51 protein-coding genes, 1 tRNA gene and 2 pseudogenes (2 of these 54 only partly in view) are annotated in these 57,113 nt (G+C 67.4%); 22 read left to right on the top strand and 32 right to left on the bottom strand.

The features are described from left to right. From QK287_RS00810 to QK287_RS00830, 5 genes are all read right to left on the bottom strand, one after another. On the bottom strand, positions 1-634 hold the 5' portion of the coding sequence (locus QK287_RS00810) for a Ppx/GppA family phosphatase (RefSeq protein WP_226775486.1). Its footprint begins 410 nt before the window's first position; 634 of the gene's 1,044 nt are visible here — the first part of the coding sequence; its start codon is at positions 632-634; its stop codon lies off the left edge, out of view. 61 nt (positions 635-695) lie between these two features. Then, positions 696-1,145, bottom strand: coding sequence for an SseB family protein (locus tag QK287_RS00815; RefSeq protein WP_282358657.1), 450 nt, complete (start codon positions 1,143-1,145; stop codon positions 696-698). 111 nt (positions 1,146-1,256) lie between these two features. After that, positions 1,257-2,297, bottom strand: coding sequence for a type IV toxin-antitoxin system AbiEi family antitoxin domain-containing protein (locus tag QK287_RS00820; RefSeq protein ID WP_282358659.1), 1,041 nt, complete (start codon positions 2,295-2,297; stop codon positions 1,257-1,259). A 129-nt stretch (positions 2,298-2,426) separates the two neighbouring features. Continuing rightward, positions 2,427-5,165: a type I DNA topoisomerase gene (gene topA / locus QK287_RS00825; protein ID WP_282358661.1), complete on the bottom strand. Its 2,739-nt coding sequence runs from the start codon at positions 5,163-5,165 to the stop codon at positions 2,427-2,429. Between the two features lie 216 nt (positions 5,166-5,381). Then, complete coding sequence (locus QK287_RS00830; RefSeq protein ID WP_226775482.1) at positions 5,382-6,050, bottom strand: winged helix-turn-helix domain-containing protein; 669 nt, start codon at positions 6,048-6,050, stop codon at positions 5,382-5,384. A gap of 78 nt (positions 6,051-6,128) precedes the next feature. On the opposite strand from QK287_RS00830, the pseudogene QK287_RS00835 reads away from it, so the two are divergent. After that, positions 6,129-7,385, top strand: a pseudogene (locus QK287_RS00835) (MFS transporter); the annotation flags it as partial. Between the two features lie 27 nt (positions 7,386-7,412). Here the strand turns inward: QK287_RS00835 and QK287_RS00840 are convergent. Continuing rightward, on the bottom strand, positions 7,413-9,047 hold the full coding sequence (locus QK287_RS00840; RefSeq protein WP_226775481.1) for a methyltransferase: 1,635 nt from the start codon (positions 9,045-9,047) through the stop codon (positions 7,413-7,415). A 35-nt stretch (positions 9,048-9,082) separates the two neighbouring features. Beyond that, positions 9,083-9,867 (bottom strand): annotated as a pseudogene (locus QK287_RS00845) (TipAS antibiotic-recognition domain-containing protein). A gap of 81 nt (positions 9,868-9,948) precedes the next feature. Between QK287_RS00845 and QK287_RS00850 the strand changes: the two are divergent. Continuing rightward, a complete protein-coding gene (locus QK287_RS00850) occupies positions 9,949-10,431 on the top strand; it encodes a hypothetical protein (RefSeq protein WP_282358667.1) in 483 nt (160 codons plus the stop codon). A gap of 39 nt (positions 10,432-10,470) precedes the next feature. On the opposite strand, the gene QK287_RS00855 is transcribed toward QK287_RS00850, so the two are convergent. Then, a complete protein-coding gene (locus tag QK287_RS00855) occupies positions 10,471-11,364 on the bottom strand; it encodes a rhodanese-related sulfurtransferase (RefSeq protein ID WP_282358669.1) in 894 nt (297 codons plus the stop codon). A 214-nt stretch (positions 11,365-11,578) separates the two neighbouring features. On the opposite strand from QK287_RS00855, the gene QK287_RS00860 reads away from it, so the two are divergent. Both QK287_RS00860 and QK287_RS00865 read left to right on the top strand, forming a co-directional pair. Next, the gene (locus tag QK287_RS00860; protein WP_282358671.1) at positions 11,579-12,271 is read left to right on the top strand and encodes a GNAT family N-acetyltransferase; all 693 of its coding nucleotides are present in this window, start codon (positions 11,579-11,581) and stop codon (positions 12,269-12,271) included. Between the two features lie 57 nt (positions 12,272-12,328). After that, positions 12,329-14,716 (top strand): DEAD/DEAH box helicase, encoded by a 2,388-nt coding sequence (locus tag QK287_RS00865; protein ID WP_226775476.1) that lies wholly within the window; start codon positions 12,329-12,331, stop codon positions 14,714-14,716. A 58-nt stretch (positions 14,717-14,774) separates the two neighbouring features. Here QK287_RS00865 and QK287_RS00870 read toward each other — a convergent pair whose 3' ends face one another. The 7 genes from QK287_RS00870 to ssd form a co-directional block, all read right to left on the bottom strand. Further along, a complete protein-coding gene (locus tag QK287_RS00870; protein ID WP_348774683.1) occupies positions 14,775-15,188 on the bottom strand; it encodes an Rv3654c family TadE-like protein in 414 nt (137 codons plus the stop codon). Beyond that, positions 15,185-15,634 (bottom strand): TadE family type IV pilus minor pilin, encoded by a 450-nt coding sequence (locus tag QK287_RS00875; protein ID WP_282359030.1) that lies wholly within the window; start codon positions 15,632-15,634, stop codon positions 15,185-15,187. Before QK287_RS00875 ends, QK287_RS00870 begins: the two co-directional genes overlap by 4 nt. A gap of 38 nt (positions 15,635-15,672) precedes the next feature. Then, positions 15,673-15,966 (bottom strand): DUF4244 domain-containing protein, encoded by a 294-nt coding sequence (locus tag QK287_RS00880; RefSeq protein ID WP_226775475.1) that lies wholly within the window; start codon positions 15,964-15,966, stop codon positions 15,673-15,675. Between the two features lie 160 nt (positions 15,967-16,126). After that, positions 16,127-16,681, bottom strand: coding sequence for a type II secretion system F family protein (locus QK287_RS00885; protein WP_226775512.1), 555 nt, complete (start codon positions 16,679-16,681; stop codon positions 16,127-16,129). Positions 16,682-16,734: 53 nt separating this feature from the next. Further along, positions 16,735-17,382, bottom strand: coding sequence for a hypothetical protein (locus QK287_RS00890; protein WP_226775474.1), 648 nt, complete (start codon positions 17,380-17,382; stop codon positions 16,735-16,737). Between the two features lie 176 nt (positions 17,383-17,558). Continuing rightward, a complete protein-coding gene (locus tag QK287_RS00895) occupies positions 17,559-18,803 on the bottom strand; it encodes a TadA family conjugal transfer-associated ATPase (RefSeq protein WP_282359033.1) in 1,245 nt (414 codons plus the stop codon). 92 nt (positions 18,804-18,895) lie between these two features. Next, complete coding sequence (gene ssd / locus QK287_RS00900; protein ID WP_282358675.1) at positions 18,896-20,014, bottom strand: septum site-determining protein Ssd; 1,119 nt, start codon at positions 20,012-20,014, stop codon at positions 18,896-18,898. A 117-nt stretch (positions 20,015-20,131) separates the two neighbouring features. On the opposite strand from ssd, the gene QK287_RS00905 reads away from it, so the two are divergent. Both QK287_RS00905 and QK287_RS00910 read left to right on the top strand, forming a co-directional pair. After that, entirely contained in the window at positions 20,132-21,853 is a 1,722-nt protein-coding gene (locus tag QK287_RS00905) for a bifunctional 3'-5' exonuclease/DNA polymerase (RefSeq protein WP_282359035.1), read from the top strand. Positions 21,854-21,995: 142 nt separating this feature from the next. After that, positions 21,996-22,226, top strand: coding sequence for a YegP family protein (locus tag QK287_RS00910; RefSeq protein ID WP_253032009.1), 231 nt, complete (start codon positions 21,996-21,998; stop codon positions 22,224-22,226). Here the strand turns inward: QK287_RS00910 and QK287_RS00915 are convergent. The 3 genes from QK287_RS00915 to QK287_RS00925 all read right to left on the bottom strand — a co-directional run bounded on the left by QK287_RS00915 (position 22,217) and on the right by QK287_RS00925 (position 25,139). Beyond that, complete coding sequence (locus QK287_RS00915; RefSeq protein WP_282358680.1) at positions 22,217-22,915, bottom strand: CoA pyrophosphatase; 699 nt, start codon at positions 22,913-22,915, stop codon at positions 22,217-22,219. The genes QK287_RS00910 and QK287_RS00915 overlap by 10 nt on opposite strands. Then, on the bottom strand, positions 22,912-23,721 hold the full coding sequence (gene nth, locus QK287_RS00920) for an endonuclease III (RefSeq protein ID WP_282359036.1): 810 nt from the start codon (positions 23,719-23,721) through the stop codon (positions 22,912-22,914). The genes QK287_RS00915 and nth overlap by 4 nt, the downstream gene beginning before the upstream one ends. Positions 23,722-23,795: 74 nt before the next feature. After that, positions 23,796-25,139 (bottom strand): hypothetical protein, encoded by a 1,344-nt coding sequence (locus QK287_RS00925; RefSeq protein WP_282358681.1) that lies wholly within the window; start codon positions 25,137-25,139, stop codon positions 23,796-23,798. 410 nt (positions 25,140-25,549) lie between these two features. Here QK287_RS00925 and acs point away from each other — a divergent pair, with 410 nt between their 5' ends. The 5 genes from acs (at position 25,550) to QK287_RS00950 (ending at position 30,900) form a co-directional block, all read left to right on the top strand. Further along, entirely contained in the window at positions 25,550-27,580 is a 2,031-nt protein-coding gene (gene acs / locus QK287_RS00930) for an acetate--CoA ligase (RefSeq protein WP_226775508.1), read from the top strand. A gap of 43 nt (positions 27,581-27,623) precedes the next feature. Then, positions 27,624-28,862, top strand: a complete 1,239-nt coding sequence (locus tag QK287_RS00935; protein ID WP_282358683.1) for an NAD(P)/FAD-dependent oxidoreductase — start codon at positions 27,624-27,626, stop codon at positions 28,860-28,862. Next, positions 28,859-29,281 (top strand): SRPBCC family protein, encoded by a 423-nt coding sequence (locus QK287_RS00940; protein ID WP_226775468.1) that lies wholly within the window; start codon positions 28,859-28,861, stop codon positions 29,279-29,281. The genes QK287_RS00935 and QK287_RS00940 overlap by 4 nt, the downstream gene beginning before the upstream one ends. Positions 29,282-29,368: 87 nt before the next feature. Next, entirely contained in the window at positions 29,369-29,842 is a 474-nt protein-coding gene (gene aroQ, locus QK287_RS00945; protein ID WP_282358685.1) for a type II 3-dehydroquinate dehydratase, read from the top strand. A gap of 2 nt (positions 29,843-29,844) precedes the next feature. Next, entirely contained in the window at positions 29,845-30,900 is a 1,056-nt protein-coding gene (locus QK287_RS00950) for a DUF2332 domain-containing protein (protein ID WP_282358686.1), read from the top strand. Between the two features lie 4 nt (positions 30,901-30,904). Here the strand turns inward: QK287_RS00950 and QK287_RS00955 are convergent, their stop codons facing one another. Then, entirely contained in the window at positions 30,905-32,089 is a 1,185-nt protein-coding gene (locus QK287_RS00955; RefSeq protein WP_282358687.1) for a MarP family serine protease, read from the bottom strand. A 203-nt stretch (positions 32,090-32,292) separates the two neighbouring features. Here QK287_RS00955 and QK287_RS00960 point away from each other — a divergent pair, with 203 nt between their 5' ends. Beyond that, positions 32,293-32,970 (top strand): Crp/Fnr family transcriptional regulator, encoded by a 678-nt coding sequence (locus tag QK287_RS00960; RefSeq protein ID WP_011693220.1) that lies wholly within the window; start codon positions 32,293-32,295, stop codon positions 32,968-32,970. A 259-nt stretch (positions 32,971-33,229) separates the two neighbouring features. On the opposite strand, the gene QK287_RS00965 is transcribed toward QK287_RS00960, so the two are convergent. The 3 genes from QK287_RS00965 to QK287_RS00975 are packed head-to-tail and all read right to left on the bottom strand — an operon-like array spanning position 33,230 to position 34,881. After that, complete coding sequence (locus QK287_RS00965) at positions 33,230-34,141, bottom strand: NUDIX hydrolase (protein WP_282358705.1); 912 nt, start codon at positions 34,139-34,141, stop codon at positions 33,230-33,232. A 12-nt stretch (positions 34,142-34,153) separates the two neighbouring features. After that, complete coding sequence (locus QK287_RS00970) at positions 34,154-34,723, bottom strand: RidA family protein (RefSeq protein WP_282358706.1); 570 nt, start codon at positions 34,721-34,723, stop codon at positions 34,154-34,156. A gap of 2 nt (positions 34,724-34,725) precedes the next feature. Then, positions 34,726-34,881 (bottom strand): DUF4177 domain-containing protein, encoded by a 156-nt coding sequence (locus QK287_RS00975; protein ID WP_144671455.1) that lies wholly within the window; start codon positions 34,879-34,881, stop codon positions 34,726-34,728. A gap of 37 nt (positions 34,882-34,918) precedes the next feature. Here QK287_RS00975 and QK287_RS00980 point away from each other — a divergent pair, with 37 nt between their 5' ends. From QK287_RS00980 to QK287_RS01000, 5 genes are all read left to right on the top strand, one after another. After that, positions 34,919-37,219, top strand: coding sequence for a transglycosylase domain-containing protein (locus tag QK287_RS00980; protein WP_282358709.1), 2,301 nt, complete (start codon positions 34,919-34,921; stop codon positions 37,217-37,219). Continuing rightward, positions 37,216-38,163: a metallophosphoesterase gene (locus QK287_RS00985; protein ID WP_226775461.1), complete on the top strand. Its 948-nt coding sequence runs from the start codon at positions 37,216-37,218 to the stop codon at positions 38,161-38,163. The genes QK287_RS00980 and QK287_RS00985 overlap by 4 nt, the downstream gene beginning before the upstream one ends. A gap of 375 nt (positions 38,164-38,538) precedes the next feature. Further along, on the top strand, positions 38,539-40,371 hold the full coding sequence (locus tag QK287_RS00990) for an ABC transporter ATP-binding protein (protein WP_282358710.1): 1,833 nt from the start codon (positions 38,539-38,541) through the stop codon (positions 40,369-40,371). Then, entirely contained in the window at positions 40,368-42,197 is a 1,830-nt protein-coding gene (locus QK287_RS00995) for an ABC transporter ATP-binding protein (protein WP_282358712.1), read from the top strand. Before QK287_RS00990 ends, QK287_RS00995 begins: the two co-directional genes overlap by 4 nt. An 88-nt stretch (positions 42,198-42,285) precedes the next feature. After that, positions 42,286-42,362, top strand: a tRNA-Pro gene (locus QK287_RS01000). Positions 42,363-42,507: 145 nt separating this feature from the next. Here QK287_RS01000 and QK287_RS01005 read toward each other — a convergent pair. Next, positions 42,508-42,723 carry a hypothetical protein gene (locus QK287_RS01005; RefSeq protein WP_226775458.1) on the bottom strand — a complete coding sequence of 72 codons (216 nt, stop codon included), beginning with the start codon at positions 42,721-42,723 and terminating at the stop codon, positions 42,508-42,510. Between the two features lie 129 nt (positions 42,724-42,852). Here QK287_RS01005 and QK287_RS01010 point away from each other — a divergent pair, with 129 nt between their 5' ends. Beyond that, positions 42,853-44,145, top strand: a complete 1,293-nt coding sequence (locus QK287_RS01010; protein ID WP_226775457.1) for a helix-turn-helix transcriptional regulator — start codon at positions 42,853-42,855, stop codon at positions 44,143-44,145. Here QK287_RS01010 and QK287_RS01015 read toward each other — a convergent pair. After that, positions 44,142-45,119, bottom strand: coding sequence for a phosphoribosylaminoimidazolesuccinocarboxamide synthase (locus tag QK287_RS01015; RefSeq protein WP_226775456.1), 978 nt, complete (start codon positions 45,117-45,119; stop codon positions 44,142-44,144). The genes QK287_RS01010 and QK287_RS01015 overlap by 4 nt on opposite strands. A gap of 2 nt (positions 45,120-45,121) precedes the next feature. Continuing rightward, positions 45,122-46,432 carry a phosphoribosylamine--glycine ligase gene (gene purD / locus QK287_RS01020; RefSeq protein WP_226775507.1) on the bottom strand — a complete coding sequence of 437 codons (1,311 nt, stop codon included), beginning with the start codon at positions 46,430-46,432 and terminating at the stop codon, positions 45,122-45,124. 183 nt (positions 46,433-46,615) lie between these two features. Between purD and QK287_RS01025 the strand changes: the two genes are divergently transcribed. Genes QK287_RS01025 through QK287_RS01035 form a run of 3 tightly spaced genes read left to right on the top strand, consistent with a single transcriptional unit; the run spans position 46,616 to position 49,731 of the window. Continuing rightward, positions 46,616-48,268 carry a molybdopterin-dependent oxidoreductase gene (locus tag QK287_RS01025; RefSeq protein WP_282358718.1) on the top strand — a complete coding sequence of 551 codons (1,653 nt, stop codon included), beginning with the start codon at positions 46,616-46,618 and terminating at the stop codon, positions 48,266-48,268. Between the two features lie 36 nt (positions 48,269-48,304). Next, positions 48,305-49,321 carry an asparaginase gene (locus QK287_RS01030; protein ID WP_226775454.1) on the top strand — a complete coding sequence of 339 codons (1,017 nt, stop codon included), beginning with the start codon at positions 48,305-48,307 and terminating at the stop codon, positions 49,319-49,321. 2 nt (positions 49,322-49,323) lie between these two features. Next, positions 49,324-49,731 (top strand): sterol carrier family protein, encoded by a 408-nt coding sequence (locus QK287_RS01035; RefSeq protein WP_226775453.1) that lies wholly within the window; start codon positions 49,324-49,326, stop codon positions 49,729-49,731. 20 nt (positions 49,732-49,751) lie between these two features. Here QK287_RS01035 and QK287_RS01040 read toward each other — a convergent pair whose 3' ends face one another. The 5 genes from QK287_RS01040 to QK287_RS01060 form a co-directional block, all read right to left on the bottom strand. After that, entirely contained in the window at positions 49,752-50,513 is a 762-nt protein-coding gene (locus tag QK287_RS01040; RefSeq protein WP_253031990.1) for an SDR family oxidoreductase, read from the bottom strand. 64 nt (positions 50,514-50,577) lie between these two features. Then, entirely contained in the window at positions 50,578-50,904 is a 327-nt protein-coding gene (locus tag QK287_RS01045) for a hypothetical protein (protein ID WP_282358719.1), read from the bottom strand. Positions 50,905-50,940: 36 nt separating this feature from the next. After that, a complete protein-coding gene (locus QK287_RS01050) occupies positions 50,941-51,609 on the bottom strand; it encodes an HAD family hydrolase (protein WP_282359038.1) in 669 nt (222 codons plus the stop codon). 85 nt (positions 51,610-51,694) lie between these two features. Continuing rightward, on the bottom strand, positions 51,695-52,003 hold the full coding sequence (locus QK287_RS01055) for a hypothetical protein (RefSeq protein WP_226775450.1): 309 nt from the start codon (positions 52,001-52,003) through the stop codon (positions 51,695-51,697). A 112-nt stretch (positions 52,004-52,115) separates the two neighbouring features. Continuing rightward, on the bottom strand, positions 52,116-53,921 hold the full coding sequence (locus tag QK287_RS01060; RefSeq protein WP_282358720.1) for a glycoside hydrolase family 15 protein: 1,806 nt from the start codon (positions 53,919-53,921) through the stop codon (positions 52,116-52,118). A 262-nt stretch (positions 53,922-54,183) separates the two neighbouring features. Between QK287_RS01060 and QK287_RS01065 the strand changes: the two genes are divergently transcribed. Then, a complete protein-coding gene (locus QK287_RS01065; RefSeq protein WP_282358722.1) occupies positions 54,184-55,152 on the top strand; it encodes a phosphatase domain-containing protein in 969 nt (322 codons plus the stop codon). Here the strand turns inward: QK287_RS01065 and QK287_RS01070 are convergent. After that, positions 55,149-56,633: a family 1 glycosylhydrolase gene (locus QK287_RS01070; protein ID WP_282358724.1), complete on the bottom strand. Its 1,485-nt coding sequence runs from the start codon at positions 56,631-56,633 to the stop codon at positions 55,149-55,151. The two genes, QK287_RS01065 and QK287_RS01070, sit on opposite strands and share 4 nt — an antisense overlap. Before the next feature lie 111 nt (positions 56,634-56,744). Then, positions 56,745-57,113, bottom strand: partial view of a phosphatase PAP2 family protein gene (locus tag QK287_RS01075; protein WP_282358726.1) — the end only. It continues 414 nt past the right edge of the window; only the last 369 of its 783 coding nucleotides appear in the window; its start codon lies beyond the right edge, outside the window; it ends in the stop codon at positions 56,745-56,747.

Consider the following 57,113-nt stretch of genomic DNA (forward strand, 5'->3'; position numbering starts at 1 on the left):
TCTTGGAGGTGCCAGCGACATGGTTGGCCTTGCCCAGCTTTGCGAAGTCGCGCACCACCGGCTTGAGTGTGGCCCGGATGTAGCGGCGAAGCTCCTTCACGCTCTTGGCCGAGGGCGGGTCCTGTTCCAGCCAGTCCCGGGTCAGTCGGCTCGCACCAAGCGGGACCGACGTCGCATATTCTGGGAGCTCGTCCTCGCCGTAGGCCATCTCGAAAGAACCGCCGCCGATGTCCAGGTTCAGCACGGGTCCGGCGCCCCAGCCGTACCAGCGGCGCACGGCGAAGAAAGTCATGGAGGCCTCTTCGCTGCCGGTCAGTTCCCGCAGCGTCACGGTGGTCTCATGCTTGACCCGGGCCAGCACTGCGGACCCGTTGGCAGCCTCGCGGATGGCGGAGGTACAGAACGCCAGCAAGTCTTCGGCCTTGTGCTTGGCCGCGAATTCCCACGCCTCGAGGACGAACTCGATCAGCTCACGCTGGCCGGCGTCGTTGATACTGCCGTCGGGCTCGAGAAACTGCACGAGGGACAGGGGGCGCTTATGCGAGGCGAACGGCACCGGACGCGCCCCCGGGTGGGCATCCACAAGCAGGAGGTGGACAGTGTTTGAGCCAATATCGAGGACGCCTAGACGCATAGGGCCATTATTCCCCGGGGAGCGCCGCCCGCCTAACGGGCCGGCAGCGGCCGGGCCCTGGTTACGGCTGGTGGTCCCGGCCGGTGGCCTCGTCCGGCTCGTCGGCGGGCTTGAAGTCGCGTCGGATGTTGGCTACGCCTTCCGGGTCGATCTCAAAGCCGAAGGCAGCACCGGGGTTTATGACCATCCCAAGATCCTCGCCAAGGTTTCCGAGGATCGCGGCGCCTTGGGTGCCAAGGACGTTGGGTGCGGCAGTCAGGTACTGCTCGGAGACGCGGCTGGGGTGCGAGAACACCGCCAGGACGGGGCTTCCGGCGGAGTTGGCAAGCACCAGCGGCTCAACCTTGGCGTCGGCCCCTTCGAGCGCCTCGGAGCTGACGATGTAGACCTCGTTGTTGAGGAAAGCCAGAATGACGTCAACGGGGTTGGCGTCCGGCTGTTCGCCCCGGGCAAGCTTCTCTTCGAGGTCGTTGAGCGGCTGGAGGTCCAAGTGATCGGGCTGTTCAGTCATACTCCTACTCGATCACGTTGCGCCCCGGTCCGCAAACGCGAGTGTGACTCGCGGGTTCCGTCCGCCGTCGACGTTTTGACACCGCGAGCACGGACTGAACCCGCGAGCACTTCACGAGTCCAGGGCCCGGAGCAGCCTGGTTTTGAACTCGCTTTCGCGGAACAGGTCCCGCCACTCGACCCGGACCACCTTCCACCCGAGTTCCATCAAGGCCTTTTCTCGGCGCCGCTCCTGGAAGACTGCCTCCGCCGTGGGCGCGTAATCAAAGTATTTCCGCCGGCCATCAAATTCCAGTGCCACCCGCCGGTCCGGCCATGCACAATCCGTCCGGAACAGACCCAACCTGGTCCGGACGTCGAACTGCAGCACGGGTGCGGGCAACCGCAGCCGTCGAATCAGGTCCCGGGTGAGGGTCTCACCGGGCGACTCGGACCGGGCGTCCGCACAAGCGAGCACCTTCCGAAGCGAACCGATCCCGGGGACCCGGCGGAGCTGGCCCGCCTGGCGCTCCAGCTCCCCGGGGTCGAGACCAAGCCGAAGGGCATGATCCATAAGAATCAGGCCCTGGCGGAAGTTGAGGATCAGGCAGCACTCGAGTGCGGTGCGCGCGAGGGATGTCACCCGGTAGCCTTGGATTTCCGTGACATCTTCTGCCGGCACCGGACGAGTGTGCGCAATGACGTCGCCCGCGTGGCCACCGGACGAAGGCAGGAACGGCACCGTGAGGTGGATCGTATCGTCCACCTGCCAGAGAAACAGGCCGTGGAGCCTGGCTGCCGTCGTATGGCTGAAAACAAAGCTGCCGGTGGAGGTTGTCAGCGTCCTGTGTGCGTAGGCGTCGATCCTGGTCCGGGAAATCCCGTCCCGGTCCAGGGAGGACCAGAAGCTGCCCAGGACATAGCACCCCCGACGGACCCGGAGAATGGCACCCTGCTCCAATAACTGCCGCACCCGGCGGGCAGAAATTCCATGGTCCCGCAGTTCCTCGGTGCGCCACAGCCTGCCCACCGGCAGTACCCCGGCCCGCAGGGCGGGCGCGCCCGCCGGTGCTGGTGGTCCGGTGGGCGCTGGCCGGCCTGGGCCTGCGTTAGGTGCCCGCTGGCCCATAGCCACGGCAAGCTGGTCGGTCGGGTATGGCTCGGAGGGTCCCATGCCGCCCAGCATTTCGCGGTTACCAGGGCCCGGGCACCCCTCCCGCCGGCCATGTGGACAACCGCTCGCGGCCCCCGTCCGCCGCCGACGTTTTGACACGTCGAGCCGGGACGGAACCCGCGAGGCAGGCTACTTCTTGGCTGCGGCTTTGCGGGCCGGAGCCTTGCGAGCCGCCGTCGTGCGCTTGACCGGCCCCCTGGCCCGCTTGTCCGCGAGCAGTTCGACAGCCTGTTCGCGGGTAAGCTCCTCCACCGAGGTGGAGCGGGGAACTGTGATATTGGTGACTCCGTCGGTGATGTAGGGGCCGAAGCGGCCTTCCTTCACCACGATGTTCTTCTCCGAGACCGGGTCCGGACCGAACTCTGCCAGCGGCGGCACGGCTGCCCGGGCGCCTCGCTGCTTCGGCTGGGAGTAGATCTCCAGGGCCTGCTCGAGGGTGATGGTGAAGATTTCCTCCTCCGAGCCGATGGACCGGGAGTCTGTGCCCTTTTTCAAATACGGGCCAAAGCGGCCGTTCTGCACCGTGATCGGGTTGCCTTCGGCGTCCTGTCCGAGGACCCGGGGCAAGCTCATAAGCTCCAGGGCGTCGGCCAGGCTGATGGATTCGACGCTCATCGATGCGAACAGCGACCCGGTGCGGGGTTTGGCCTTTACGGGCTTCTTCGCGGGCTTCGGCTTTCCGTTTTTGTAATACTCGACCGGCTGGTTGGCGAGCTGCTCCTCGGTCATCTCCGGGATGATCTCGGTGACGTAGGCGCCGTAGCGGCCATTTTTCGCGACGACGGTGTGTCCGGTATGCGGGTCCGCGCCGAGCACCCGCTCTTCGGGGGCAGCGGTTTCCATCAGCTCGACCGCCTTGGCCGCGGTGAGCTCGTCCGGTGCCAGGTCCTCGGGGACGTTGGCGCGGGCCGCATCAACCACTTCGCCGGTCTTCGGATCGACCATTGGAACGGAGCTTTCCAAATACGGGCCGAATTTTCCGACCCGGAGCGTGATGGCGTCGGTGATCGGAATCGAGTTGATGTCCCTCGCGTCAATCTCGCCAAGGTTGTTGACGATGCTCAGCAGGCCGGGATCGGAATCCTCGCCGAAATAGAAGTGCTTGAGCCAGGCCGGACCCGCCGCCTGGCCGTTGGCAATCTTGTCCAAGTCCGCTTCCATGTCGGCGGTGAATTCGTAGTCCACGTAGTCGTGGAAGTGCTGCTCGAGCAGCCGGACCACGGAGAACGCGATCCAGCTCGGGACCAGCGCGGACCCCTGCTTCCGGACGTAGCCGCGGTCCTGGATGGTGGAGATCGTCGAGGCGTAGGTGGACGGGCGGCCAATGCCCTTCTTTTCCAGCTCGGCGGTCAGGGACGCTTCAGTAAAGCGGGGCGGCGGCGACGTCTCATGTCCGACGGCGACGATATCCGATGCCGTGAGCGCGTCGTCCTTGGCCACGTTGGGCAACCGTCGGGCTTCCTCGGAGTCCTCGTCGCCCCGGCTTTCATCCTTGCCTTCTTCGTACGCGGCAAGGAAACCGGGGAAGGTGATCACGGTGCCGGAGGCCGAGAACTCGGCGTCGCGGCGTTCGGCTGCACCACCGGAGGTCACCGCACCAAGGCGGATCGTGGCGGTGGAGCCCTTGGCATCGGCCATCTGCGAGGCGACGGTGCGCTTCCAGATCAGTTCGTAGAGGCGGAATTCGTCGCCGGAAAGCTGCTTGGCCACCTGGGCCGGCGTACGGAAGGAGTCACCGGCGGGCCGGATGGCCTCGTGGGCTTCCTGCGCGTTGGCCGCCTTGCCGCTGTAGACGCGCGGCGAAGCCGGGACGTATTCAGCACCGTACAGTTCGGAGGCCTGGCGCCTTGCGGCCGTGACGGCCTCGTTGCTCAGCGCGGAGGAGTCCGTGCGCATATAGGTGATGTAGCCGTTTTCGTAGAGCCGCTGGGCCACCTGCATGGTGCTTTTCGAGGAGAAGCGCAGCTTGCGGCCCGCCTCCTGCTGCAATGTGGACGTGGTGAACGGCGCGGCCGGCCGGCGGGTGTACGGCTTGGTATCGACGGAGCGGACGCGGAAGTCGGCGCCCTGCAGTCCCGCGGCCAGGGATCTGGCCAGCTCCTCATTGAGGTGCACGGCGTTGCGGGAGGTGAGCTCGCCGCTGTCGTTGAAGTCGCGGCCGCTGGCGACCTTGGCGCCGTCGACGAGGGCCAGTTTGGCTTTGAACGAACCGGACCCTGCGCCGAACTGGCCGGTCAGGTCCCAGTACGAGGCGGCTGTAAAAGCCATCCGCTCACGCTCCCGCGCCACCACCATGCGGGTTACAACCGACTGCACCCGGCCGGCGGAGAGCCCGCGGGCCACTTTGCGCCAGAGCACCGGGGAGATCTCATAGCCGTAGAGACGGTCCAGCACACGCCGGGTCTCCTGCGCGTCCACGAGGTCCTGGTCGACATCGCGCAGGTTGTCCATCGCCCGGTGGATGGCTTCCTTGGTAATTTCGCCGAAGGTCATGCGGTAGACCGGAACCTTGGGCTTGAGGACCTCCAGCAGGTGCCACGCGATGGCCTCGCCCTCGCGGTCCCCGTCGGTTGCGAGGTAAAGAGCGTCGGCGTCCTTAAGCTGGGCCTTGAGTTCCGCGACTTTCTTCTTCTTGTCCGGGGAGACCACGTAGTACGGCTTGAAGTCGTTATCAATGTCGACGGCGAACTTCCCCACCGAGGTCTTCTTCAGTTCCGCGGGCAATTCCGAGGGCTGCGGGAGGTCCCGGATGTGACCAACGGAGGCCTCGACGATGAAGCCCTCGCCGAGGTACTTGGCGATGGTCTTGCTCTTGGCGGGAGACTCCACAATCACGAGTTTCTTGCCGGTTTTGGCCTTGCTTGGCACTGTGCTCCTACAGAAAAAGGTTGCTCGGGCAGATGCGCCCATACCCGCCTAGTTCACCATATTTTGCGGATTCCCGCGCATTCGGCCCGAAATGGCGGGCATGCCGGCACGACTTCCGGGCGTCATGAACCTGGGCCCGGCAACGCGCGGCGGGGCGCAGCAGCCCCGGCCCGGCAACGCGCGGCGGGGCGCAGCAGCCCCGGCCCGGCAACGCCTTCAGCCAGGACTCTGCGTGGCCCGTTGCGGAGGCCGGCCCCGGTCATCCGGGATCATCGACCACATGGTCGCCATCCGTTCCGCCCCTTCGGGGACCTGGTCCGGGTCCTCAAGCTCATAGTCGCGCAGCAGCTGAAAAAGCCGGCTGTTAAGCTCCGCACGCTGGTCAGTCGTCAGGTAGAGCAGATTGCTGGCCAGCACCACCGAAGAGGCTCCGTCCACGGGGTCGCCGCGCCGGCGCTGCTCGTCCCGGGTGCCGGCATAGGCCTTAACCCGACGCCGGTAAGCGTCCAGTTCAAGGTCCAGCACGGCGAACTCGGGGCTCGCTACTCCGCCGCCTGAATTGATGGTGAAGTCGGTCCCCGCGGCTTGCCAGCGGCGCTCACGCGCATCGCCGGCGGTGGCGGCGGGCACCACAATCCCCCATTTCTGCAGGGCACGCAGGTGGTAGCTCATCGCGCTCGGCGTGAGCCCCGTCTGGGCGGCGAGTTCCGTGGCCGTCCGGCTGACCTGGGTTGCATACAGTTCGGAAATGACCTCCAGCCGGGCCGCATGGGCCAGCGCCCGGATCGCCTTAGGGTCGGTGATCTCGACGTTCTTCTCCGGGCGTTGCCGGCGCGTTGTGCCCGCAGGGACCGGTGAGTCAGCAATGGGGGTTTCTGCATTCACTCCACCAGTCTACCGAGCACGGCCAAACTATGAAAGAAATGCTTGACATGCTAATCCCCCGCGGGTATTTTTCTATTAATGAAACAGGCCCTTCAGACCCCGCCGGGTGCGTCCCGTGCTGCGCAGCCGCTCTGGCGGAACCGCGATTTCGTCCTTGCCAGCGGCTCCCGCTTTGTCGCCACGGCCGGCGCGGGCGCCGTCATCATCAGCGTGATGCTGCACCTGCAGAACCTGGCCGCGACCGGCCAGACCGCCGTGGCAGGGCCCTGGCTGGTGGCAGCCTACCTGTTCTGCTCCGCGCTCCCGCTGGCGCTGCTCGCCCCGTGGGCCGGCCGGTTGGCGGACACGCGTGATTCCCGGACGTTGGCGACGGCGTCCGCCGTGGTCAGTGCCGCGGCTGTCGCAGGCATGGGGCTGAGCCTGCAGTACGTGGAAAATTACCTTCCGGCCCTCTACGCGATGACCTTCCTCCTCGACGCCGCGCAGGCTGTGGCCGGCCCTACCTGGCAGGCCCTGCTGCCCCGGCTCGTCGGTGAAGACCGGACCCCCCGGGCTCTAGGCACCATGCAGGCAACCATTATGATCGCCAGCATGGCGGGACCGGCAGCGGGAGGCCTGCTCAGCGGCTGGGGCGGATCCGGCCTCGTCTTTGCCGTGGCCAGCGGGTGCTACCTGGCGATGGGCGCCGGCGCCCTGCTCATCCGGACGCGCCGGGGCACGGCCGCCGAGCGGGCGGGCAAGACGAACCCCGCTTTGCTGGACGGCCTGCGCCGAATCCGGCGGGACGGCCTGGTCTGGTCCCTGATCCTGGGTGTGCTGTTCTTCATTGCGGTCGGTGAGGCGACCAATGTCCTTGAAGTTTTTCTCGCCCGTGACGAGTTCGGCGCCACCGAAACGCAGTACGGGCTGCTGGTCGCGTTCTTCGGACTCGGGATGGCCTCCGGGGCGGTGCTTGCCAGCCGCATCAAGACCGCCGCAACCCGCCTGCGCGCACTGCTGGTCTCGATGGCCCTGACCTCCGCCTTCCTGGGAATCATGGCGCTGGTGCCCAGCCTGGAACTGCTTTTTGCCGCCTACACCGCGATGGGGGCGGCCTGTGGTGCGCTGAACGCGTGTTTCGGGGCGATTGTGATCCTGCGGGTCGCCGAAAGCGGCCGGGGCCAGGCGATGGCGGTCATCGGCGGACTGACCCGGGCCGTCTCCATCGGGGCGCTGGCGCTGGGCGGGCTGCTCGGCGCGTTGTTCCCCATCCGGGCGAGCTTCCTCGTCGCCGGCGCCTGCGGGGTGCTGGCCGGGCTGGCAGTCGCCGCATATGTCTTGCCGCGCTTCGGCAGCGACGCCGCGCCAATCGCTCCGGCCGCGTCAGGCCGGAAGCAGGAAGCCGTCCCGGACCAGATTCGCCACTTCGGCGCGGAGCCCGGCGTCGAAGGCCCGGCTGTCCCACCCCTCGCCGCCGCCAAGCAGCGCCTCAAGGGCGCCGATGATCTGGCTGACGGACAGATCCCCGTCGCAGGCTGAGACAAAACCGGCGAGCTCGGTGCTGAGCAGGTTGGTGCGGCGCAAGCCGGCACCCTGGCGCAGCAGGATTACGCCGGGGTGTTCGGCGCCGGGGCGCTGGTGCCGCTCCTCGGTAACGTCCTCCGCCACCAACAGGTGCGTGGCGGCCAACTCGTGGGCCGCCAGCCAGTCTGCGCGTTCCACGGCCGCACCGAGGTACGGACCAACGGGCTGCTCAATCGGATAGGTGATCTCCTCGAAGCGCCTCAGTACCGGGGAACCTCCGGCGGGGCGCCGCAGCCAGATCATCCCGAAACCGATGGCATCAACGTCGCGGGCAGCGAAGTCGTTAAGGTAGGCGGCGTAGGAATCCTGGTAGAGCAGCCGGTCACGCGCCGAGGAGGCGTCCTGCAGCCAGGTTTCTGCGTACTGTTCCGGACTGACCTGCTCACGCTGGATGAACCAGACGTCCGCATCCGGTCCGGCCCAGCCCTGCGGCCGTTCGGCCCACTCGGCCCCGGCCGGGATTTCCCAGTTTCCCAGCAACTGGGCCGTCCCGCCGGGCGTCAGGACCGACGGAAGGTCCCGGACCAGCCCGGCGACGATGTCATCGCCCGGCAGGCCGCCGTCGCGATAGGTGAACTGGTCTGCGGCGGCCTCCCCCGAGCTTCGCGGCGTGATCACAAACGGCGGGTTGGAGACCACCAGCTCAAACTCCTCGCCCGCCACCGGATCGAGCAGCGAGCCCTGGCGCAGGCTCACCCGGGCTTCCAGGTCGAGGGGGTCAAGGTGCAGCCCACCGGCGTTGAGCAGCAGGTTGAAGCGGGTGAAGGCAAGGGCCCGTGCGGAAATGTCGGTAGCAGTCACGTGGTCGGCGTGGTGCAGCAAGTGGAACGTCTGGATACCGCAGCCGGTCCCGAGGTCCAGGGCCCGGGCCACATGCCGCCGGGCGGTAACCTGCACGAGGGTAGTGGATGCCTGCCCGATTCCGAGCACATGGTCGCGGCGGAGCACACCGGGTTGCTGGTGGGCGGCGAGGTCGCTGGCCACCCAGAGCTCCGCCCCGCCGCGGCCATCGGAGTCCTCCCCCGGGGTTCCGTCCCAGCCGTACGGCCGGAGATCGACTTTCGCCCGTATCAGGCCACCCTCGGAAGGCTCCACGAGACCGAGCTCCAGCAGGCCTGCTGTGCGGATGCCGGGCAGCGCGGCATCGAGTGTGGCACCGGTCTGCGGTTCGGCCAGCAGCCAGAACCGGACGACGGCGGCGAGTGCCCCCGTCGTTCCCTCCCCCGAGCGGGCCTTTTCCGTGCTGATCAGCGCCGGAACGAGTTGGTCACGGCTTAGGGCGCCGTGCGCTGCGGCGCCGAGAAGTTCTGCCACTCCGTCAACGGTGTAGCCGATGCGGCGCAGGTCCGCGGCCAGCGAATCGAGCAGGCCGGGCAGATCGCTGCGCGGGGCGTCGGGGGTGGTGCCGGCCGTGAAGTGCGTTGAAGGAGTCACCGGACAAGTTTAGTCCCGGCCCGGCGGTGTCTATCCTAGAAGTGTTTGCCGGCGTGGATGCGGAAGGCGTCACGGACAAAGGATGCCCCCGCTTCGCCGCCGTAATTCGCGGCGAAGCGGGGATCGGCAACGTACATCTCGGCCAGACCGGTGACGTAGCCTTTGACGCCGCCGCCGGCGGACGGTGCTGCGGGTGTTCCGGGTGCTGCGGGTGTTCCGGGTGTTCCGGGTGCTGCGGGTGTTCCGGGAATGCCGGCAAGCCATTCGACCTGCCGGCGGGCCAGCTCCTGCGCCTCGCTGCCGTCGGCCGGGATACCCGACTCCGCTGCCGCAATCCAGTCGTTGCCCAACTGCCGGGAATGCTGCTTCCAGGCGTCTTTCTCGGCCTGGCTCATCCCCCGCCACCAGGCGTCACTCGTCGCGTACGTCTCCGCGCCCCAGCGCTGCTCCACCTCATCCTGGAACTTGGTGTGGTCAAACCCGTCAAACATCGTCGCTGCCATAATCTCTCCTCCTGCTTTCAGCTCTGCAATCGTGCGCCGGACCGAGCTGATCTGGCGGGCCAGCCTCTGCTGTTCCTGCCGCAGCCAGTCCAGGTGCCGGTCGAGCGCCTTTTCGGCATCGGGCTCGTGGCCGGGGACCTCGGCGATGGCCGGAAGCCCAAGCCCGAGGCCCGCAGCAACAGGATCCGCCGCAGCCGGAGCAGGGAAGCCTGGTCGTAGAATCGGTAGCCGTTGTTACCCGTCCTGCTGGGTTTAAGCAGTCCGAGGTCGTCATAGTGACGCAGCGTCCGACTGGTGGTCCCGGCGATCCTGGCGATGTGCTGCGGCGGGCCAAGCGCTGGCGGCCACCGGGTCGATGCGGAATCCGGTGCCGGCGTCAACGGCGGTAAGTTTGAGGAATGTTCCTTCATATTCCTGGCCTCCGGCGTTCCCTGACCCGCGTGCGGCCCGCCCGATCCCTTCGGCGTGGTGCCCTCGGCGCCGCGGCAGGTGCCGCCGTCGTCCTGGCCGCGACAGCATGTTCCGCAGCGGGCTCCGTCGAATCAACCGACGTGACCGCCTGGAAGGCCACGGCCCTTCCCGCTGCTGGCGGAATTGTGCTCGACGACGCCGGGAAAATCCTCAAGCGGGATCCGATCGTCAAATCCGCCACCGGGATCGGCGCGGGAAACTACGTGCTGACCATAAGCTGCGACGGCGGCGGCAAGGCCTTCTTCGAAGTCTCCCTGGACGGCGCCAGGCTGACCGAGGCCGGGGCCGCCTGCAACGGCAGCCGCGAGACGTCACGGATCAAAGTCCCGGCCGCCGGAACGGTGCAGATCAGCACGTCCAGCGTCGACGCTCCGCTCCTTTACGCCTACCAGCTGACACCCGCGCCGTAGCGGCAGGACCCGGCGGGTCTGGTATGCGGAGCGCGGGAATTAGGCCGCGCAGCCGTCCGGACACCGGAGCGTTGCAGGGCTGGCAGCGCACTCCGCGCAATACAGCGTCAACGTGCGGCAGGCCGCGTTGGAGCAGTTCTCAAACTTGCTCGTCGGCGCCGCACAGCGGACGCATTCGCCGATGGTCTTGGCGTCGGCACTGAATTCAAGGTGCATACGCTTATCGAACACGTAAAGGGACCCCTCCCAGAGGCCTTCGTCCTTGAACGTTTCGCCGTATCGGACAATCCCGCCGTCGAGCTGGTAGACCTCTGTGAAACCACGGTTCACCATCAGGCTGGAGAGGACTTCGCAGCGGATGCCGCCGGTGCAGTACGTGACCACGGGCTTGTCCTTAAGCCCGTCATACTTGCCCGAATCGAGTTCTTTGATGAAGTCGTGGGTAGTGGCCACATCCGGGACGACGGCGTTCTTGAATTTGCCGATCTGGGCCTCGAAACCGTTGCGGCCATCAAAAAAGACGACCTCCTCGCCGGCCTCCCGCCTCGATTCCACAAGCTCGTGCAGTTCCGCGGGTTTGAGGTGCGTGCCGCCGCCGACCACACCGCTGGCATCTACCCTGAGCTCCCCGGGCGCGCCGAAGGAGACAATCTCGTCGCGGACTTTGACGCTGAGCCGGGGGAAATCCGCGGCGCCGCCCTCGGACCATTTCACGTCGACGCCATGGAACCCCGGGTATTCGCGCGTGGTTTTAACGTATTGTTTGACCGCGCCGATCTCACCGCCGACGGTTGCGTTGATGCCGTCCTTGGAAAGGATGATGCGGCCCGTGAGCCCAAGTTTCTCGCAGAGGGCACGCTGCCAGAGCCGGACAGCCTCCGGGTCCGGGAGCGGGGTGAAGCCGTAAAAAAGCACAATTCTGTTCAGAGCCACATTTTAAGGGTACCGGCTGGGTCAGGCCCGGTGATCCGTCAGCCGTGCCAGCCGCTCCGCCGCAAGCTGGCCGCCCGTACCCGCCGTCCGGACACCGGTGCGTACCCGCCCCTTTCGTCCGACCGGTAACCCTGCCGGTCACAATTGGGTCAGCTGGACCGCTTCCCGGACCGGAACCCTGTTGCTTGCGGCAGGGCTGCAATACGCTCATCACATGAGTCTTGAGCGCATGGTTGAGGACACCACCCATCTGCTGGAAACCTGGGTGACAGGCTGGGCTGGCTGCCGGGGTTACGAGACACGCAGAGAGGGCAGGTTTCCTGCAGCCTTCAGGGATGACACCACCACCGAGTGGGATTATTTCGCCCATGATCCCTCGGATCCGGAGTTTGCGCAGCTGGCCGCCGCCACGCTGGAAGTGCCCGCACGGATCCTGACCATCTTGAGCAATAACCCGGCGAGGTATACCAGTCTCGCGAAAGAACACGGCCTCAACGTCACATCAGCCTCGCAGAGCATGATGATCGTGGACATGGAGACCCAGGACGCCGAGGACCCATGGCTACCGGATGATGACCTTCGCTGGGTACCGTCCCGGGCTGACGGCGTCCACCATACTGTCGTCTATGCCGGTGATGAAGTGGCCGCGAGCGGGCGTCTGTTCGTTGTGGACCACACCGCAATCTTCGACAAGATCGTCACCAACCCTCGGTACCAGCGCCGGGGTCTTGGCAGCTTCATCATGCGGGCCCTGGCCGCCCAGGCTTTCGAACACGACGTGCAAACCGGATTGTTGCTCGCATCGCTGGACGGGCAGCAGTTGTACTCGCACCTCGGCTGGACGCCGGTCTGCCAGGTCCTGATGCTGTCCGCCTCGGACGAAGGCGCCGACTTGTCGGTCGGCTGAAGCGCAGCTGAAGCGCCCGCGCCAAGCCGATTTGAGGCCGGGTGAAAGAATGGCTGAGTGAACCCGCATGAGTCCCTGATTCCGTTGCTGGGCCGCGGCCCGGACCCGGAACAGCTCCGCCATGTGCGTACCATCGCCGCCCGCGAGGCCGTGCATGCCCCGTGGCCCGATTGGGCCCACACCGACGTGGTAAACGCCTATGGCTCGCTCGGCATTCACGAGCCCTACCGGCACCAGATCCAGGCCGCCGACCTCGCCCATGCCGGCGAACACGTGGTGATCGCGACCGGCACTGCCTCCGGCAAATCGCTGGCCTACCAGTTGCCGGCACTAGATGCCATCCACCGGTCGGAACTGCGGGTCCTCGCCGACCCGGGCAAGATCCACGACGACGGCGCGGTCACACTGTATCTTTCCCCCACCAAGGCTCTGGCTGCCGACCAGTTGGCTGCCATCCGGGCGCTGAAGATTCCCACCGTCCGGGCAGAGACGTACGACGGCGACACCGACCCTGCCTCCCGACGCTGGATCCGCGACCACGCGAACTTCATCCTGGCCAACCCGGACATGCTGCACTTCGGGATCCTCCCCAACCACGCCTGGTGGGCACGGTTCTTCCGCCGGCTGCGCTACGTGATTGTGGACGAGGCCCACAGCTACCGCGGCGTCTTTGGATCCCACGTGGCCAATCTGATGCGCCGGCTGCGCCGTATCTGCGCCTACTACAGCCCCGACGGACCCGGGCCGGTGTTTATCGCCGCCTCCGCAACGGCGTCCGAGCCCGGGACTTCCTTCGGCCGGCTCATCGGCGCTCCGGTCCGTGCCGTGTCCGAGGATTCGTCACCCCATGGTGCCACCACCGTCGCGTTCTGGGAGCCCGCACTGACCGAAGTCCGCGGCGAGAACGGCGCCAAGGAGCGACGCACTGCCGTGGCGGAAACCGCTGACCTGCTGGCCAATCTGGTGTCTTCGCGGGTGCGGACCATTGCGTTCATTAAATCCCGGCGCGGGGCCGAAACGATTGCCAGCATTACCAAGCGTCTGCTGGACGAGGTCGATCCCAGCCTGCCGCCCCGGGTCGCCGCGTACCGCTCGGGGTACCTGCCGGAGGAGCGCCGGGCGCTGGAAAAATCACTGCGGTCCGGCGAGCTGCTGGGCGTCTCCAGCACCTCGGCACTGGAACTCGGCATCGACATCTCCGGGCTCGATGCCGTGCTAGTTGCCGGCTGGCCGGGAACCCGCGCCTCCTTGTTCCAGCAGATCGGCCGGGCCGGCCGGGCCGGCCAGGACGCCATCGCCGCCTTCGTCGCGAGCGATGACCCGCTGGACACTTACCTGGTCAACCATCCCGAAGCGATCTTCGACGCCTCGGTCGAGGCCACCGTCTTTGATCCCTCCAATCCCTATGTTTTGGGCCCGCACCTGTGCGCCGCCGCCGCCGAACTGCCGCTGGGGTACGCCGAGCTGGGCCTGTTCGGTGCCACAGCCGAGAAGTTGCTGGACCAGCTGGTGGACCGGGGTTATCTGCGCCGCCGTCCCGCGGGGTGGTTCTGGACCCATCCGCAAAGCGCGGCCGGCATGGTGAACCTGAGGGCTGACGGCGGCGGCCCGGTAAGCATCGTGGATGCGGACACCGGGTCCCTGCTGGGGACCATGGATTCGCCGCAGACGCACTACCAGGCCCATACCGGCGCCATCTACGTCCACCAGGGCGAGAGCTACGTCGTGGAAGACCTGAACGAGGACGACCACTGCGTGATGGTCCGGCGGGCGAACCCGGACTATTACACCACCGCCCGGGACGTGACCCAGATCGAGGTGCTCGAAACACAGCGCACCACCGAGTGGGGCGATGTGGCAGTGCATTTCGGGGATGTGAAAGTGACAACACAGGTGGTCTCCTTCCAGCGCAAGGCGCTGATTTCCAATGAAATCCTTGGTGAGGAGCCACTGCAGCTCGGTGCCCGGGACCTGTTCACCAAGGCAGTCTGGTTCGTCATGGACAACCGCTCCCTGACCGGCGCGGGGCTGATAGAGGCCCAGTTCCCGGGCGCCCTGCACGCTGCAGAACACGCCGCCATTGGGCTGCTGCCCCTGGTTGCCTCCAGCGACCGCTGGGACATCGGCGGGGTGTCTACGGCCATCCACGCAGACACCGGGGTGCCGACCATCTTTGTATACGACGGCCACCCCGGCGGTGCGGGCTTCGCGGAACGCGGATACGACAAGGCCCGGACCTGGCTCGCCGCCACCCGCGACGCGATCAAGGCCTGCGAATGCGAATCCGGCTGCCCGTCGTGTGTTCAGTCGCCCAAGTGCGGCAACAAGAACAATCCCCTCGACAAGGACGCCGCCGTCACCTTGATCGACGTGCTGCTCGAGGATGCGACGGATCGGATGCAGGCAGGACAGCCGGACCACTCCCCGACGCCGCTGCAGGCGTAGTCCGGCCACTGTGGCCCCGGCTCACGGGGCTGGCCCCGGCTCACGGGCTGGTCCCGGCTCACGGGGGTGGCCCCGCCCGGGCGAGTCCGGTGGCCACTCCCAGCGGCAGACGAACCTCGAGTTCGGTGCGGACCTGGACCGTGTTCCCGCCGCCTTGCACGCAGCTAAGGACCCGGGCCCCATTGCGGTGTGCGACTTCCGCGGCGACGGCACAGGGTTCGCCCGGAGAAATGCCCCGGGCAGTATCCGCGGCGGCGAGGGCCGCAAGATCGGCGGCAGTAGCCGCCCTGGATCCCATCGTTGCGGACTGTGCGAGCAACAGGAGCGAGATGGCGGCGAGAATGACCAGCAGTCCCAGTCCTAGTGCCAGCACTGTGCCTGCACCACGCTCGTTGTGCCCGGCCCCCGCCGGGTCCCGCACGGCCGGCGGGTGACCGCCCGGCGGCATCCCCCGGCTGTCCGCGCGGTTCATACTGCCACACTCTCCAGCGGAAGAATCCACCGCCGTGGCTCCTGGGCTGCAGCTCCCGGCGCGGACGTTTCACCCCGGGTCCAGGCGCGGGCCGTGAGGGTCCACGGCAGCAGCGCGCCAACGGCGCCCGGAACCTTGCCGGAGACCGTGACGCTGAGCCATTCGCCGTCGGACGCCACCGCTGACGCAGCTGAGGCGCCCGCGAGCCGGCGGACGATCACGTCGACGCTGGCGGCGTCCTCACCCCGGGCCAGCGCCCGGGCACCGGCCCGGGCCGCTTCCTCCAGCCGCAGTTGGGTCACACCCGCCGCTGAACCGGCCAGCAGGAGGGCCAGCAGGAGCACTACGGCGGGTAGCGCCACCGCGAATTCCGCAGTCACCGCACCGCGGCACGTGACGCCATCCGCCGCCGTCCAGCGTGTGTGTCCGGCCGGAGGTGCGGGCATCACAGCCCGAGTCATCCGCGCCGCCGGCCACGGGCGGCTCATGGCAGGGCGAGCGCCGTGCGGATGAGGTTCAACAGAAAACCCCGCACCTCGTCACTGCGCATAATAAACACGAGAATGCCGGCAAACCCCACGGCGGCGAGCGTAGCAATCGCATATTCTGCCGTTGCCATCCCCGCCTCGGAGCCGAACAGCTTCCGCAGCCTCCGCGCCCGGCGCGGGGCAGCAATACTGGCGCCCGGATAGATCTCGTGGATCTCGGCGCCCTCCGATTCACGCTTGATTTGCTGCGCTTTGCGGGTGCCGGCGGACGCAGTGTGTTCAAGTAACATGAGCTTTCCTTTCCTTGGCTCCGGCGGGACCGCCGGTTGTTCTTCGACTCTTCCGGGCCGGACGCGGAGGCGGAAGGGGCTCATCCCGCCAAGTGGAAAACCTCAACCGGGTGCGGGCAGTGGAGGAAGGCTAAAGCATGCCCCGAGGTCCGGCGCCGGGTCAGCCTGGGAGCATCGACAGCAGCACCGGGATGACGCCAAGGCAGATGAAGGCCGGCAGCGAACACAGCCCGAGCGGCACAACAAGCTTCACCCCGAGTGCGGCGGCCCGTTTTTCTGCGGCTCGGAACTGTTCGCGCCGCATGCGTGCGGCCTGGGCATAGAGGATGGCGGAGGACGGGGCGCCGGTGAGCGCGGCGAATCCCAGCGCATCACGCACGGCCAGAAGTCCCGGTGACAGGAGCTCCGAACTGCGCCAGGCCGTATCCCAATCGGCGCCGATCGCGAGCGCGGCGACGACCGGGCGCAGTGGATCACGAATTTCCGGCGTTGCCAATCCGGCCAGCAGCGCCAGTGCGCGGCCGAGACCGGCGCCCGCTTCGAGCATCGCGCCGATCAGTTCCAGCATCATGGCCACGTCGTCGAGTCCCTGCCCGGCTGATTCCGCGGGTTTTTCGGTGCCGTCTTGGGGGCGGCCCGGGTTCCGGGCATCGGACGCGTGCTTCATCTGGCGCTGGAGTCTCCGCCTGGGCAGGCTTCGGTTGGCATGGACCATAACGGCAGCAGCGGCCAGAAATGCCACCACTGCAAGACTGGGCGCGCCGACTGTCACGGCCGCAGCCGTTCAGCCGCACGGACCAGCCGCGCCGACCAGATCCGTCCGGCCGCGGTGAGGGTCAGCCCGGTCGCGAGGACCGCCGCGCCCAACGGGGTTCCCAGCAGCACCCCGACGGGATCCGCTCCCAGCAGCGAGCCTAAGCAAAGGCCGAGAAACGGAAGCCACGTCAGCAACCGCACCGTCGCGCGCGGCCCGGCCAACGCCGTCTGGCGGGCGGCACCGGCGTCGTTTTCAGCTTCAAGCTGGGCGGCGAAACGCGTTAGCACGTCAGCCAGCGGGGAGCCTGTGGCTTCGGCCGCGTCAAGGCACGCTGCCAGCTGAAACCAGACGCGTCGTTCGCGTACGCTCTGGCCGTTACGTCCTCGCCACGTCCTCCCGTCGCCGGTACCCGCGGAGGTGGCCGCAACGGCTGAGCGGATTGCTGCCCCGACTGGAGCTCCCCGCATCGCCGCGGCGCGGGCTGCGGCCAGCATCCGCACGGATCCTGGCGCCAGCCCGGACGGCCGGACCGGCGTTCTGGCACCGGCCGAGGATACGTCGGCTTCGCCCACCAGCAGAAGCCAGAGCTCTTCCCACAACCGCGAGGGAGGACGTCCACCCTTCAACAACGCCGCCAGTTGCTGGACGAGCAGAGTCATCGGCGTTGTCGGCTCGTACCGGCGCCGCCAGCGGGGTCCTGCGCTGGGGGCCGCTTCGGAGCCAGCGCGAGCAACCTGTGACCCGGCCAACGCGGCACGAATACGTCGACGCGGCGCTCGACGCGCCGAAACCGCCAGGTACACCGCGGCGGCCAGCACGCCAGCCAAGACGGCTGTCACTCCGGCCCCCTGCCCGTGCCGGTGCCCAGTACGCTTTCGGCCGTCCCGACAGATCCCGCCGAATTCAGCCCTGCCAAGCTGCCGGTGTCAAAGCCGCCGGTTTCGATTGCGTCGGCATCCAATCCGAGGCGCAACAACAGCCGCGGCCAGCCCGGCCCAGGCCTGGGCCGTCCGGCGAAAATCTCCAGCGCGGAGCCGACCACCAAGCCGGCCGGGCCGTCTTCCATCACCGCGATGCAAGACACGCTGCGCCCGTTGCCCAGCCGTTCCAGATGGATGACGGCATCGATGGCGCTGGCTGCCTGCAGACGCACTGCCTCCTGGGACATCCCGGCGAGCGCCCCCAACGCTGTCAACCTCGCGGGAACGCCGGCCGCGGTGTTCGCGTGAATTGTTCCTCCGCCGCCGGTGTGGCCGGTGTTCATCGCAGCCAGCAATTCACGCACCTCGGCTCCCCGGCACTCCCCCACCACCAAGCGGTCCGGTCGCATCCGCAGTGACTGCCGAACGAGCTCGCCCAAATCCACGCCGCCGCCGCCTTCAAGGTTGCCGTGGCGTGCCTCCAGCGACACGACGTGCGGGTGGAGCGGGTTGAGCTCTGCGGCGTCCTCAATCAGGACCAGCCGCTCGCCCGGGGGACACAGGCCCAGGAGGGTGGCTAGGAGCGTTGTCTTCCCGGAGCCCGTGGCGCCGCTGATCAGGAAGCTCAGGCGGCGTTTCACCATACATTCGAGCACGGTCTGCACCAATGACCCGAACATCCCGTTCTGCCGCAGTTCAGCCATCGAGAAGACCTGCTCGCGCCTGATCCTGATGCTCAGCAGTGTCCCCGTCGTGGAAATCGGCGGCAGGACGGCATGAACCCTGAAGCCGCCGTCGAGCCTGACGTCCACGCACGGTGATCCCTCGTCCAGACGGCGCCCGCCCACCGATACCAGCCGCGCCGCGAGGGCCCTGACCTGTCCCTCGCTGGAGAACGCGACCGGCGCCCTTTCGAGTCCGCCGCCTCGGTCCAGCCAAACGGAGCCCGGACCGTTGACGAAGATATCTGTCACGGCCGGGTCCCGGACCAGCACCTGCAGGGGCCCGAGTCCATTGAGTTCCGCGCTGATCCCCTCGACCGCCGCCAGCGCACCTGCGGTCCCCAACAGTCGCCCGCTCGCCTGCACGGCGGCCGCCACGCGCGACGGCGTCACCGGCCCGGCGTCGGACATTACCGTTTCACGCACGGACTCCAACAGCCGGGCATCAACAAAGGCACGGGCCGCGGGCCGGGAGTTCGCGGCGCCAAAGCCGACCGTTACGTCCGGCGGTCCGGCCGCCGAGTGCGCACTCACCCGGCCCCTCCAGTGGCGAAGTCCAGGACCGCGCCGGCAAACCTTCGAACGTTTCGCTGCCGCCCGATGTCCAGCAGCCGCCCGAGCTCCGTGGCGGCCGTGGCTTTTCTGACGTCCGGCATGATCCCGGCCAAGGGCAACGCGACGGACTCTGCAATCAGTTCCGCGTCCAGGCAGGCCCCGGGTTTTCCCCGCACCACCAGCGACGTCTCGACTGCGGGAAGCTCCTGCAGCAGCCGGGCCGTCGCCACGGCCGCCCGCAGCAGCGCCGGCAGGACCACAATCAGCCGGTCGCAGTCCCAGGCGAACGTCCGCAGCGTCTCGGCACCCCGGCCGACGTCGACCACAACGAGCTCGAAGCCGCGCCGGGCCCCGTCCAGCACGCCCGCCGCCACGGCCTGGTCCACCCCGCTGTGGCCTTCCCTGTTCCCAGGCCAGGAAAGGAAGTGGAATCCGCCCGCCTGGGGCAGTGAATCGGCGAGCTGTCCGGGATCGATCGTGCCGCTGGCATCGGCCAGATCCGGCCAGCGCAGGCCCGGTGTTTCCTCGGCGGAGAGCGCCAGCTCCAGGCCGCCACCCCAGGGGTCGCCGTCCACGAGCAGGACACGGATACCCTGCCGGGCCGCAGCATGCGCCAGCCACACCGCTGCCGTGCTGGCGCCGCCGCCGCCACAGCCCCCGACGATCCCGAGGACGAGCCCGCCCGGGTCCGGGGTGCGGGACCGGCTCAGGTACTCGGCGAGCCAGGCCGCCGCATCGGGCAGCACGGCGACCCGTTCGACGCCGAGCGCGGCGGCGAGCTGCCACAGGCTGTCGCCATCCTCGCTGAGGCCAACCAGCACCGCCGGGGACCGTCCGCGCGGCGGCAACTCCCGGACGTCGCTGCCGAACAGCACCACCGCAGCCGTGTCCCAAAAGGGTGCCGCCGCCCTGATGTCCGGCACCGTCCGCAACTGGCCGCCGGAGGCCGCCACAACGCGCTCCACCTCACCGCGCAGCATCTCGGACCCGGTGACCAGCACGGTCTCCGACGACTCGCGGGGCAGCCACCGCCCGGGCCCCGCCGCGCCGGCCTCGGTCCCGCGGCCGGAACGTGATCGCTGGTGCCTGCTCATGCGGCTACTCTTCCGGTCCCCCGGAGCCGCAGTAACCCGCCCCGGCTGCTATGTGGACAACCGGGCTCTGCGGCTCAGTGAACACGGGACTGCGCCCGGCAGGGCAGAATTATGACTATGTACCTGCTGCTTGCCGCCCACGCTGACGGCGCAGCCCTCCAGGAACTCACCGCGGACGGCGCCCCGCACCCGGACAAACCCGAACCGCGGGTCGTCGGCGCCGCCGGCTTGGCCGGCGTCGTGGGTGAACTGGAACAGCGGCGGCCACGCTGGATCTGGCACCGCACACAGGACTGGTACCCCGTTCTGCTGGCGGCCGGCGTCGAACTGGAACGTTGCTACGACCTCGCGTTGTGCGGTGCGATCCTGGCGCATTCGGAGTTCACCGCCCACACCGGGTATGCGCAGAACGCCGAAAAGTTGACCCAGGACGATGAGCTGGAGCTGCCGCGGGCGCTCCAGCCGCCGCCCCCGCCAGCCGACCAAGGTGCCTTGTTCGATGACCCCGGCGTGCGTCATAAGCCGCGCCATAGCCTCGAGGAGCTCCGCGCCGAATACGCTGCCCAGCAGCACGCGCTCGCCCAAGTAGGCGGGACCGGCGTCGAACGCCCCGCCGACCACCGCAAGCAGCGCCTCCAGCTGTTGCTCGCCGCCGAGTCCGCCGGCGCCTTGATCGCGGCGGAAATGCAGCACACCGGAGTGCCGTGGCGTGCGGAACTGCACGAGCAGATCCTGGCGGACTATCTCGGCCCCCGGCCCCCGCTGGGCCACCGCCCGGCCAAGCTGGAGTCGCTCGCCGTAGAGTTGCGGCTGCTGCTGAATTCCCCGTCGCTCAATCCGGATTCCCCGCAGGAACTTATGCGGGCACTGCACCGGAACGGCATCGAGGTAAAGACCACCAGGCAGTGGGAACTGCAGGAATTGACGCACCCGGCGATCGAGCCGCTGCTGGCGTTCAAGAAACTCTCCCGCCTGCACGCCGCCAACGGCTGGACTTGGCTGGATGCCTGGGTCAAGAACGGCCGGTTCCAGCCGGAGTACGTCGTAGGCGGGGTGGTCTCCGGCCGATGGGCTTCGCGCGGCGGCGGCGCGCTGCAGATTCCGCGCCAGATCCGGGGAGCCGTCCATGCCGATCCCGGGTGCAAACTGATCGTCGCCGATGCCTCCCAGCTTGAACCCAGGGTGCTCGTGGCGCTGGCACAGGATGCCAGGATGGCCGAGGCCGCGCGCGACAAGGACCTGTACGCCGGCATCGCTGCGCAGGGTTTTGGCGGCGACCGCGCCAAGGCCAAAGTGGCGTTGCTTGGCGCAATCTACGGGGCCACAACCGGTGAGTCCGGGCGCCTGATGCCGCAGCTGACCCGCACCTATCCGCGGGCCGTCGGCTTTGTGGAGCAGGCCGCCCGCGAAGGTGAAGCCGGCAGGACTGTCACCTCCCGTCTGGGCCGCAGCAGCCCGCCACCCTCTGAGCGCTGGCGGCAAAGCCAGCATTCGACCAGCGCCGAGGAGCAGCGCCGGGCCGAATCGATCGCCCGCTCACGCGGAAGGTTCACCCGCAATTTTGTCGTGCAGGGCTCCGCGGCGGACTGGGCTGCCTGCTGGCTGGCAGAACTGCGACGCCGGCTCCGCGCCATGCGCGCGGACGGTGGCCCCGCCGGGGAGCTGGTCTTCTTTTTGCACGACGAGGTGATGGTCCACTGCCCCGATGCCGCGGTAGCCGACTGCATCCGCGCTATCGAAGAGGCTGCGAACACCGCCAAGGAACTGCTCTTCGGCCGGATACCCGTCGAATTCCCGGTGAGCGTCGCGGTTGTGGACTCGTACGACAACGCCAAATAGTCCGCCCGGGTCACCCTGCGTAAAGTACCCGCCGGTAGCGTTGTGGGGCACTCGGGGACGCGGCTACCCTCGGAGGAGGCCGGTAACCGATCGGACAATCCGCCGGCCGTGCGATGGAGCATATTTTTGGGGAGGCGCCACCTTGGCTGGAATTTTTGAGATCGCCGAGGCGAGCGGGAAGAAGTATTTCTTCAAGCTGACGGCCCCGGACGGAACGGTGGTCGCTGTGTCACCGCTGTTCAACACCGTCAAGAGCGCCGCCGCGGGCATCACCGCTGTGCGGGAGAACGCCGCGACCGGGCTGATCGTCGACAGGTCCCGGGCCAGCAGGCGCGGCCCGGCGACCGAAGCGGAAGAACTGCCTCAGCCGTAAAGCCTGCTCCACGCATCGACGCTGAGCAGGCTGTCGCTGTCCCAGGGGACCGCCCACCCCAGCTGATCGAAGAGCTGGTTGAGGATCATTCCGGTGAAGCCCCAAACCACAACATCGTTGACTGTGAAGGCAGGACTCTGGAAGGTTTGCCCGGCCCGGGACACGGTGGCCATCACGCGGTTGTCCGGATCCAGCAGGTCCCTGACCGGAACCCGGAATACCTGGGCGGACTCGCCGTAGTCCACCACCCGAACTGGCGACTGGGAAGCCCACCAGCCCAAGACCGGCGTCACCAGGAAATTACCGCGGGGAAGGGCAAGTTCGGGCATCACGCCGAGGACTTCGACGCCGGCCGGATCCAGTCCTGTTTCTTCCTCGGCTTCCCGCAGTGCGGCCGCGGTGACGGACTCGCCGGGGTCAATACCGCCGCCGGGGAAAGCGACCTGCCCCGGATGGTCATCCAGGGTCTGGGCACGCTGCAGCAGGAGCACATCCAGATCCGCCGGGGCCAGGAGTTTGACCGAGGTGGCCGGGACTTCGTCCAGCGAGCCAAAAAGCATCAGCACGGCCGCGCGGCGTACCCGATCGCCGGGGCCGACAACGAGTTCCTGCCAGCGCGGATCGGGCGGCAGCGCCGTCCCTGCCGCCACAGCGGCCACCAGATCAATCAGGTCCTGGCGGGCGGTCACAGCGGTTTCCTCTGGGATTCCATCCGGATTTCAGCGGCGCGGTGCGTCTCGGCCAGGAGCTTGGCGAGCAGCTCCTCCTGGCCAGGGGCCAGCTCGTACTTCAGCAGCTTCCGGGCTTTCTCGGGGTCGGTTTCCCCCATGCCATAGCTGGGACACCAGTTCGCGGCAGCACAGGCGCCGCACGCCGGTTTTCGGGAATGGCACACCCGCCGGCCGTGGAACACGACCCGGTGCGAGAGCATCGTCCAGTCGCGGGGCTCGAACAATTCCGCAACATCGGACTCGATCCGTACCGGGTCATCGGACTCGGTCCAGCCGAAACGCCTGGCGAGACGGCCAAAGTGCGTGTCCACGGTGATCCCCGGGATACCAAAGGCGTTACCCAGCACCACGTTCGCGGTCTTCCGCCCGACGCCGGGGAGCGTCACCAGGTCCGCGAGCCGGCCGGGCACCACACCGTCGTACTCATCCACGAGCCGGGTGGCCAGCGCCATCAGGTTCCGGGACTTCGCACGGAAGAACCCGGTGGGTTTGACGATGGCCTCCAGCTCGGCCGGGTCCGCCTCTGCCAGGCTCCGCGCGTCCGGGTAACGGGCGAACAACAGGGGCGTGATCTGGTTGACCGTGACATCCGTGGTCTGAGCGGACAGCACCGTGGCCACGACCAGTTCAAACGGATTGCGGAAGTCGAGTTCGGCGTGGGCGTAGGGGTACTGTTCGGCCAGCGCCTTGTTGATCCGCCGGGCGCGGCGCTTCAACGCCAGCAGCGATTCCCCCGCCGCGCGCGGGCGTGCGCTGGTGGAGATCTTGGCGTGGGCACCGTTGCCCGGCACGACGCCGCCGGCGTAACGGTTGCTGGGCTCAGTGGCCACGGGGCTGGCTAACCGCGTTCGATGTTGCTCAGGTCGCGGAGCAGACCGACCCGGCCGTCGGTGTGCTGGACCAGGAATTCGTCGCCCCGGTCCTCCAGGGCGAGGACCCAGCCGCCTGGTTCAATCACAAAAGCGGCTGCGCCGCTGTGCTCGTCCACTGCAGTACGCGGCTGGGCAACGGCAAACCAGAATGCTTCATGGACAGGCTGGTCTCCGTAGGCCTCGGGGCGGCTGTCCGGGTCGACTGTGGCTCCGATTGGCTCCGCCTGGCGCACCTGCGGGTTCACTGTGGTGGGCATGCTGGCGCTGGATGCTGCGGGGACCTCCGCGGGACGGGTTTCCTCAGCCGCGGCCGGCGCGCTGGCCGGCGCGCTGGTCTGCGCGCTGGTCTGCGCGCTGGTCTGTGCGCTGGTCTGCGCGTCCGCGGCTTGCGCTTCCGGGGCCTGGGCCCCGGCGGCGGAAGTTGCGGCCCGGGGCACAGCGCCGGCGGCTTGGGTCTGCGCCGTGGCCGACGGTGCCGCCGCCACGACAGCAGCGACCTGGGTTGCCGGGGAACCGGCATGCGGGGCGTTCATCGCAGACTGCACGGGTGCCTCCTGAGCCGGGGCCGGCGCCGCGGCCGGCTCAGGGGCGGCAGACTGCCCGCCGGAGGTCATCCGCTTCGCCCAGCCGGCAACAGCGCCGGCGCCGCTGGCTTTTGGCGTCGTCTCATCCGTGGCTTGCCCGGGGGCCATGGGCTCCTTGGGTGCCCGGGGCTTGCGGAAGGGGACCGCTGACTCGCGGGCCACTACGTGGGCAGGCACTTCTGCCCGGCCCAGGAAATCTCCGGCCAAGACCGGAAGCAGCCGGCCCAGCACTGTGGCCACGAAAAGCCCGAGGGCGCCCACGAGTGCCAGCAGCATGGTGGGGACGTAGTCGCCAGCGACGGCGAGGAAGAAGAACGCGACAGCAAAAGATGCCACCACGGAACCGAACTGGTCGACCGAAAGGGAGCCGATCCGGATCTTCGACTCCGGGCTGAGCCGGCGCGCCGCGAACAGGGCGGCAACAGTCACCGGCAGCAGGATTCCGAGCCCCAGGAAAAACAGGCTGCCAAGGTTCCACAGGTTGTAGCGGTCCGCAAACATGGGGATCAGGGAGGCAACAAAGAGAACCAGTGTCGAGCCGAAAACAGTGAGATCACGGACTGTGAACGGTCCGAGGACCGCCGTGTTTTTCTTGCCCGCCACTTTCCCGTTTGCCTTGTCCACGGTGAATCGGGGTGCTTCGCCGTAGCCGCCGGAGCGGTCACCGCCACCGTGGCCCTGGCCTTGGGCGGGCGGCTTTTGCTGGCTGTTTGTTTGCTCGTTCATTCGGTTCTCCTTAGCGTGGCGGCGCCCTGGACAGCGCCGCCTAACGGCAGGCCGAGCACGGACCGCAAGCGGTCCCGTCGCCTCCATCGGATGTCACAACTTCATCTCAGCCTAGTCAAGTGTCCGGCCGATCACTAGCTGACGAGCCGCGGACGGGGCTTCGGAACCGGGCTCGGAAGCCCCGTCCCAACGGTCGCCTTCCCCGCCATTCGGCGCTTAACAAACACCGCTCACGGTTCAGCGTGTGACGCGGCACACGTCCGGAGCGGCGCAGGCGTTAGGGTGTATTTCGGAACAGCTCTCTGCGGCACGTCCGTGACCAGCCGCCACCCGACGTCGTGTATGCGGCCCGGCAGTGCGGCGGAACGGCGGAGCCGCGCAGCAAGGATCGATGAATGATGAGGTTCACCATGTCCCAGCAGACCCCCGGCTCCACGACGACGCAAGTACCGCAAGGCGATGCCTTCGAAAACCTGTCCCAGGAGAACCGTAAGTTCGCCCCCTCCGCCGAATTTGCCGCGCATGCCGTGGTGACCGCCGCTGACTACGCCGAGGCCGACGCCGACCGGCCCGCGTTCTGGGCGAAGCAGGCCCGCGAGCTGCTGACCTGGTCCAAGGACTTCACCCAGGCCCTGGACTGGAGCACACCGCCGTTCGCCAAGTGGTTCGTCGGCGGCGAGATCAACGCGGCCTATAACGCGCTGGACCGTCACGTTGAAAACGGCCACGGCGACCGGGTAGCGATCTACTTCGAAGGCGAACCCGGCGATACCCGCACCTACACGTACGCCCAGCTCACCGAGGAGGTCAAGAAGGCCGCCAACGCCTTCGAATCCCTCGGCGTCGCCAAGGGTGACCGCGTCGCGGTGTACCTGCCGATGATTCCCGAGGCCGTCATTACGCTGTTGGCCTGTGCCCGGATCGGTGCCATCCACTCGGTGGTGTTCGGCGGCTTCTCCGCTGAGGCGCTCCGGTCCAGGATTGACGACGCCGAAGCCAAACTGGTCGTCACTGCGGACGGCACCTACCGCCGCGGCAAGCCCAGCGCCCTCAAACCCGCCGTCGACGAAGCCCTCTCCCACGAAGGATCCGGCGACGGCCACACGGTGCAAAACGTCATAGTCGTAAAGCGCAATGGCCAGGACGTCGATTGGCATGAGGGCCGGGACCACTGGTGGGACGACACGGTCGGGACAGCCTCCGCCGAGCACACCGCCGTCGGGCACGATTCCGAGCACCCGCTGTTTATCCTTTACACCTCTGGCACCACCGGCAAGCCCAAGGGCATCCTGCACACCACCGGCGGCTACCTCGCCCAGGGCGCCTACACCCACAAAGCCGTCTTCGACCTCAAACCCGACACCGACGTGTACTGGTGCACCGCCGACGTCGGCTGGATCACCGGGCACTCCTACGTCGCCTACGCCCCGCTCATTAACGGCGCCACCCAGGTCATCTACGAAGGCACCCCGGACTCCCCGCACCAGGGCCGCTGGTGGGAGATCGTGGAGAAGTACAAGGTCTCCATCCTTTACACCGCCCCCACCGCCATCCGGACCTTCATGAAGTGGGGCAAGGAGATCCCGGCCAAGTCGGACCTGTCCTCGATCCGCGTCCTGGGCTCCGTCGGTGAACCCATCAACCCCGAAGCGTGGATGTGGTACCGCGAGGTCATCGGTGCCAACGCCGGCAAGAACGGTGAGCGCAAGGAAAACCCGGCGCCGATCGTGGACACCTGGTGGCAGACCGAAACCGGCGCGCAGATGATCGCACCGCTGCCGGGGGTGACAGCGACCAAGCCCGGCTCCGCCCAGGTCCCGCTGCCCGGCATCGCCGTGGACGTCGTGGACGAGGCCGGCGAGTCCGTGCCCAACGGCTCCGGCGGCTACCTCGTGATCCGCGAGCCGTGGCCGGCCATGCTGCGCGGCATCTGGGGCGACCCGGAGCGCTTCAAGGAAACGTACTGGTCGCGTTTTGAGACGATGTACTTCGCCGGCGACGGGGCCAAGAAAGACGAGGACGGCGACATCTGGCTGCTGGGCCGGGTCGATGACGTGATGAACATTTCCGGCCACCGCCTCTCCACCGCCGAGATCGAATCGGCGCTGGTCAGCCACCCTGCGGTGGCGGAGGCCGCCGTCGTGGGTGCAGCGGACGAGACCACCGGCCAATCGGTCGTCGCTTTCGTGATCCTGCGCGGGGACGCCGTGGACACCGGGGACGCGATAGTGCAGGAACTCCGGAACCACGTCAGCAAGGAGATCGGGCCGATTGCCAAACCCAAGACCATCCTGGTGGTGCCGGAGCTGCCCAAGACCCGATCCGGGAAGATCATGCGCCGCCTGCTCAAGGACGTCGCGGAAGGCCGCGAAGTCGGCGACGCCACCACCCTGGCTGACAACACCGTGATGGCCCAGATCGCGCAGTCACTAAGAAAGTGAGCAAGGCTCCGGCGGGGGCTGCGCGGTGCCGGAACGTGCAGCGATGACGGATTCGTGTGATGTGTTGGTGGTGGGCGCCGGCCTCGCCGGGTTGCAGTGCGCCCGAGAATTGGAGGCGGCCGGGCGCGGGGTACTGGTCTGGGAAGCCGCCGATGACGTCGGCGGCAGAATCCGGACGGACCGGATCGACGGGTTCCTCGTTGACCGTGGCTTTCAGGTACTGAATCCCGCCTACCCGGCGGTCCGGCGCTGGGTCGATGTCGAGGCGCTGGGCCTTCAGGCCTTCGGTGCCGGCATCCGCGTCCGCCGGCAGGACTCATTGACGGTCCTGGCCCACCCGGTGCGCGAGCCCCGCCTGCTCCTCCAGACCCTGCGCAGCGGCCTCCTTGGCCCCCGCTCCGTCGCGGGACTGCTGCGGTGGGCGGCGCCGGCATTTTCCGGTCCCCGGCGGCGGGGCAAGGATGTTGCGCTGCGGGAAGCCCTGGACCGGGCCGGATGCTCCGGCGGCCTGCGCACGGTGGTGGACAAATTCCTTGCCGGCGTGCTGCTGGAGGACGAGGGCAGCACCTCCAACGACTTTGCCCTGGAACTGTTGCGGGTCTTTGCTGCCGGGGTGCCGGGACTGCCGCGGGACGGTATGCAAGCGCTCCCGCGGCAGTTGGCAGCCGCCCTGAGCGTCCCGGTACGGACCTCGACCCGGGTGGAGTCGATCACGCCGGACGGGAAAGGAACCCTGGTCACCGCCGCGGATTCGGCCATCCGGGCCCGCCACGTTGTTCTTGCCACCGATCCTGTGGACGCCGCCAGGTTGGCGGGGAGCCCTGCGCCAACCATGAAAGGTGTGCTCACGCACTGGTTTGCCGCCGACTCGGCACCCAGCGACGTGAACATGCTATGCGTTGACGGCCGCGGCAACCCCGGCGGCCCGCTGGTCAACGCGGCCGTCATTTCAAACTCGGCGCCGAGCTACGCACCCGCCGGTCGGCATCTGATCCAGACATCAGCACTGTTCGGCCCGGGCCGCCCGGTTCCGGCTGACGACGACGTCCGCCGCCATGCCGGCGAGATTTTCGGCTCCGCCACGGCCGGCTGGGAGCTCGTGGCAAGGCACGAGGTCCCCCGCGCCCTGCCGCTGCAACCACCGCCGCTGCGGTCCCCGGGGCCGGTGGAAGACCTGGCCGGGCCGATCATCTGCGGTGACTACCGGGACGCGGCATCCATCAACGGCGCGCTCGTCAGCGGCCGCCGCGCCGCGTTATCGGTCCTCGGACGGCCTAGGTGACGTTGGCCGTATCGCGCCGGGTCGCAGCGTCACCGGACGTGGTGTGGTCGCTGCTCACGGACATCAGGCAGTGGCCGGAGTGGGGACCGTCAGTCAGAGCCGTCGAGCCTGCCCCGGCCGGGTCAGCTTCCACGGCACTTGGGCTCGGCAGCCGCGGAAAGGTTCGAACCGTCCTGGGTCCGGCGCTGCCGTACACCGTGACAGCTTTTGAGGCCGGACGGTCCTGGTCGTGGTCCGTTGCGGGGATTCCGGCCACCGGGCACCGGGTCATCCCGCAGGACGGCGGCTCCCTCATCACTTTCACCGTCCCCTGGTGGGCAGCTGCCTACCTCCCGGTCTGCGCCCTGGCCCTGCGGCGGATAGAGCGGCTCGCCGCAACCCCACTGACCCGGGGCGCCGCCGACCCGCAACCCCACTGACCCGGGGCGCCGCCGGACTGTCCGCGTTTGGGTACTTCGCGGGCAACATCAGCGTTCTGCACGGTACAACGCGATAGATTGGCAGGCATGAGCGAAGCCACCACCGACGGCGCCGGCCGCGGCACCATCCTGGTCCTTAACGGGCCCAACCTGAACCTGCTCGGCACCCGCGAGCCCGAGAAATACGGCACGGCAACCCTGGCCGACGTCGAGCAGCTCGCCAAGGACGCCGGCGCGGCGCACGGCCTGGACGTCGAGTGCTTCCAGTCCAACCATGAGGGTGCACTCGTGGATGCCATCCACGCCGCCCGCGGCAAGGCAGTCGGCATTGTCATCAACGCCGGCGCCTACACCCACACCTCCGTGGCGATCCGGGACGCCATCTCCGCCGTGCAGCTGCCCGCCGTCGAGGTCCACATCACGAACGTCCACGCACGCGAGGAATTCCGGCACCTCTCGTACCTCTCGGGCATCAGCGCAGCCGTGATCGCCGGCGCCGGGATATTGGGCTACCGGTTCGCCGTCGAGTACCTCGCCGGGCTGCGGGCCGGCCGGAACTGAGCATGGCCGCCGTCGGCACCGCCGGCCGGGAACCGGATCCTGCGGAGTCCCCCACCGGGGAGTGGTACCGGCACTTCGGCACCGTGGACGCGCCCGGCAATTCCGAGTGCTACGCCGAATGGTCTGTGGGCATCGCTGCGGACCCGGAGCTGATTCGGCGGATCGATCAGTGGCCGTACAACAAGCGCCAGCCGCTGCTGATGCTGGCCGCGGCCCGGTTCCTCGGCGCCCGGATCAGCCCCTACCCGGAATTCCGGGCATTCCTGGACGCCCGCTGGGGTGACGTTTCGCGGACAGTGCTCAGCCGCGCAACCCAAACCAATGAGGCCGGGCGTTGCGCCACTTTGCTCCCTTCCCTGGCGCAGGCCGCCGCGTCCGGCAACGGGCGCCCGCTCGCGCTGATCGAAGTCGGCGCCTCAGCCGGGCTCGCACTTTATCCGGACCGCTACGGTTACGCGTTCGACGCCGGCGCCAGCGTCGTGCGGCTGTCCCCGGCGGGCGCCACGCCCGGTAGCTACCCCGTTCTGGGATGCACCGTCACCGGGCCGGCGCCGCTTCCGGCGGACCTGCCGCAAGTCGTGTGGCGGGCGGGGATCGACCTTAATCCCCTGGACGTCAGGAATCCCGGGGACGTCGCGTGGCTGGAGGCGCTGATCTGGCCCGAGCAGGACTTCCGCCGTGAGCGCCTGCGCCGGGCGATCGCCATCGCGCGCTCCGCCCCGCCCCTCCTGGTCTCCGGGGACCTCAACGACCAGCTCCTCGCCCTCGCGGCGCGGGCGCCGTCGGACGCCACACTTGTGGTCTTCCACAGCGCGGTGATGGCCTACCTTGATGCGGAATCCCGCGACCGGTTCCGGGCCACCATGTCCCGGCTCACCGCCGAACGCGGCTGCCACTGGCTCTCCAACGAGGGCCACACCGTCATCGTCCAGGCGGATGGTTCCAGCGTGGTCCCGGAGATGGACGAGGCCCGGCTCCGCGGCCGGTTCCTGCTGCTGCACAATGGTGCACCGGTGGCGATCACCGGACCGCACGGCCAAAGCCTCGACTGGCTCTAGCGCACTATTTCTGGATGCACTGGCCCGGCGAGACGGCACTGCCGAGACCTGGAGCTTGGGCGGCAACCGGTCCCAGATCGGACATTGTGATGGCGTAACCGAGCGAGGTATCCCCCGTGGCCTTGGCAAAAATCACCCCGGCGACCCGGCCGTCGGTGGTCAGCAGCGGGCCTCCCGAGTTGCCCGGCTGGACATCCCCGGCGAGCCGGTAGACGTCTTCCGGTACGGGGTTGTTGCCGTAGATGTCCGGGACCAGCACCGTCGTAATGTCCTGTACGGTGGCGGGTTTGGACTGGAACGGACCGCCGTGGGGGTACCCGGCAAACGCGGCCGGGCTGCCGGCGGGCAGTTCAGCGCCGAGGGGCAGCACGGCCGACCGCAGTCCGTCCACGGCCACCACGGCGAGGTCGTGCCGGCTGTCGAAGTACACCACACGGCCGGGCAACGCTCCGCCGCCGGGGATCTCAACGACCGGTTCCGGTACGCCGGCCACCACATGGGCATTCGTCACCACCCGGCCGGGCGAGACCACAAAGCCCGTTCCGGTCTGGTTTTGTCCGCACTGGTAGGCAGTCCCCGTGATCTTCAGCACGGAGGCCGCCGCGTTGTTCAGGGCCGGAGTATCGGTGCTGGCATCCGGGACAGCTACCGGCTGGCCTTGGCCTATTCCCTCGAAAAGAGTCGGAATGCCCTCGCCGATCACAGCGGAGCGGAGCTGGGCCATCGAAGTCTTTACCGGCACGGGGGTCACGCCGTCGATGAAGCGGATCACCTTGGACTCGGCCAGCGGCTGGGAAACAAAGGGAACACCGAGCGCACCGATGCTGAAGGCCAGCATCGACATCACAAGGGCGGCGACCACCACATTAACGCCGCCGCCGGCCAACCGGTCGACGGAGCGCAGCGGGCTGATCCGCACGATGCTGCGGATCCGGCGGCCGATTGCGGTGCCCAGCCCGTGGCCCAGGACCATCAGCAGCACCGCGGTGGCGATGATCGCCGTGAGGCGCCAGCCGCTGTCCGCCACCAGACCGCTGACGATCGGGACAGACACAAACGCCGCCACGGCGCCCGCAGCAAATCCGGCGATGCCGCCGACAGTGACGAGGAAACCGCTGCGCAGGCCGTGGAACAGGTAGGACAGCAGCGTCAGGATCAATACGAGGTCCAAGATGGTCAAGCCGAACACCGACGCTCCTTACAGGCAGGTAAGCCCCAATTCTACCGGTGGGGGCTGACAGTTTACCGACCACCTGTCGGACCTTTGGCGGGCTCCGGGTTTCCTCCGGCCGGATATTTGGCGCGTCTCAGTGCCAACTACGTCACAGACGCGCCAAAATTCTGAAAGAATAGCGGAAGCGCCCCAGCCGACACACCTAGTCAGGAGATTTTATGGATATCGAGGTATTGCGCCGCGCCCCCCTTTTCGCCACGCTCGACGACGAGGCGTTCCGTCTGCTGACGGACGAACTCACCGAGGTGGACCTCTCACGCGGAGCTTCGGTATTCCGGGAAGGCGACCAGGGCGACCAGCTCTACTTCATCGTCTCCGGCAAGGTTAAGCTCGGACGCACGTCCCCGGACGGCCGGGAGTCACTGCTCGCGATCCTCGGCCCGGGCGAGCTCTTCGGCGAAATGGCACTGTTCGATCCGAGCCCGCGTACCGCCACAGCCACGGCCGTCTCGGAAACGCGGCTGGCAGGGCTGAAAAACGAGAGCCTCAACGCCCTCCTTCGCACCCGCCCGGAGGTTTCGGCCCAGCTGCTGCAGGCCCTGGCCCGACGCCTTCGCCGCACTAACGATTCCCTCTCCGACCTGGTCTTCTCTGACGTTCCGGGCCGCGTCGCCAAGGCGTTGCTGGACCTCGCTGACCGCTTTGGCCGCCCCGCGACCGACGGCGTCCTGGTGGCCCACGAACTCACCCAGGAAGAGCTCGCGCAGCTGGTCGGCGCGTCCCGCGAAACGGTCAACAAGGCCCTCGCGGAATTCGTCCAGCGCGGCTGGCTGCGGCTGGAAGCCCGCGCCGTTGTGATCCTCGACATGCAGCGCCTCCGCCAGCGTTCCCGTTAGGCCTGTTTGGCAACACACCGAAGGCCGGCCCGTAACAACGGAGCCGGCCTTCGGCGGTTAAGGGGGCACGGCCATCTGCGCGGCGGGAGATGCCCATTCCCGGCCGCACCCGCGGGACATGCCCATCCCTGGCGGCCAAGACTGCGCACAACACCACCATGCCCAACGGTCCGAGCTGGCGCAGGACATGTCCAGTGGCCCGGCCGCGTGTCCGCTGAGCATGTCCAGTGGCAGCACCGGGTTGATGTGGGGCGGTGCGTCAGCGTTCGCGCTGGGGTTCGCCGACGACGGTTTTGGCCGCCTCGACCTCGAGCATTAGCCGGCCGTCTTCATCGATCAGTTTCGGCTGGTAGACGTGGGCCTTGCGTTTGTAGCTCAGGTACGCGATGCAGCCGTTCGCGGCAGCCATCTTCTCCAGCATGATCTCCGAGCCGGGCACCAGAAGCTGGCCGAGCGTCCGCCCCGCTGTGTTCTCCTGCCCAACCTCATCGCCGAGTGCCGGGGTGTTCCGTCCGTCAACGACCTTCCGGACGCAGACCCACCGGCCCCAGACACCCTTGCTCGCCAGCAACGACGGCTGCTGGTTCACCGGCACAGTGGCCGCAAAGTAGCGGGTGTTGAACCGGCGGTGGGCGAAGTCCGGACTCAGCCAGTTCACCAGCGGCCTCAACAGGTCCGTCCGCACGGAGAGCCCCCGTTTGGCGAGCACCTCGGTGAAGGATTTCTCCTGCTCCGCCACCGCCACGCGCGCCCGCATCCATTCTGCCGTGGACGTCGCCTCCACCGTGCTGGAGAGGTCGGTCCCGGCCAGCAGGATGCCGGTTTCCTCGAACAGTTCGCGGATGGCGCCCACCACGTGGCGGCGCGCCAGTCCGACGTCGGCTGTCCCCATAAAGTCTGCCCAATACTGCGGTGAGGGGCCAAGCCATCCGACGGCGTCGTGGTCGGAAGCCTCCAACGAACCGCCCGGGAAAGCGAGGACACCCAACGGCGACGAGCCGGGACGGTAACCCAGCCAGGTCTCCAGCCCGGTGGGCGAATCACGCAGCAGCACCACCGAGGACGCAAAGCGCGGCGCACGGGGGGTCCGCTCGCCGTGTTCAATCCAGCTGCGGGCGGCCCCCTCAAGATCGGGGGGAAGGGCAAAGAGGCGTCGGGCTAACTGAGGCAAGGGAACTGACCTCTACGCGAATTCAGCGATCAGTTCGACTTCTACCGGCGAGTCGAGCGGAAGGACGGCAACGCCGACGGCGGACCTTGCATGCTGGCCGGCGTCGCCGAGGACCTTGCCGAGGAGTTCGGATGCGCCGTTGATAACGCCGGGCTGGCCCGTAAAGGACGGGTCGGAGGCTACGAAGCCGACAACTTTGACAATCCGGGTGATGCGGTCAAGGTCGCCGATGACGCTTTTGACGGCGGCGAGTGCGTTGACTGCACACACGGCGGCATACTGCTTGGCAGCTTCCGGGGAAACCGTGGCCTCGTCCGAGGCGCCTTCGGCACCGGAGGACACCTTGCCGGTCTCCTCCAGTTTGCCGCCGATAAACGGCAACTGGCCGGAGGTGTAGACGTGGTTGCCCGAGATCACCGCAGGAACGTAGGCCGCCACCGGGGCGGCCACGTCAGGCAGGGTCAGCCCGAGCTCGGCAAGGCGCTGCTCGACGGCGGACGGCGCGCCGGTGACGGCGGTGCTGTGGGCCTGCGTTCCGGAGACCGCCGGTGCGCCCGGAGCGGCGGATGGTGTGGTGCTCATGGCTACTGCTTCTCCCGCTTCAGGTACGCAACCAGGCCGTTGCCCTCGGGGCCCGGGACTACCTGGACAAGTTCCCAGCCGTCGTCACCCCACTGGTCCAGAATCTGCTTCGTGGCGTGGATAATGAGCGGAATCGTGGCGTACTCCCATTTGGTCATGAGCTAAAGCCTAGTCCTTGCCGGTAAAGTGGAAAACATGGCGACTGGTAAGAACCCTCTATTTGACACGGCCACCACCCTCGGAAAGATCCTTCTTTTCCTGGGCGTGAGCGCCGTTTGCGGTGTCCTGGTGGCGGGACTGCTAGTCCCCGCGGCCGCCGTTACCGGCAGTTCGGCCAGCGGATCGATCAAGTTCTTCGAGACCCTGCCGGCCGAACTGCAGGTGGACCCGCCCAGCCAGTCGACGACGATCCTGGCCTCCGACGGCAGTGTGATCGCCAGCCTCTTCGCGGAAAACCGCACCAAAGTTTCCCTCGACCAGATGTCGCCGTTCGTCAAGGACGCAGTCATCGCCATCGAGGACAGCCGTTTCTACGAGCACGGCGGCGTGGACACCACCGGCATCATGCGCGCCCTCGTCAGCACCGCGCGCGGCAACAAGCAGGGCGCGTCGACCATCACGCAGCAGTACGTCAACAACGTCATCAACTCCTCCCTCGAGGCCGAGGGCAAGGGCGACCAAGTCCTCCTCAACGGCGTGAACAAGGGCGTCGGTGACAAACTGCGGGAAATGAAGCTCGCCATCGCCCTGGAGAAGAAGCTCACTAAGGAGCAGATCCTCGAGGGCTACCTCAACATCGTCTTCTTCAACCGGGATGCTTACGGAATCGAAGCCGCTTCGAAGTTCTTCTTCAGCACCACCGCCAAGGACCTCAGCCTCCCGCAGGCTGCGCTGCTGGCCGGCCTGGTTAACAGTCCGTCGTTCTACGATCCGATTACCAACCCGGAGAACGCTAAGGTCCGCCGCGACCTGGTGCTCAAGGCGATGCTCACGCAAGGCAAGATCCAGCAGGCGGCCTACGACAGCGCCGTCGCCACTCCGGTGGAAACGAAGGTTACGCCGGCGCGCCAGGGCTGTGCCTATTCGGCGACCGCCCCATATTTCTGCGACTACGTGCTGCACCTGCTGCTCAACAACCCGGCCTACGGCGCCGACGCCGATGCCCGGGTCCGGAAGGTCTTCCGCGGCGGCCTGACCATTAAGACGACGCTTGACCCCAACGCCCAGGCCGTGGCCCAGGCCCAGGTTGAAGGCTCCGCCGGGGCGAACCCGGATAAATGGGGCGCCTCCCTTGTCTCCGTGCAGCCCGGTTCCGGCAAGATCATCTCCATGGCCCAGAACACCCAGTTCCTGGAGGCCGAAGGCAAATTCAACAACGTGATCAATTTCAACGTTGACATGAAGGACGCCAAGGGCAACGACCTCGGCGGACTGGGCGGCTTCCAGCCCGGTTCCACGATGAAGCCGTTCACCTTCGCCGAATGGCTCGACGAGGGCCGGTCCATGAACACAGTCCTCAACGGCGCCGTGCGCAGGTACCCGTTGAACTACAGGTGGCGGAACACCTGCCCCGCACCGGTGGACGGGGCCTACAACACGGCGGAAAAGGGACTCGGCGCGGCCGATGACCTGCAGAACGCCGAAGAGGGCTACTACAAGAACATGACAGTCGTTGACGGCCTGGCGAACTCCATCAACACGATGACCTTCGCAACCGCGGCACAGGTGGACCTCTGCGGGATCCAAAAGATCGTCGACGCCGTCGGCATCCACGCCGGCCAGACCAACGAGCCGGTGCCCATGACGACCTTGTCCAACCTGATCGGCGCCACCCAGACCTCGCCGCTGACCATGGCCAGCGCGTTCGCGACCTTCGCCAACGACGGCAAGTACTGCGAGCCGATCGCCATTGAGTCGGTAACTGACGCGACCGGTGCAGCCATGCCGGCACAGGCCCCCAGCTGCCGCGACGCGATCAAACCGGAAGTCGCCCGCGGCGTGAGCTACGCGCTGCAGGAAGTCCTCAACCGCGGCTCCGGCTCGCTGATCCAGCCCCGGATCTCCACCCGGACCAGCTTCCCGATCGCGGCCAAGACCGGCACCAACGACCCCAACAACTCCACCTGGGTGGTCGGCTACACCTCCGGCCTGGCGACGGCATCGTGGTTCGGAGACGCACTCGGCGGCCAGGACCGGCCGGGACGCAACCTCACGTTCAACGGCAAGTTTTACCAGGCAATCGACGGGTATATGATTGCGGGTCCGCAGTTCTCGAACTACATGACCCAGGTGGCCCCGGCCTACGGCACCAACCCGTTCACGGCGCCGCCGTCGAACATGGTGACCGGCCCGGCACCGGCGCCCCGGCCGAGCACACAGTCGACGCCGGCACCGTCTGCCCCCGCTCCTGCCCCGGCTCCGTCCACACCGGCTGCGGCCCCCGCCCCGTCGGCGCCCGCTGAGCAGCCGGGCAACGCTGCCGCGCCCAAGCCGTGACGGCCCAAAACCAGTTAACCGGCCGCGCCCGACGCATCGGACGCGGCCTGGCCGTGTCCGCCGCGACCGGAGCCGCCACCGGCGCCGTCGCCGCCGGGTACGGGCTCTGGGAAAAGAACCAGTTTGTTGTGCGCGAAGAGACCCTGCCGATCCTCCCGGCCGGGTACGGTCCCATCCGTGTGCTGCACCTGAGCGATATCCACTTTGTCCCCGGACAGCACCGCAAGGCAGCGTGGCTGTCCTCGCTGGCCGGCCTGGAACCGGACCTGGTGGTGAACACCGGCGACAACCTCAGCCACGTCAACGCGGTGGACCCGCTTTTGGACTCGCTGCGTCCGCTGCTGAAGTTTCCCGGAGTCTTCGTCCCGGGGTCCAATGATTACTTCGCCCCGCGGCTGAAGAACCCGGCGTCGTATTTCCTGGGACCCTCCTCGAGCCCCAAGGGGCCGACCAAACTGGATTGGCCACGGCTGCGTTCGGGCTTTGGGATGGGCGGCTGGCTGGACTTGACCAACCGCTGCCAGTCCCTGGTGGTCAAAGGCTTGCGTCTTGACTTCTCCGGCGTCGACGATCCGCACCTGGGCCTTGAACGGTACGCCGGCTGGCCCCGCGGCACTAGGGGCCAGGATGCCAAACCGCACCTCCGGGTCGCGGTCATCCACGCCCCATACCAGCGCGTCCTGGACCACTTCACCGAGGACGGCGCCGATCTCCTGCTGGCCGGGCATACCCATGGCGGCCAGATCTGCCTGCCGGGGTTCGGTGCCCTCGTCGTCAACTGCGACCTCCCGACCTGGCGCGCCAAGGGCCTGCATGACTGGAACAGCAAGGGACGCACGACGCCGGTAAACGTCTCCGGCGGTATCGGCACCTCGCGCTTTGCCCCGGTTCGGATCGCCTGCAAGCCTGAAGCCGTGTTGCTGACGCTTACTGCGCAGCCCTGAGCCCGAGCCTCCGCCGCGCAGTGGACATGCCCGCCGGCAGCCTTCCCGGCTGGACATAATGGGCATATGTCCACCCTTCGCGCGCAGGAGTGGACATGCGCCGAGGGAAGCGCGGATTGTGTCCGCTCTCCGCGCCCGGAAGTGGACATGTCCGGTGGGGCAGCGGGGTTGATGTCCACTTTCAGCAGCCACGGGTGGACATGTCCCTGACGGGCCAAGCACCGTCCGAGCATTGCGGAACGTAATTACTGGACGAAATCCTGCCCTCCGCCGGTGTCCATGTGAACCGGCTCACGCAATGGCCTAGGGTAGTTGCTACAGGAAACTACATCCAGTTGCGCCGGCCCGCTGCCGTCGCGTGTGAAGAAGTCAGGCATGGCCCAGCAGACCTCATTTTTCTCCTCCATCAGCCGCCTTTACCCCCACGTTCAGCCGATTATTCCGCGGCTGGCCCTGGGCCTGCTTTCCGCCTTGCTGGCAAGCCTGGTGGCTCTGGCCATCCCCCAGGTGCTGCGGGTGCTGATCAACCAGTCCCTCCGGCCCGGCGGGAGTGCGGACGCAGTCTGGATCGCTTCCCTCGTTATTCTGGGCCTGGGCATAGCTGAAGCCGGCCTGGTAGCCCTGCGGCGGCAATTCGTGATCAACCCGGCCACCACTGTTGAGACCCGAATGCGGGTGTCCCTCTACGACCATCTGCAGGATCTGACAGTTTCCTTCCACGAACGCTGGGGCTCCGGTCAGCTGCTCTCCCGCGCCATGACGGACCTGAACTTCCTGCGCCGTTGGATGGCCTTCGGCGCCATTATGCTCGTGGTCACCACCCTGACGGTGGTGATCGGCGTTGTGGTGATGTTCACGATGAGCTGGCAGCTGGCCCTGATTTTCCTCGCCGCCGCAGTGCCGCTTATGATCAACGGTTTCCGTTTCCGCACCCGCTTCAGCAAGGTGGCGCGCCGCAGCGCGGACCAGGCCGGCGACCTCGCCACCACTGTCGAGGAATCGGTCCACGGGATCCGGGTGCTCAAGGCATTCGGCCGCAGCCGCGAGGCGTTGGAGAATTTCAACGAGCAGGCCGAAGGCCTCCGCCAGACGGAGATAGTTAAGGCCAAGCACCTGGCTACCTTCAGCCTGGTGGTCACCCTGCTGCCCGAGCTCGCCCTCGGCGCCGGCCTCGTCGCCGGTCTTATGCTCGCCTCCACCGGCGCGCTGAGCATCGGCGCCCTGGTGGCGTTCTTCGCCACCGCTGCCGTCATCGCCACTCCGGTGGAGTACAGCGGCTTGCTTCTGGCCATGGCCCTGACCGCCAAGACGGCCGTGGACCGGCACTTTGAGGTGATGGACTCGGTGAACACCATCACCAGTCCCGAACATCCCCGCCGCCCCGAGGCCCTGACCGGCGCCCTGCGCTTCAACAGCGCCGGGTTCGCCTATGAGGACGCCCCGGACAAACCGATCCTCCGGAACATCAATCTTGACATCAGGCCCGGCGAAACGATGGCACTGGTGGGGATCACGGGCAGCGGCAAAAGCGCCTTGCTCCAGCTGGTGCCCCGGCTGCACGACGTCACTGCCGGTTCCATCACCATCGACGGGGTCGATCTGCGCGAATTCAGCGTCGAGGAGCTACGCACGGTTGTCGCCGTCGCCTTCGAGGACACCACCTTGTTCTCCAGCTCGGTCCGTGACAACGTGATGCTCGGCGCACCGGAAAACCACACGGCCGAGCGCCGCGAGGAGGCCCTCGCGGAGGCCCTCGACGTCGCCCAGGCCCACTTCGTATACTCGCTGCCGGACGGGCTCGACACCCTGATCGGCGAGGAGGGGCTCAGCCTCTCCGGCGGCCAGCGGCAGCGGCTCGCCCTGGCCCGCGCCATCGCTGCCGGGCCAAAGGTCCTGGTCCTGGACGACCCGCTCTCTGCCCTTGACGTCAACACCGAGGAACGAGTCGAGACCCGGTTGCGCGAGGTGCTCGCCGACACCACCACCCTGATCGTGGCCCACCGGCCGTCCACCGTGGCGCTGGCGGACCGGGTGGCGCTGCTGGAGGACGGCGGGATCGCCGCCGTCGGAACCCACACCGAACTGCTCGCGGCGAACCGCCACTACCGGCATGTGATCGCCAGCCTCGACCCGGAGCCCCGGGACCTGGACTCCGATCTGGTGGACTCGGACCTGACAAGCCTCAACGAAGAGGAGGTTTCCCGATGAGCAGCACAACTTTCGGCACCGCGAACGAGGACAACGCGCACCTGTCCAGGACCGAGAGCAAGACGGTGCGCCGCCGGTCCCTGGTCCTGCTTGGTTCGCTGATCCGCCCGGTCCGACGGCGGTTCTGGCTGACCATTGCCGCCGTGGTGCTGTCCCAGGCCGCACGGGTCGCCGGGCCGGCGCTGATCGCATTCGGCATCGACGGAGCCCTGCCGGCCCTGACTGCGGGCGACAACCTTCCGCTCCTGTTCACCGGCGCAGCCTACCTCGCAGCCGCCGTTGCGACGGCGGGCCTCACCGCCGTGTACGTGACCTCGACCGCACGGCTGAGCCAGGCGATGTTGCTCGACCTCCGGGTCCGGGTCTTCCGGCACACCCAGCGGCTCAGCCTCGAATTCCACGAAAAGTACACCTCGGGGCGCATCATCGCCCGCCAGACCTCGGACCTTGAGGCGCTGCGCGAACTCCTGGATTCCGGAATCAGCTCCCTGTCCTCGGGGATCCTGTTTATGCTCTTCACCGCGGTGACGGTGTTCGCCCTCGACTGGCGCAGCGGCCTGCTGATTCTGGCCGCAGGGCTGCCGATGTTCTTGCTGGCCCGCTGGTACCAGAAACACTCTCAGATCGCATTCCGTGAATCCCGCGCCGTCTCGGCCCGCCTGATTGTCCATTTTGTCGAAACCATGACCGGAATCCGGGCGGTCAAGGCCTTTCGGAAGGAACGCGACAACGCCGCACGGTATGCCGAACTCTCCGAGGACTACCGCCAGGTCACGGTCCGGTCCATCAATCTCAGCGGCATCTTCCAGCCCGGCCTGGTGCTGATCGGCAATGTCTGCGTCGCCGTCGTCCTGCTGCTCGGCGGTTTCCGGGTGCTCGGCGGAGACCTTGCCGTCGGTGTGCTGCTGGCCCTGATCCTGTCCACTAAACGCTTCTTCCAGCCGGTGGACCAGATGGCCATGTTCTACAACTCCTTCCAGAGCGCCCAGGCGGCGCTGGAGAAGGTCTCCGGGCTGCTCGAGGAGGTCCCCACCGTCCGGCCGCCCAAAAACCCGGTGGCCCTGCACCGGGCCAAGGGCACCATCGACTTCAACGGCGCCGAGTTCCGCTACGGCACCGGGCCGCTCATCATTCCCACCCTGGATCTGCATATTCCTGCCGGCCAGACGGTGGCCCTGGTGGGCCAAACCGGTGCCGGAAAATCCACCCTTGCTAAGCTGATCGCCCGCTTCTACGACGTCTCCGCGGGCTCCCTGACGCTAGACGGCGTGGATCTGCGGGAGCTGACGACGGCGGACCTGCGGCGCAACGTCGTGATGGTCACCCAGGAGGCGTTCCTGTTCAGCGGCTCCGTGGCGGACAATATCGCCCTGGGGCGTCCCACGGCCTCCCGGGATGAGATCGAAGCCGCCGCCAGGGCGGTAGGCGCGCACGATTTCATCCTGGCGCTTCCGGAAGGCTACGACACGGACGTCAACAAACGCGGCGGCCGGGTTTCGGCCGGTCAGCGCCAACTGATCAGCTTCGCCCGGGCGTTCCTGGCCCGCCCTGCCGTGCTGATCCTGGACGAGGCCACGTCTTCGCTGGACATCCCGTCCGAACGCCTCGTGCAGGCCGGCCTCGCGGGTCTGCTGCAGGGGGCCGGGGCGGACTCCGGCCGGACCGCCCTTATCATCGCGCACCGCCTGTCCACGGTGGAAACCGCCGACCGGGTGCTGGTGGTCCAGGACGGGCGGGTAGTCGAGGACGGCACCCCGGCGGAGCTAATCGGCGGCGGCGGACGCTTTGCCCGGCTCCACGGTGCCTGGAAGGATTCGCTGGTCTAGCCCTTCGGCGCAGCGAGACCCGCGGTTCGATTTCGCATCCGGGGCCACCATCGGATAGTCTTGTGAAGTTGCTTTTGAAGTAACGGATCGGGATGTGGCGCAGCTTGGTAGCGCGCGTCGTTCGGGACGACGAGGTCGCAGGTTCAAATCCTGTCATCCCGACCAATAAACAAGAGGGTCTTCCAACTGGAAGGCCCTCTTGTTGTATGTGTCCGGAATGTGAAACCCGACCGGGGGCGGGTGACGGGGATCGGGTGACAAAACAATGGCTCCGGGACATCGTGCCCCGGAGCCATCGAAGTGCCGCTGGCTACATCGGATCGGGCCAGTTGCCGACGTTGGTCGAGTAGACCATCGGATCTGGCCAGTTACCCACGGCCTGCGGTGCATTCATCGGGTCAGGCCAGTTGCCAACTGCCGTGACGCTGGTCCCAGCGGCGAAACCGGCAGACAGAACTGCCGGAGCGGCGGCGGTGAATGCCAGTGCGCCCGCCAGGATGGCGCCGGCAGCAATTTTCTTCAACATAGAGTTCCTCAATACGAGTTGGGGTCCTTACCAAGTCAGCACTACCCTTGTTGACATACATTGTAAAATGTTTTCCACAGAGCCTGTCAAGCATTTAGTACAAAGAGTGTCCGGAATGAGGAGGTATCCGTGGGGAACGGATTCGGTGAGAAGCTCCGAGCGGAACGGCTCGAGCGTGGCCTGACGCAGGCGGAACTGGGCCGCAATCTGTACTCTCCCAGCTATATCTCCCTCTTGGAGACCGGCCGCCGCGAACCGACCGCGGACGTGATCGAGGAACTCGCCCGGCGGCTGGAACTGGCACCTAAGGCGCTGGAAGCCTGGAGCCAGCCCGTATCCGTCAGCGACGCCGAATACGTGCTCTCCGGACTGTACGCCCGCCAGGCCTGGGACCTGCGGGATTATCCGCTGGCGGCCACCCATGCAGCCGCCGCAGCCCAGATCGCCCTGGAAGCCAAAAACACCAGCGCCTGGTGGAACATGACCTATATGCAGGCCGAATGCTTGATCAAACAGGGTCAGTGGCAGGAGTGCACGGACATCGTCCAGCGCCTGCTGGATCACCCGATGGCCGCCGAGTCGGCAGGCCTGGGCGTGCGGGCAAGGCAGATGCTCGCCGCAGCCTCACAGGGTCAAGGGCAGCTGGCTGCCGCCGTCGGACACGCCCAGGAAGCGGTGCGGCTCTGCGCACAGCTGCCCAAGGGCTCGACCCTGATCATCGGCGCGCTGCGCGCCCTCATCGGTGCGCTGGCCGAGAGCGGGCGGCTGGACGAGGCCTGGGAATACTGCCGGGCCATGAACGGGCAGATGGATGACCACTCCATGACCCAACTGGCCGGCGAAGTAGCCTGGGTGATCGGCAACGTGGCATTTATGCGCCATGACTACACCGAGGGCATCAGGCACCACGAACGTGCCTCCCGGTTGCTCTCCCCCGCCAACGACATCGACCTCTGGGCGCGGTTTAACAAAGCTTCCGCGGCCGTCCGGCTGTCCTCCGGCATTGTCGAGCCGGAAACCCTGAGCTCGATCGAGCGCGCCGAGCTGGCGCTCTCAATTGTGGGCGGCAACAAAACTGACGAACTTGAAGTCGCTTTTATCCGGGCCCGCTGGCTCTACCTGACCGGGGACATCGTGGCCGCAGTCCGGAAACTGCGCGACATCCACGCCGACAAGGACGCGCTCGCTAAGCACACCGCGGGCGAGGTCTCGCTGCTGCTCGGCAAAGCGCTCAAGGCCGCGGCCGAAGCCGAGGAAGCACTGGTCTACCTCGAGGAAGCCCAGAAGGAGTTCAGCGCCGCCGGCGCCTCGGACCGGGTCCAGCAGGCGATGGACGCCGTGCTGGAAATCCGGCTGGCCCAGCGCCGCGCTCAGGCCGCTGCCTTGGCCGGGACCCAGCACCGCGCGCCCGCGGAGGCCTAGGCGAACGTCCGGCCGGTGAGCTTTTCGTAGGCCTCGACGTAGCGGCCACGGGTCCGGACCACAACGTCCGCGGGCAGCGGCGGCGGCGGTGCGTCCGAGGAGCGGTCCCAACCGGATTCCGACGAGGTCAGCCAGTCACGGACGTACTGCTTGTCATAGGACGGCTGGGCTTGGCCGGGCTGGTAGGTGGCGGCATCCCAGAACCGTGAGGAATCCGGGGTGAGCACCTCATCGCCGAGGGTGACGACGCCGGAACTCGTGTCGACGCCGAATTCCACCTTGGTGTCGGCGAGGACGATGCCGCGCTGACGGGCAATTGCCTCGGCCTTTGTGTAGATCGCCAGCGTCAGCTCGCGCAGCGAGGAGGCGGCGTCGGCGCCCACGGTTTCCACAACGGCGTCGTAGGTGATGTTCTCATCATGCTCCCCGACCTCGGCCTTCGCTGAGGGGGTGAAGATAGCCTCCTCGAGCCGGGATCCGTCCACCAGCCCCTCGGGCAGGGGAATGCTGCACACCGTGCGGGACCGCCGGTATTCCTCGAGTCCCGAGCCGGTGAGGTAACCGCGGGCGATGCATTCGACCGGGAACATCTGCAGTTTTTTACAGATCATCGCGCGGCCCTCCACGGCGGCCGGCACCCCGGCCTCGACAGTTGACGCGAGCACATGGTGCTCCACGCCGAGCTGCTCGAACCACCACAGGCTCAGCTGGGTCAAAATGCGGCCCTTATCCGGGATCTCGCTGGCAAGGACGTGATCGTAGGCGCTGATGCGGTCGCTGGCGACGACCAGCACGCAGTCCTGGCCGATGCGCTCCGTGATGGACCCGTCCGCCGGAACGTAGAGGTCGCGGACCTTCCCCGAGTAGATGTGCTTCCAGCCGGGAAGATCCACCGCGGCGGTGTCCAGGCCGCCGCCCGGGGCGGACGGCGCGGGTTCGGCGGCTTCCGGCACGCCGGATTCGGAGGTGCTCATGCTCAAGCCTTCGCTTTCTGGGCTGCGGAGGTTCCGCGGTTCTGAACGCTAATCTCACCGCGGGCCGCTTTGCCGCCGATATCCGTGCGGAACTGGCTGCCCTCCAGCTGGACCAGTTCGACGCCGTCGTACGCGCGTTCCCGCGCCTCCACCAGGTCCGCGCCGAGAGCTACTACTGCCAGCACCCGCCCGCCGGCGGACACAACTTTGCCTTCGTCGTCAAGCCGGGTGCCGGCGTGGATCACGTGGACACCCTCGATCGACTCGACTTTTTTGAGCCCCCGGATCCGGTCGCCGGTGCGCGGCTCGTTCGGGTAGTTTTCGGCAGCGACGACGACGGCGACTGCGGTTTCCTTGGACCAGCGCAGCGGCTGGACCTTATCCAATTCGCCCTTGGCGGCCGCCATCAGCAGCCCGCCCAGGGGCGTCTTGAGGCGGGCCAGGACGGCCTGGGTCTCCGGATCGCCGAAGCGTACGTTGAATTCGATCACGCGGGTACCGCGGGAGGTCAGGGCCAGGCCGACAAACAGCACGCCGACGAACGGGGTGCCGCGGTGCGCCATCTGGTTGACCGTAGGCTGGGCAACGCGGTCCAGGACTTCCTGGACGAGGCCTTCCGGCGCCCATTCCAGCGGGGTATAGGCGCCCATTCCGCCGGTGTTGGGTCCTTCGTCGTTGTCGAAGATCCGTTTGAAATCCTGTGCCGGGGACAGCGCCACGGTGTTCACGCCGTCGCAGAGGACAAAGACGGACACCTCCGGGCCGTCGAGGAACTCCTCGATCACAACGGTGCCGCCGGCATCGAAGCAGCTCTGCGCGTGGGCGAGGGCCTCCTCCCGGTTGCTGGTGACAACAACACCCTTTCCCGCGGCGAGTCCATCATCCTTAACAACGTAGGGGGCGCCAAAGATATCGAGGGCGTCCGCGGCTTCACCGGCGTTGGACGCCACCCGGGCCATGGCGGTGGGGACGCCCGCCTCGGCCATCACTTCCTTGGCAAAGGCTTTGGAGGCCTCGAGCTGGGCTGCGTCTTTGCCGGGACCGAAGACGGGGATGCCCGCGGCACGGACGGCATCGGCGACTCCGGCGGCAAGAGGCGCCTCGGGGCCGACCACCACCAGATCCACTGTGAGCCTGGCGGCCAGCGCCGCGACGGCGGCGGGATCACTCGCGTCAATGGTGTAGGTGGGGACCAGCTTGCTGATGCCGGCGTTGCCCGGGGCCGCGTGGACCTCGGACACAACAGGGTCGGCAAGCAAGGATCGGACAATGGCGTGTTCGCGGCCGCCGGGGCCGATGACAAGTACCTTCACAGTTCCCAAGAGTACGTTGTGGACCGTGCAGGCTCCTAAGCTGTGACCGCCGCAGCACATGCCCAGCCCCGGCCGTGCCCACTGGACATAATGCCAACATGCCCATCCCCGCGCCTACCCGGCGGACATGTCCCTCCTGGGACGGCGGGCCATCCGGTGCAGAGGCCGCTACGAATTTCCGGTATGGACAAGCCCAGCACGCACAGACTCCGCGCGGATGAACCCGGCACAGCGAACGCCCGGCGGAAGCAGCCGGTCGTTCGCACCCCGGCGAAGGCGTTGTCCGGCCCCACCGGCCTGGCCGCGCTGGCCGGCGTCGCTGCAGCCGCCGTCGTCCTGTCCGTAGCGGAACTCATCGGCGCGTTCTTCACGGCGCGGGCGACGCCGCTGATCGCACTCGGCTCGACTTTCATCGACTTCACGCCGTCGTGGATGAAGGATTTCGCGATCGCCACCTTCGGCACCAATGACAAGCTCGCGCTATTCGTCGGTATGGCGGTTTCCATCCTGGTGCTCGCCTGTGTCCTGGGCGTTGTGGCCTACCGCAGGTGGGCACTCGGCGTCGCCGGCGTTCTGCTGATGGGCGCGGTCATCGTCGCCAGCGTCGTGACCCGGGCCGGGGTGCGGCCGGTCGACGCGATTCCCGCCCTGATCGGCACCGTTGCAGGACTCATCGCGCTCCGGATCCTCGTGACCCGGCTGTGGCGGATGCAGCAGTGGCCGGACCGGGCGGCCGACATCGCAGCCAAGGAACCCGAACGCCCCGCCACCAGCCGCCGCGCTTTCTTCGCCGCGACCGGGGTAACCGCCGCAGCCTCCGCCATCGCCGCGACCGGCGGGCGCCTGCTCAGCTCGGCCCGCAGCAACGTGGCGAAGGCCCGCGAATCCCTCCAGCTCCCCGCCCCGGCGGAACCCGCCGCCGCCGTCCCCGCCGGCGTCCAGTCCAGGGCAGCCGGGGTCACGCCGTGGCTGACGCCGAACACGGACTTTTACCGCATCGACACGGCGCTGAGTGTGCCGGAAATCAACGCCCAGGACTGGGAGCTGCGCATCCATGGCCTCGTGGACCGGGAAATCAGGCTCAGCTTCCAGGACCTGCTGGACGCGAAGCTGATCGAATCGCACGTCACTTTGACCTGCGTTTCCAACCCGGTGGGCGGGAACCTGGCCGGTAATGCCAAATGGTTGGGCATGCCCATCCGGGATGCACTCGCTATGGCCGGGCCCAAAGAGGGTGCCGACATGGTGCTCTCCACTTCAATCGACGGCTTTAGCGCCTCGACTCCGCTGGAGGTCCTGCAGGACGACCGGGACGCCATGCTGGCGATCGGCATGAACGGTACAGCCCTGCCGCTGGAACACGGCTACCCGGTGCGGATGGTCGTCCCCGGGCTGTACGGTTTTGTCTCCGCCACCAAATGGGTGGTGGACCTGGAAGTCACCCGTTTCGCGGACAACAAGGCGTACTGGACCCAGCGCGGCTGGTCCGAGCGGGGCCCCATCAAGACCATGGCCCGGGTGGAAGTCCCGAAGTCCTTTGCGAAGGTACCGGCCGGACGAGTCGCGATCGGCGGCACCGCCTGGGCCCAGACACGTGGCATCACCAAGGTTGAGGTGCAGATAGACAACGGCCCCTGGATCGAGGCAACCCTCGCCGGGGAGGCCTCACTCATCAGCTGGCGGCAGTGGTCCCTGGATTGGGAAGCGACACCGGGGCCGCACTACATCAAGGCCCGCGCCACCGACGGCACCGGCGAAGTCCAGACGGATAAACGTGCCGATCCGGTTCCGGACGGCGCGTCTGGCTGGCAGTCGCTGATGGTGACCGCGGAATAGCGCAGGTATCCCCGCCGGGCACCTTAGACTTGCTCCATGCCCTTGAATTCGCATGCCACGTTTACCGTCGAGTCCGCCGTCGAACTGGCCGTCGTTGAGCGCAGCGGCTTCGTGGAGTCCCGGCACATCGGTTCCGCCGTGCTGATCGCCGGTGACGGCACCATCGTCACCGAGCTGGGCGACATCACCACTCCGATCTTCGCCAGGTCCACGCTCAAACCGTTGCAGGCCATCGCGTCCATGCAGTCCGGCGTTCCGCTGCGCGGCGCGCAGGCAGCTATCGCCTGCGGCAGCCATGTCGGCTCGCTGGATCACATGGACGTCGTCGAGGGCATGCTCAAGGCGGCGGGGGTCACCGAAGAGCAGCTCCAGTGCCCGGCCGCCTGGCCCGAGGATGAGGACGCCCGGAACTGGCTGGTCCGCTCCGGGCGGGGCATGTCCAAACTTGCGTTCAACTGCTCCGGAAAGCACGCGGCTTTTCTTTGGGCCTGCACCGAAAACGGCTGGGACACGCACAGCTACCTTGAACCAAATCACCCGCTGCAGCAAAGCATCAGGTCGGTAATCGAGGAATACTGCGGCGAAAGCATCGCCCACCTCGGCATTGACGGGTGCGGCGCCCCGGTGGCGGCCGTCTCCCTGACCGGGCTGGCCCGGGCCTTCTCCAAACTGGCCAAGGCCCCCGGGGACAAGAACTCCAACGCCCGCGCCGCCACGATCGCCACGTCGATGCTTGATTATCCGTGGGCGGTGCAGGGCACGGGCGAGCCGAACACGATCGTTATGGACGATCTGGGCATCCTCGCCAAGATCGGCGCTGAGGGTGTGCTGGTGATGGCCACCCCGACCGGGGCCGCAGTGGCCCTCAAGGTCCTCGACGGCAACATCCGGGCCACCACGCTCGTCGGCTTGACCCTGCTCGCAGCCGCCGGCGCCGTTGACGTGCCGGAAGTGGCCAGCGTCCTGGACAAGGTGGTCTCCCCCGTTCTCGGCGGCGGCCGCCCGGTCGGCAAAATCCGCCTCGGCAACGCCGTCTCGGCGCTGCTGGACTAGCCATGGCCGTCGCCCGACGCCGGATCGCCATCGAGGAGGGCCGCGCAGCCCTCGCCGTGTGGCAGGCAGCCAACCCTCCGGCGCCGGAGGTTTCCGCACCCGCCGGCCAGGACGCCGGCCCTCCCGTCCCCCGCAGCACCCTCGCAACGGCGGTCCGCTACTGCCTGGAGGAGGTCACCGCGCGGGCACCGGGAAACTCCGTGGAGGTGCGGGTTCCGCCGTTCGGTGTCACGCAGTGCGTGGCGGGCCCGCGGCATACCCGAGGTACTCCGCCGAACGTTATCGAGTGCGACGCCGCCACCTGGCTGGCGATGGTCAGCGGGCAATTGAGCTGGGCAGAGGCCGTCGCCGCCGGGCAGGTGGCAGCGTCAGGGCTCCGTGCGGACCTATCCGGACTGCTGCCACTCTAGGGGGGCCGCTTTTTTCGCTGCTAACCGCGCCCGATGAACGGCATCCCGGCGGCGGTGACCACCAGGGATCCGACGCTGGCGGACGGCGGCATCCCGGCCATCAGCAGCACTGCACGCGCCGCGTCGTCGACCGGGAACGTCGGCTCCACACGGCTGCTGCCGTCGGCCTGGACGGCTCCTGAGCCGACTCCGATGGTGTCCATCAGTTCCGTGGCCGTATTGCCGATGTCGATCTGCCCGCAGGTGATGCCAAAACCACGGCCATCCAATTCAATGCTTTTGGTCAGCCCGGTCAGGGCGTGTTTGGTGACCGTGTACGCCACCGTCCGGGGCCGGGGCGAATGCGCGGCGATGGAGCCGTTGTTGATGATCCGGCCGCCCTGCGGCGTCTGTGCCTTCATGGCCCGGACGGCGGCAGCGGCGCACAACAGGGAGCCGGTCAGGTTAACTGCCACGGTGGCGTCCCAGTCCGCGATGCTGATCTCGTCCACGGATGCGGCAGGGCCGAAAACGCCGGCGTTGTTGAACAACACGTCCACCCGTCCCCAGCGCCCAAGGGCGGCCGCGAACAGCCGTTCGACGTCCTCCGGCACCGTAACATCGCACGGAACAGTCAGTGCCTGGGCATGACCTGCCCCGGTCTCAAGCAGTTGTGCTTCCCGGCGTCCGGCCAGCACCACCCGGTACCCGTCGGCGAGCATAAGTCGGGCGACGGCCCGCCCGATCCCCGAGCCGGCGCCGGTGACGATGGCGATCCGGCCGGGCAACTGATGTCGTGTCATCAGTCCAGCGTATGCCGGGTTGGCGTTTCACGGCAGTGATCCGGGCAAACATTGCTGCCATGTGTCACCGCGTGAGGGGCCGGCCGGCGTCCTTCCTGCCGGAGCGCTGTCCGGCACGGTAGCCAAACCAGAACGCGAACGTGGCGACGCCAAGTCCGATCAGCGCGAGGCCCGCCCATTTCCCGGCGTCCATGATCGTCAGGGCCTGGGGGGTGAAAGTCTGCTGGGACAGCGGGGCGTAGGCGAACCAGCCGAAACTCTCCTGCTGCACCGGCTGCAGGATCAAGACCAGGCCTACCGTCAGCAGCGCCAGGCCCGCAAGCGGCGCGGCGAACCGGGCCGGCCGGAAGCGGCGCCGCGGGTCGGAGACTGTGCCCTCTGTCGGATCCATGGACATACTGTAACCGGCCGCCGGCCGTCTTTGCCGCTAGCTCCGCCTGGTACGGGCTGCCAGCTGACCGATCGCACTGCCGGCAAGATTTTCCAGCAGTGCCCGGGGGCTTGAATGGACTTCGACGGCGCCGGCGTCCCGGAGTTCGGCTTCACCGGTGCCGCCGCAGGTGAGCCCGATGGCCGGGATCCCGAGTTCCCGGGCGGCGTAAATATCCCAGACCGCATCGCCCACGTAAACGGCGTCCGAGGCCAGCACGTCAACGGCCCGGAGCGCGGCCACGAGGATGTCAGGGGCCGGTTTGCTCTCCTTCGCGTCTGCAGAGCTGGTGGCGGCGTCGATGAAGGCGTCGGCACCAATCGTGGTTCGCAGTACTTCGAGGTCGCGCTCCCGGGCCGAGGATGCCAGCGCCACGGCCAGGCCGCCGTCGTGGCAGGCCGCCAGTAGCTCGCGCGCTCCCTCCAGCGGACGCAAAGCGGGCCAAAAGGTGGAAAACACTGCGGCATGGGAGGACATGATGGTGCCGTCCTCGGTGGTGTCCCGGTCAGCCGGCAGGAGCTTGCCGAGGATCCTGTCCCCACCCATCCCGATCAGGCGATGGATGTCCGCCATCGGCACCTCGTATCCTGCCTGCCGGAAAGCCTGCCACCAGGACAGGGTGTGGAGGTACGAGGAATCGACTAAAGTGCCGTCGACGTCGAACAGTACGGCGGCCTTGCCGGCGCCACGGCGCGCGGCAGAAGTCTGGGGAGCTGAGGCGTCCTGGCCACGGCTGGCTTCGGGACCTGATTCAGTGATGAGCCCGCGCTCGCTTTCCCGCAGCCAGCGATCCGCCGGAGAGCACGGTTCCGCGGCTGGTGCCGCCCGCGCTCCTACGGGGCACCTTGCCAAATGGCACGGCCTGCGCTGCCAGCCGCCCGGCACTGCGGTCCCGGATAAGTCCTGTGCCGGCGATTTCACGGGCCTGAGCGATGCCCGCCACGGCAGCCCTCTTCGTGGGGAAAGTGACCGAAACAGCCATCAGGCTGCCCGCGCCGTCAAGCATTCGAATCCGGTAGCCGCCGTCAGGCGCGTCCACGACCTCAAAATATCCAGCCATCGCACTCTCCTAATAATCCTCTATCCCAACGCCGGGATATATAGTAAGTGTACTTATCTAAGCGATGGATGAAAAGCTGTCCGGCTCAACCCGGGGGCCATGCACGGCCAACTCATCGGCCCGGATCACTGGCCGGGATGCGGGCTGGCGCCGCCGGCAGGCCATCGTCCTGCAGGATCAGGGCGCTCATCACGAGGGCAAAGTGGCTGAACGCCTGCGGCGTATTTCCCAACTGCCGCCCGTCCTCGAGGCTCCATTCCTCACTCAGGAGTCCGACGTCGTTGCGCAGCGCCAACAGGCGTTCGAACAGTTCCCGCGCCTCGTGGTGTCGACCCGCCCCCACAAGCGCCTCGACCAGCCAGAAAGAACAGGCGAGGAATACCCCTTCCCCGCCGGGCAGCCCGTCCCGGGATTCCTCCGGCTTGTAGCGGCGCACAAAACCGTCGTGGGTCAGCTCCCGCTGGATGGCATCAATTGTCCCGATCACGCGCGGGTCATCCGGAGACAGGAACCCGACGCGCGGGATGAGCAACAGGCTCGCGTCGAGCTCGGGCCGTCCGTACGACTGGACAAAGGTGTTTCGTCCAGCATCAAAGCCATTGGCCATCACGTCGGCATGGATGGTGTCCCGGAGTTCCTCCCAGCGGTCCGCGGGTCCGGGCAGGCCGAACTCCCGGACGCCGTTGACCATCCGGTCGGCCGCCACCCAGGCCATCACCTTGGAGTGGGTAAAATGCCTTCGTGGCCCGCGCATCTCCCAGAGTCCGTTGTCGGGCTCCCGCCAGACACTCTCGAGGTGGTCCATCAGTGCGAGCTGCACGTCCCAGGAGTCATCGGTGCCGGCCAGCAGCGAGGTGCGGGTCAGGGAGAGGCCATCCAGCACCTCGCCCCAGACATCAAGCTGCAACTGTCCCGCCGCCCCGTTTCCGGTCCGGACCGGCGCTGAGCCCTCATACCCGCGCAACCACGGCAGCTCCGTTTCGGGCAGCCGGCGCTCGCCGTGGATGCCGTACATGATCTGGAGTTCCTGCGGGCTTCCCGCCACCGCCCGCAGCAGCCATTCGCGCCAGGCGGCTGCCTCGTCCGTATACCCCGCCGCGAGCAACGCCTGGAGGGTCAGGGTGGCATCACGGAGCCAGCAATAGCGGTAGTCCCAGTTTCGCTCGCCGCCGAGCTCCTCCGGCAGCGAAGTGGTCACGGCCGCCACAATTCCTCCCGTGGGGGCATATGTCAGCGCCTTCAGGGTGATCAGTGAGCGCTGCACAACTTCACGGTAGGGTCCGGTAACCGTGCACCGGGCAGACCAGCGCTGCCAGAAGGACTCCGTCGAGGCCAGCGCCTGTTCCGGGTCCACCGCGCGGGGCCGCCCCAGGTGTCCCGGCGTCCAGGTCAGGACGAACGGTACCCTCTCCCCGGCCTGGACGGTAAAGTCGCTGATGGTCTGCATACGTTCGCCCCGCAGCGGCGCCTCGGTCACCAGGTAAGCCGCATCGGGGCCGGCGACGGCGCTGATCCCACGCTCGTCGCGCCGGACCCACGGGACGATGTGGCCGTAGTCGAAGCGCAGCACCAGCTCGCCGCGCATCCGGACGGTGCCGGTGACGCCCACAACAATGCGCACAATGTCCGCCGCCCCGTCGCGGGGCGGCATAAAGTCGATGACCTTCGCCGTCCCGGTCGGCGTCACCCACTCTGTTTCCAGGACGAGGGTGCCCTCGCGGTAGCTCCTTCGGGTGCATTCACCGCCACCCTCCGGGGCCAGCAGCCAGCGCCCCGCCTCGGGCGAGTCCAGCAGCGCGCTGAAGCAGGCCGGCGAGTCGAAGCGCGGCAGGCAGAGCCAGTCAATGGAACCCTCGGTACTGATCAGGGCTCCGGTGTGGAGATCGCCAACAAGTGCGTAGTCCTCTATGCGAGCCATGGGACCTACAGTGCCACACTGGTTTGGCTTGGACCACCGAACTCGGCGACCGCCGCGCGCTCCGTGCAAAGCGCCGGGCTGCTGGACCATTTGCTGACCGTCGATGAGACCGCGGCGCTTCCACCCCCGGCGAATCGGGCCCCTGTGAGAGGGTTGAGGCATGGAATTGGCCTCACACCACACCTCCGGGCGGCAACAGGTCTCCGGCACCAGGGTTTTTCGCTTGGCGCACACGGTCTCAGACACTTTCAACAGTCTGCGATTGAAGACTGCCCGGCGCTGGAATTTTGCCCCCAAGACGGTCGCCTACCAAGGCTACGGGTCGACGAGCTGGGTCCGGGTGCTCGGCCGGGTGGTCCTGACCAGCACGCTCAACCCCGGGAGCCGGGCGGCACAGGCTGCCCGGAACGGAAACCAGAACATCCGCGGCTGGCGGGCGTTTACCTCCGTGCCGGTGCAGTATTCCACGGTGGAGATCGAGATCGGCGGGGTGACTGCCCGCGTGCAGGCGGATCGCGGCGGGCTGGTGGATACCGTGGTGCAGGTGGAGTTGGCCCCGGGGTGGCACACTGCCGTGCTGCGCGCCGAAGGGACCGAGCCGGCCACAGCGAAGATCTTCGTCATTTCCCCGGATACCAAGCTTGGAATCGTATCCGACATCGATGACACCATTATGGTCACCGCGCTCCCCCGGCCGTTCCTCGCGCTTTGGAACACCTTTGTGCTCAATGAACGCGCCCGGATGGCGACACCGGGCATGGCGGTGCTGATGGATAGGCTCACGTTGGAGCACCCGGACGCTCCGGTGATTTACCTCTCTACCGGGCCATGGAACGCGGCCCCCACGCTGGCGCGGTTCATCACCAGGAACATGTACCCTTCCGGTGCCCTGCTGCTCACGGACTGGGGCCTCACCCACGACCGATGGTTCCGCAGCGGCCCCGAGCACAAACGCCGCAACCTTGAACAGCTGGCCCAGGAATTTCCGAACCTGCGCTGGTTGCTCTTCGGCGACAACGGGCAGCACGACGAAGCGATCTATTCGCACTTCGCCCGGCAGCACGGCGAGTGTGTGGCCGCCATCGGCGTCCGCCAGCTCTCCGCCAGCGAGGCCGTCTTCGCCGGCGGCCATTCGAACACCGGGGACCATACCGGTTCCAAGGTTCCGTGGATCTACTCCCCTGACGGTGCCGGCATGGCGAAGGGCCTGCAGGACCTGGGCATTCTCTAAGCCGGCACTGCCTCCGCGCCGGGAACCACCGGGCTGGCGGCCCTGTTCCGGGCCGAGAGCACTTCCTGGAGCCAGTAGTACGATGCCTTCTTTGTGCGCGTCTGGGTCCCGCTGTCCACGTGCAGCAGCCCGAACTGCTGCTTAAACCCGCCGGACCATTCGAAGTTGTCCATCAGCGACCACACGTAGTACCCACGCAGGTCGATCGACTCCGCCGCACCGCCAGGAGACGTCGCCTCAATGGCAGCTGCAATGTGGTCCGCCAGGTAGCGCACGCGGCGTTCGTCCGGGATGACGAGCCGTCCCTCCGGGTCCCGGATTTCGAGGTCTTCAAAGCTTGCCCCGCCCTCGGTGATGTAGACCGGCGGAAGGTCGGGGTATCGCCTGGCCATTTCCGCGAGCGCGACTCCCATGTATTCCGGTTTGATGGGCCACCCGTAGGCGGTGGTCTCGGTGTCCGGGAACGATGTGATGTGGAACGGGGAGCCGGACGCCGAGCCGCCCAGGTCATCCCCCATCGCCTCCGCCATTCCCTTGGGCACTGCGCCATCGCCCGGTCCGGCTGCCACCCGGGTGGGCATGTAGTAGTTGAGCCCGTAAAAGTCCAGCGGCTGCGAGATCAATGCCATGTCTTCGCTGGACGGGTCGAAGGAGGAGAAGAATGCGGCGGTCCGGACGGCGTCGGGGTACTTGCCCAGCAGCACGGGGTCCGCGTAGAGCCGGTTCTGGGCCATGTCCATCAGCCCGGCGCCGATCTTGTCCAGCGGGTTGATAGATGCAGGCACCATCGGCGAATAGACGTTCGTGATCCCGATCTCGCCCGGCACCTTGGCTGCCCGGAGTGCCTGGAGCGCCAAGCCATGGCCCAACAACTGGTGGTGGACGCTGGGCAGCGCCTTTAGCATCAGGGCTTCCCCGGGAGCGTGCAGCCCGAGCATGTAGCCGTTGGTACTGACGGTGGCCGGCTCGTTGACGGTTACCCAACGGGACACCCGGTCCCCGTAGGCGGCCGCCGCGATCGCGGCAAAGTCTCCCAGCCGGTAGGCCGTGTCGCGGTTCATCCAGCCGCCGGCGTCATCGAGCTCCAGCGGCGTATCCCAGTGATACAGCGTGGCCATCGGTGCGATCCCATTGGCCAGCAGCAGGTCAATCAACCGGTCGTAGAAGGCGAGGCCTGCCGGGTTGACCGGGCCACTTCCGCCGGGCTGGACGCGTGACCAGGACAAGGAGAACCGATATGAATCGATCCCGAGCTCCTTCATCAGGGCCACGTCTTCCGGCATCCGGTGGTAGTGGTCGCAGGCTATCGCGGGGCTGTGGTCCTCCACGATCGATCCGGGCTTGGCGGCGAACACGTCCCAGCCCGAGGGGCCGCGACCGTCCTCATCCAGTGCGCCTTCGATCTGGAAAGCCGCGGTCGCCACTCCGAGGGTGAAGCGCGGCGGCAGCAGGGCGGCCAAGCCCTTGGCGGAAGCATTCATCGGCCGGTTCCTCTTTGTCGTTTCAGGCAGTTGACTGATTTTACGCCGCTCCGAATCGCCGCGCCACGGGCTTCGGCTCAGTGCCCCGGACGACGCGGCAGCGGTCCGGTGTCAACCCTGGCTGGTGTCGGTTTTGGAAAGCGTTCCGGTGACGGGTTCCCCGTGAACGCGGGCAGTGCGCCAGGTGTCCAGGGCGATCACCCCGCCGAGGACCACCAACGAGATGGAGAGCGAGGCCAGCGCGTCAGTCAACCAGTGATAGCCCAGATAGAGCCTGCTGATCGCGGCAAAGAAGATCCCGACGCCGGCCAGGATAAAGCCCCATCCGGCGCCTGCACGGCCGGGTCGGCGGGAGAAGATCAAAAAGGTGCTGACAAGGAGGAAGTCGCAGGCGCCGAGAACGTGCCCGGACGGGAAGGAAAACGTGAAGTCGGCGCCGAAGAGCATCAGGTCTACGGGCGGGCGCTGTCGTTCGACAAT

The sequence above is a fragment of the Arthrobacter sp. AL05 genome, from assembly GCF_029960715.1.
GTDB lineage: Bacteria > Actinomycetota > Actinomycetes > Actinomycetales > Micrococcaceae > Arthrobacter.

Excerpts from the sequence above, each read along its gene's own strand:
- QK287_RS00890 (WP_226775474.1), bottom strand. The coding sequence starts at position 17,382 with ATGACTCTGCTCGTCCAGCAACTGGCGGCGTTGTTGAAGGGTGGACGT.
- QK287_RS01005 (WP_226775458.1), bottom strand. The coding sequence starts at position 42,723 with ATGTTGAAGAAAATTGCTGCCGGCGCCATCCTGGCGGGCGCACTGGCA.
- QK287_RS01045 (WP_282358719.1), bottom strand. The coding sequence starts at position 50,904 with ATGGATCCGACAGAGGGCACAGTCTCCGACCCGCGGCGCCGCTTCCGG.
- QK287_RS00820 (WP_282358659.1), bottom strand. The coding sequence starts at position 2,297 with ATGGGACCCTCCGAGCCATACCCGACCGACCAGCTTGCCGTGGCTATG.
- acs (WP_226775508.1), top strand. The coding sequence starts at position 25,550 with ATGTCCCAGCAGACCCCCGGCTCCACGACGACGCAAGTACCGCAAGGC.
- QK287_RS00880 (WP_226775475.1), bottom strand. The coding sequence starts at position 15,966 with ATGTTACTTGAACACACTGCGTCCGCCGGCACCCGCAAAGCGCAGCAA.
- QK287_RS01025 (WP_282358718.1), top strand. The coding sequence starts at position 46,616 with ATGGACAAGCCCAGCACGCACAGACTCCGCGCGGATGAACCCGGCACA.
- ssd (WP_282358675.1), bottom strand. The coding sequence starts at position 20,014 with ATGAGCAGGCACCAGCGATCACGTTCCGGCCGCGGGACCGAGGCCGGC.
- QK287_RS01040 (WP_253031990.1), bottom strand. The coding sequence starts at position 50,513 with ATGACACGACATCAGTTGCCCGGCCGGATCGCCATCGTCACCGGCGCC.
- QK287_RS01035 (WP_226775453.1), top strand. The coding sequence starts at position 49,324 with ATGGCCGTCGCCCGACGCCGGATCGCCATCGAGGAGGGCCGCGCAGCC.
- QK287_RS00870 (WP_348774683.1), bottom strand. The coding sequence starts at position 15,188 with ATGAACCGCGCGGACAGCCGGGGGATGCCGCCGGGCGGTCACCCGCCG.
- QK287_RS00885 (WP_226775512.1), bottom strand. The coding sequence starts at position 16,681 with ATGGTCCATGCCAACCGAAGCCTGCCCAGGCGGAGACTCCAGCGCCAG.
- QK287_RS01070 (WP_282358724.1), bottom strand. The coding sequence starts at position 56,633 with ATGAATGCTTCCGCCAAGGGCTTGGCCGCCCTGCTGCCGCCGCGCTTC.
- QK287_RS01055 (WP_226775450.1), bottom strand. The coding sequence starts at position 52,003 with ATGGCTGGATATTTTGAGGTCGTGGACGCGCCTGACGGCGGCTACCGG.
- QK287_RS00960 (WP_011693220.1), top strand. The coding sequence starts at position 32,293 with ATGGATATCGAGGTATTGCGCCGCGCCCCCCTTTTCGCCACGCTCGAC.
- QK287_RS01060 (WP_282358720.1), bottom strand. The coding sequence starts at position 53,921 with ATGGCTCGCATAGAGGACTACGCACTTGTTGGCGATCTCCACACCGGA.
- QK287_RS01030 (WP_226775454.1), top strand. The coding sequence starts at position 48,305 with ATGCCCTTGAATTCGCATGCCACGTTTACCGTCGAGTCCGCCGTCGAA.
- QK287_RS00950 (WP_282358686.1), top strand. The coding sequence starts at position 29,845 with ATGGCCGCCGTCGGCACCGCCGGCCGGGAACCGGATCCTGCGGAGTCC.
- QK287_RS00925 (WP_282358681.1), bottom strand. The coding sequence starts at position 25,139 with ATGAACGAGCAAACAAACAGCCAGCAAAAGCCGCCCGCCCAAGGCCAG.
- QK287_RS01015 (WP_226775456.1), bottom strand. The coding sequence starts at position 45,119 with ATGAGCACCTCCGAATCCGGCGTGCCGGAAGCCGCCGAACCCGCGCCG.
- QK287_RS00990 (WP_282358710.1), top strand. The coding sequence starts at position 38,539 with ATGGCCCAGCAGACCTCATTTTTCTCCTCCATCAGCCGCCTTTACCCC.
- QK287_RS00905 (WP_282359035.1), top strand. The coding sequence starts at position 20,132 with ATGTACCTGCTGCTTGCCGCCCACGCTGACGGCGCAGCCCTCCAGGAA.
- QK287_RS00975 (WP_144671455.1), bottom strand. The coding sequence starts at position 34,881 with ATGACCAAATGGGAGTACGCCACGATTCCGCTCATTATCCACGCCACG.
- QK287_RS00850 (WP_282358667.1), top strand. The coding sequence starts at position 9,949 with ATGTTCCTTCATATTCCTGGCCTCCGGCGTTCCCTGACCCGCGTGCGG.
- aroQ (WP_282358685.1), top strand. The coding sequence starts at position 29,369 with ATGAGCGAAGCCACCACCGACGGCGCCGGCCGCGGCACCATCCTGGTC.
- QK287_RS00970 (WP_282358706.1), bottom strand. The coding sequence starts at position 34,723 with ATGAGCACCACACCATCCGCCGCTCCGGGCGCACCGGCGGTCTCCGGA.
- QK287_RS00875 (WP_282359030.1), bottom strand. The coding sequence starts at position 15,634 with ATGCCCGCACCTCCGGCCGGACACACACGCTGGACGGCGGCGGATGGC.
- QK287_RS00815 (WP_282358657.1), bottom strand. The coding sequence starts at position 1,145 with ATGACTGAACAGCCCGATCACTTGGACCTCCAGCCGCTCAACGACCTC.
- QK287_RS00995 (WP_282358712.1), top strand. The coding sequence starts at position 40,368 with ATGAGCAGCACAACTTTCGGCACCGCGAACGAGGACAACGCGCACCTG.
- QK287_RS00980 (WP_282358709.1), top strand. The coding sequence starts at position 34,919 with ATGGCGACTGGTAAGAACCCTCTATTTGACACGGCCACCACCCTCGGA.
- QK287_RS00860 (WP_282358671.1), top strand. The coding sequence starts at position 11,579 with ATGAGTCTTGAGCGCATGGTTGAGGACACCACCCATCTGCTGGAAACC.
- QK287_RS00935 (WP_282358683.1), top strand. The coding sequence starts at position 27,624 with ATGACGGATTCGTGTGATGTGTTGGTGGTGGGCGCCGGCCTCGCCGGG.